This window comes from Lactobacillus sp. M0396, from assembly GCF_016101625.1.
Taxonomy (GTDB): Bacteria; Bacillota; Bacilli; order Lactobacillales; family Lactobacillaceae; genus Lactobacillus; species Lactobacillus huangpiensis.
On the sequence record NZ_JACFQE010000003.1, the window covers coordinates 1 to 57,671 of the forward strand.

A 57,671-nucleotide genomic window follows, 5' to 3' on the forward strand; every position below is an offset into this window, starting at 1 on the left:
GCTGCACTTTTTTATGATTGACTAATAAACCGCGACGCCTAAGCTCTGCAGTAATACGGCGATAGCCATAGCGGTGCTTGTGTTCTTCACAGACAGCTTTGATTTCAGCCATTATTTCTCGATTATCCCAATCTTTGTCCTTCTTCTTTAAACTGTAGTAATAATTGCTACGGGATAGATGGGGCAGGTCAGGATTGGTATTAATGGCATCAAGAATAAAAGTTACGCTGACTTTAAGCTCGCGCCTTAGTTGGGTAACTGCCTGGGCTATTTCCGCGGCTTGCGGTTCTTGGTCCGCTGGTCGACTAAAGCGCTCAATTTTTTTACGAATTCGTTCTCGATTTTCAGCTTTAAGTTCTGCTGGCGTAAGCGTTCGTTCTCTTGCTTGGGCCGATGGTTTTCCTGTTTGATCAGCTGCTCTCTTTTGGTCATGGGGCGGTCGTCCTCTCTGCTTGTTAACGATATTATACCCATTTTTACGGTATTCGCGCAGCCAGTTGTACAACATGCCACTACTTTTTAAGCCCAAGTCAATAGATACTCGACGGGCAGGCTCATGTTCAACTATGATTCGCCTAAGGGTCTGCTCCTTAAAATTACTTGTATAAGCAGTGAAAGGCTGATCTAAAACAGCTAGACCGTGACGGCCAATTAAAGCCAACAAGTAATTAATATTAGTCTTGCCAACCCGATAACGCTGACTTAGCTCAGCAGGGCTTATTTGATAATCGTGCCAAAGATGATAGATTTCAACTTTATCTTGTTTAGATAATTTAGACATAAAAATAACCCCCAAATTTGTCCTAAATTTGGGGGTCATATCAATATTGAAGTGAGAATCTTTTTTATTAGTGTTAGTTTTCTATCGTTTATTTTCGTCTAGACAATATAACTGGCCAATTGTGCTTGTTCTCTAGGTGAGAGCCGCACAGCAATATGAACACCATCATTTTGATATGTCTCTGTTAATACTTGGGCATTTTCATGTAAATAGGATAAAATCTTTCCTGCGGATAAAGGCAATAACAAATTGATTTTTTTATAATTGGTAAAAATTCGTTTTGTTATTAAATCAGCGAGGGTTTCAATAGATTTAGTGTCAACTGCAGAATATAAAATGCCGCTGCCTTCAATTTGGGGATAATTACGTTCCGACTTGTCAGCCTTGTTATAGGCAGTTATTATTGGAGTGTTTTTGACACCAATTTCATTGAGCACATTTTGTGTGGTGCGAATCATCTGGATCATGTTAGGATTTGAAGCATCAACAACGTTTATTAATAAGTCGGCATCCTTAACTTCTTGCAAAGTAGCTTTAAAAGATTCAATCAAATTATGAGGTAATTTAGAAATAAAACCAACTGTGTCTGAAAGAATAAAACTAAAATTATTTTCTAAGTCTATTCTGCGTACGTTTGTATCTAATGTGGCAAATAACATATTTTTCACAAAAACTTGTTTATCGCTATGTTTAGAAAATTCTTTTAGCAGTCCATTCATTGTGGTTGATTTGCCGGCATTGGTATAACCAACAAGTGCTACTTTTGGAATATGGTTTTGATTACGCCTTTTGGCTTTGATTTGTTCCTGCTTATCAATTGCTTGCAATTCCCTTTTTATAATAGAAATTTGTTTACCAATAGTACGCCGGTTCAATTCCAGTTTGGATTCACCAGCACCACGGTTGGCAAAGCCACCGCCTGTTGAGCTACCATTACCGCGTTGCTGGTCTAAGGTATTTTCTGATGGGTGCAATCGTGGCAATTCATACTGCAAGCGTGCCAGTTGAACCTGCAGTTTTGCTTGCTTAGTGCGTGCTCTACTTGAAAATATTTCTAAAATTAATTCGGTACGGTCAATTACTCGTAATTTAGTTAATTTCTCTAAGTTCCGAATTTGAACTGGCGTCAATTCATCATTGAGTACTAGAACCTTTGCTTTTAAACCGTGTGCCATATCCTTAATTTCATTGATTTTTCCTAAGCCAAAATAAGTGCCAGCTATTATATGTTCCTCATTTTGTCGAGCTTGTCCTACAACCTCCATGTTTGCAGCTTCTGTAAGGTTAGCCAGTTCACTCATGTAGTAGTCAAAATTAGGATCATTTAAATTGGCTCCAGCAATAAATGCTTTTGTTTTACGTGGAGTATTTTCAATCATTTATTTCTCTTTCTGTAAATAAATTTATTAAGTGGTATTTCTCAAAAAAATTAAAAATTATTAATCCTCATGTTTCGTGCTTCTTTCGCGTGTATGATAGTTTAATTTTAATACAAATCGCTTTGTTTACCAAAAAGAAGAAGTAAAGTTAAAAAATAAATAATTAGCCTTTTGATAATGATATTACAAATTGTTGCTTTTGATGGACTTGCCAGTAATATATAAATTATCTTGATAATAATAATGATTAATAGTTAAAATATAAGCAGTCTATATTTAAAGAAAAGCTAAATCATCAAAAGTAAAAAAAGCACATTTCAAAAAATGCGCTTTTTTGTTGCCCAAATCTCTAGTTAACTGATTGCACCAGAAATAATAGATAACCTTGACTTTTGCTTATTCAGTCATCGTGCTTGAATATTGGTTAAAAACGATTACATCTAGAAAGAGGCTAAATAATGTCAAGCATTTACTTAGTGCTCATAGTCTACAAGAAGTTCGTAAATTACTTTTACAAATTTAGATTACTTAAATATTCACCTGCAAATCAGGAAAGGCGACTACATAAATATTGGTCGCTTTTATACTTGGCAGATAGAAAAAAAGGTGTATAATTCAATCTATTAAGGTACCTAACTAATTTTGAAATGGAGAGTATATTAAAATGGCACAAACATTAAGCTATCAATCTAATCAAAAGGTACAAAAAAATCGCTGGTGGATATTAGTTGCTGTGGGTCTGTTTACATTTATGTCAACCCTAGACGGTACGATTGTTAATATTGCTTTGCCAGTGATCAGTAAGGACTTACATATTCCGATGAGTCAATCTGAATGGGTAGTTTCGCTCTATTTGATTGTAGTTTGCAGCTTTATTTTATTTTTTGGCAAATTAAGTGACACATACGGCAAAATAAAGGTTTTTCGCTTAGGAGCCATATTCTTTGTTGCCGGTTCGTTTTTATCAGGAATTAGAATTAATTTAATGTTTTTATTAGTGGCCAGGGCACTGCAGGCTTTTGGTGCTGCCATGACCATGGCTACTAATAATGGAATCATTACTGAAATTTTTCCGGCTACTGAAAGGGGGAAGGCATTAGGTACAATCGGCTCTTTTGTTGCTCTGGGTTCCATTGCCGGTCCTGGACTTGGTGGCTTAATTTTAAGTCACCTTTCGTGGTCTTATATTTTTTGGTTAAATGTTCCTGTCGGTCTGATAGCTGCAATAATTGGGGCTATATTCCTGCCTAAGGACATTACTTTTACTAAATCTGCTTTAGATAAGGCCGGTTCTTTCAGCTTTGCTTTAGCTATGATTACTTTGTTCGGCGGTGTTTTTTTAGGGCAACAGCTAGGGTTTGGTTCCTTACCGGTTTTATTAATGTTGCTAGTAGGCCTGGTCAGTTTTATCTGGTTTGTTTACGTTGAGAATCATGTAGTAAACCCATTATTGCAATTTAAATTATTTAAAAATCCAGATTTTTCAGTTAGTCTGCTTTGTGCACTATTAATTTTTATTACTAACTTTTTCTTTAATGTGGTTACTCCTTTTTATTTGGAAAATGCTCGTCACTTGTCTCCGGGAAAAACAGGCTTGATCTTAATGATACTACCTGTAGTTCAACTATTTGCTGCCCCAGTTGCTGGCTCTATTTCTGATAAAATTGGTCCAAAATTGATTACTTTTATTGGCCTATTGCTATTGTTAATCAGTCAGATTGGTTATACACTGTGCAACTTGAACTCACCTATGTGGTTATTCATAATTAGTATTGCAATTATGGGATTGGGCAGTGGCATATTTAGCTCACCAAATAATTCTTTAGTTATGAGCTCGGTCGAACAAAAAGATTTAGGCATTGCAGGCAGTATTAATTCACTTTCTCGAAATCTTGGAATGGTCATTGGTATATCCAGTGCTACGACGGTATTATTTGCTGCAATGAGCAAAGCAAAAGGGGCGAGAGTAACAGCTTATTTGCCCAAACAACCCGAAATTTTTATTTATGGTATGCATGTAGTTTTTATTATTTCAATGGTAATTTGTTTGATTACGGTTCTATTGAGTGGATGGAGACTATTTAAAAATAATAAATAATAAAATATAAAAAAGTGTTGGATCTCAGTACAAAGATTATAAAAATCAACACTTTTTTGTTTTAAAAAATAATTTTTTAATAATTATTTCTTCTTTTTGGCAATTTGGGTATATTATGGTAGAAGGAAAGAGCAAAACGAGGAGGTTTAGGATGAACCATAAAGTTGTGACGTATCCAGCTATTTTTAAACCACTGGAAAATGATATATATGTAATCAGTTTCCCTGATGTTAAAGGTGGAATAACTGAAGGGCAAGGCTTGCGTGAGTCAATGAAAATGGCTGCTGACACACTTGCCAGCCGTCTTTATAATAAAGCAGTATTGCCCAAGGTCAGCAAGGTAAGTGATATTGAATTGCCAGATGATGGCTCATTTGTTGCACCGGTTTCTGCAGACCTAACCGAAGCTTCACGTGATCGCATTAATTACGAAATATAATATATAAAAAAGCATCCCAATTTCTTGGGGTGCCCTTTTTATTAACTTGTTCCAAAAACTTTTTATATAATTCTCGGGAACAAATTAATTATAATATATCTGAGTAAATTTTTCTAATAAATTTAGCTTCTTTTAGTAAAAATGCTTTAAAATAATCTTTAGATTAAAATGTTATCTGAAAAGCGCGGTACTATATCATTTTTTGAAAATTTAAATATAATTTTTCTGCAATAATTTGATTGAATAAAAGAAAGAATTGCAAAAAATCTTGTATTTTGAGCTCAAATTGACAATAGCACTATTTGAGTGCTATTTTTGAGAGAGAAAAAGTTTGGGAGTAGATTATGCAAACAATTGAAAGTTCTATTTTGCGTGTTGCTGTTTCTGAAAAGGGAGCTAAGGTGGTTAACTTTGTTGCCCAAAATAGTCAAATTGATTATTTTAAAGATGCTGCTACGCAAAAAGCATTAGAAGTTATTTTTAGAGGAGCCGAGCAGAAGGAAAATCTAGCAGATATCCTGCCATGGACAGTTGTAGACAAGGGAGATTCACGTGTTAGTTTGGCTTTGATTGATGACAAATCTAGTTATAAAAGGTTCCCGTTTCACTTTGAAGGAATATTAACGTACGCACTAGAGGGAAGTGGAATTGATATTAAATTTTACCTGAAAAATAATTCTAATAAAGATATGCCGTTTTCAGTAAAATTCGTGATTCCAGTTTTTTCAGGCTGGAAAGTGAATACTAATGCTAACGAAATAGTGTTAAATAAAGATAAAACTAATTTAACTGTAGCTTCTCCTAATTTAACTTTAACGGCTGAAAGCAATCAGATTAGTGCTGCTTATAATGCTGCTACACTAGCTAGTGACAGTGATGAAGATCTAAGATTAACCCTAGCCTTGAGCTAAATAATTAATGATTTTATAAGATAAAATAGACAAACCAGCAATGGTTTGTTTTTTTTGTTATAATGTAATCATTGTAATTAAAATTTGGGCAAGTAAAAAGTTATGGATCACAATGATAATCATCTGAATAAAAGTCGAGTTGAATTACATGCAAAAGATTACCATAAAAAAAGACGTATTTTAGCTTGGTTATCATGTCTTATAGCGCTTTTAGCTTCGGTTGTTTGTGTGTATTCAGCATATATTTATTTTCGTACAAAAGATACAGTTGATGACGCGTATGACGCTAAAAACAGCGTGCGGATTATAAAAGGTGAATTCAACGGTAAGAAAAAATTTGCGGTGTTGTTAATGGGCAGCGATACTGGAGCACTTGACCGTAAAGAGAAGATAGGCAACACTGACACCATTATTATTGTCGTTGTTAATCCCCAAAAGAAACGCTACACCTTAATGTCAGTTCCACGAGACACTATGGCTCAAATGGTCGGTGCTGACCAGTTTCAGGTTAAAAAAATAAATGCCGCTTATCCTGTTGGTGGGGCTGCCATGTCGATGGCAAGCGTGTCTAAATTAGTAAATGTACCAATTAAGTACTATGTTTTGGTAAATATGAAGGGCATTATGCGTCTCATCCGCTATGTTGGCGGTATTAATATCAGGCCTACTCTGAGCTTTGAGTATGGTGGTTATATTTTTAAGAAAAATCAGCTGACTCACATGGGTGGCGGTGGTGCTTTGGCATATTCACGTATGCGTTATGATGATCCAGAAGGTGATTATGGTCGTCAAAAGCGTCAGCGCCAAGTGATTACTACTATTATAAAAAAGGCAGTTTCAATTAATACTTTAACTCGCTTGGATTCAGTATTATCGTCAGTTTCTGGAAATCTTAAAACCAATTTACCCTTTGATGCATTGCGTCAGATTGCCTTCAATTATCGTGATTCTACTAAAAACGTAAAAAATGATTATCTTCATGGACACAATGCTACAATAGATGGTTCTTCTTATCAGGTGCAATCTACTAAAGAATTACAACGAGTATCAGATTACCTGCGAGCAGAACTTGGTTTACCCGAAGCGCCTGTGAATAATAATGAAACTTATCAGAATAAGCGTAATAAAATTGATGGCTTCAGTTTTAAAAACCCTGATAGCCAAGAATATCACATATATGAAGATTATCAAGATCAAAGTTACCAGGAAGAAGGTGACTATTGATAATGCGCTTGTGGTCAATCATTATTGGATATGGGTTTGGTTGTCTACTCACTGCCGTGTTGATTTGTCGTTTTGCTTTGCATCAAGATCCTACAAAGGTGGGATCAGGTAATCCGGGAACTGCAAATGTCGGAGCCGTGTTTGGGAAAAAATGGGGTATATTAACTTGTATTGGCGATATACTAAAAACTCTAATTTGTCTTTTAATAGTACACTGTTTTTTCTCAGATAGTATTGCTTTGTTATATGCAGGCTTGGGATTAATGCTAGGCCACTGTTTTCCTTTTTGGGAACATTTCCATGGTGGTAAAGGTGTAACGGTCGCTGTTATAGTAGCAGCACTATATGATACACCAGTAGCTGCAGTTACATTGTTAATTGCTTTTTTCCTGTTGATAATTTTACAAAATTTGACGGTTCCACCAATAATTTTTATAATATTGTTCAGTTTATATGAATTTTTAACAACTAAGGAAGCCGGAATCGTATTATTGATTATGACGTTGGTTATGGTCTATAAATTTAGATATGATCTTCGTGACTTTTTTGCCGGAAAAGGAAAAAAGGTTGATGTTTTATACTCAATTAAGAAAAAGTTGGGTATTAAGCGTGATAATTAATAGCATCATTTTTAGTGAGGAAAATAATTGGAAATATGAATAAAAATAAAAAATCTTTAAAAGCTATCCAGATAATCTGTCTGCTGGTAGCATCTCTGTTCATGCTGATCCAAATGTTCAACTTGAAAGGAATTGCTGCCAGAGCACATTTTTCATTTGTTCGTTTTATGCCAAATATGTTGCATAATGCGACTTTAATGATTGTTCCTATGATATTTGGTGCTGTTTATAGTAAGAAAAAACAAATTATTAGCGAAAGTTTGAAATACTGGTTGTTAGGCAGTGTGACTCTGATTGTCTATTACATTTTATTTTTCTTTATAGTTCCTACCCGCTTTAACATGTGGCGTGTATGGGGCATGCTGTTTCCGATCATTACCAGTACATCCGTTTTGTTTTCTGGTTTGATTTTCTGCTTGCTGATTCAGCCACATTTGTATGATTTTTTGCATAAGTTGACAATTAAGCAAAACCTCTTGGTGTTGAGCTTATTAACTCTGCTCGGCTTTTCTTTAAGTGCTGGCAACCTGTCATTTCAATATTCGCTATACGGTCTTTACTTGGTTTTATTTTTTGCTTGGGGAATGTTTTTAGCTAATGTCCATATTGGCAAAAAATTGCTCATCCTATCTTTAATTAGCGGTTTTCTTTCTTTCTTCATTGTGATAATCGGTGTTTCTGGGTTCGATGCTGTTTACTGGTCACAAATTATTTCCGGCAACGGGGGTGGTGACTGGAACAGGGAGTTCTTAAACAATCCTTCATCTCCGTTCATGTTTTTACTGGTAGTAGCTGTTTTCTTATTATTTAAAAAAGTTATTATGACTTTTAATAAAAAGCAAATACGCTATTTTATCCCAGTAATTATGATCATGGATGCACCCATTTCTCCGAGGTTTATGAGAGCATTTCAGTTCACTGACTCCTCAATAGTTAACAAGTTGATTATGCTTGTTATTATGCTATTAATTGTGATTGTTTGGTATCAGTTACTTGATCGCTATTTGTTTCAAATCAATCCGTTTGCAAAAATAATTAATTATTTAGATAACGAACCTAATTTAGCTAAGATATGTGAAAAAGTATGGGCAATCTTTACCAAGTTTATAGTTACTAATAGAGTAAATTTGCTTACTTGGGCCTGGTTCTACATTCTAAGCTTTGGTTCTTTCCTAATTGAATCTGATAACTTACGAATTCAAATAAGTACAGCTTCTACAATTAATGCGATAGTTTATCTTCTAGGCACTAAATTCTTTGCCATGATTTTGACAACTATCTTTCTTGATGCGTTATTCTCCGTCTTTTATTTTGTAACTACACGATACTGGACTTCAAACATTTTAGTCAGTTTGATTGCGATTGGCTGGGCTGTTGCTAATAAGATTAAGCTGATTTTACGTGGAGAGCCAATTTATCCAACTGAACTTAGTGAAATTGTTAATTGGAAAACATTAATACCAATGATCGGTAAGACTACTGTCATTGTGATTTTAGTTGCACTCGTTGTAGTTATTGCTCTTGATATTTTCTTAGAGATAAAATTCCCTGTTAAAAAGCGTGGATCATGGAAGAGACGTGGTATTTGGGCACTTTTAAGCTTATTATTATTTGTAACACCATTGCGCTTTAACCATGACGGCGGAGTTATCTATCATATCAATCGCGGTTTTGATAATAAACAAAGGTTCCGTAATCCCGAACGTGATATTCAGGTAAATGGTCCTGTACTTAATTTCTTGAATTATATTGATTTGCAAATTATGGATCAGCCTGAGGGATATTCAGAAACAAGTATCAAGCAGTTAAATAATAAATATGAAAAAGTTGCTGCTAGGATAAATAAGAAACGCAAAAATACTCTTAAAGATCAAACTATTGTCTTTAATTTGAGTGAAAGTTTTGTTGATCCAAGCACTTTCCCTACATTTAGGCTTGACCGTGATGTTCCAAATCCAGTTAAGTTTATTCAGTCAATGAAGTCACGTTCAACATACGGCAACATGCTCAGTGCTGGTTATGGTGGTGGAACAGCTAACATGGAATGGGAAACTTTAACTGGTTTAAACATGGGAATGTTTAAATCCACCTTGACCCCATATGTTCAAGTGGTTCCAAACTATGATTTTTACCCAACAATAGGGATGAACTTCGATTACAAATCTGCTGTCCACCCATTTATTGGTACTTATTACTCAAGACAAGAAGATTATCATAGGTTTAAATTTGATAAATTTATCTTTGTTGGTTCAAAATATAAGGTTATTGACCAGAAGAAATTGGGTAAGAGTGGTTATAACTCTGACTTTACTACCTATGCTAATGGTCTAAAAGAAATCAATTCCCGCGATGGTGGACAGTTTATCAACTTGATTTCAATTCAAAATCACATGCCATATAATAATTGGTATCCAAATAACGAATATATGGGTAAGATTTCTGGAGAATTATTCAATTCTCCAGCAGTACGTGATCAAATGGCTACCTACGTAAAGGGTACGCAATATACTGACAAGGCAGTTAAGCAGTTTATCAAGCAGATTGATAAAATTAAAAAGCCAATTACTTTAGTCTTTTACGGCGATCACTATCCAAGTATCCTTTCTCAAAGTTATACTGCTAAATACCCGGTACAAATGCACTCAACGCGCTACTTCATCTATTCTAATAAGTATGCTCGTCAACATGGTGCTAAAACAAGACTGCCACGTAAAGCTAATAATTTCGTCAGCTCAAGTGATTTTATTGCAATGATGCTGGAACAGACAGATTCGAAAGTTACTCCTTACCAGGCTCTGTTAACAGAAGTTCATAAGAAGTTACCGGCAATTACTATTAACTTTAAAGGTGATAAAGGCTTCGAGCTAATTGGAAGGCAAGGACAAGTAATAGAACCGAAATACTTGACCAAGAAGCAGCAGGAAGTTTTAGACGATTATGAGGCTATTCAATATGACATGACTGCCGGTAAAGCATATGGTTTAAAGATTAAAGGCTTTTATAAGTAACAAATTGTATTGACTTATTAAGAAAAAATGAGTATTATCATTTATAACAAATTTAAGTAGCACCTTGATTCAGAGTTCAGAGAACTAGCGGTTAGTGTGAGCTAGACAGGTCAAGGGTAGCGAAATACAAGTTGGGTGGTTCCCTTAAAGACCGGTATTAAGGCACTTGTTGTTAAAGTGCAAACGTGGGTGGTACCACGGCTGAAAAAGTATTTAGTCGTCCCTAGATTCTTAAATGAATCTAGGGATTTTTTATTGGAGGAAAAAAGATGGCAAACTTTGATATTTTAGCAGACTTAAAATGGCGGGGAGCGATTAACCAGCAGACTGATGAAGCAGGACTGACCAAATATTTACAAGACCACGATGACTTAGCTCTTTATTGCGGAACTGATCCTACTGGTGATTCACTGCATATCGGGCATCTTATTCCCTTCATGATTTTAAAAAGATTTCAACTGGCTGGATATCATCCTGTAATTGTTATAGGTGGAGGTACAGGAACAATTGGTGATCCGTCTGGACGTAAATCAGAGAGAGTACTCCTTAGTGCAGAAAAATTACACGAAAATGAACTTGCTCTTACAAATCAAATGGAAAAATTGTTTGGAACTGATAACTTTCAAATTGTTAACAACGCAGAGTGGCTTGATAAATTGAGTTTAATCGAGTTCCTGCGTGAATACGGCAAGCACTTCCAAGTTAATAACATGATCAATAAAGATGTTGTTGCCAGTCGCTTAGAAAATGGTATTTCCTTTACCGAATTTTCTTACCAGATTTTACAGGCCATTGATTTCTACCAGTTAAATAAAAATTATGGCGTTCAAATGCAAATTGGTGGTAGTGATCAATGGGGCAACATTACTGCAGGAATCGATTTGATTCATAAATTGATGGGATCAGACAGGCAAGCTTTTGGTTTGACTATTCCATTAATGCTAAAAGCCGATGGTACTAAATTTGGAAAATCAGCCGGTGGTGCGGTATGGCTTGATCCGGAAAAGACCAGTCCTTATGAATTTTACCAATTCTGGATCAATCAGGATGATCGTGACGTTGTAAAGTACTTGAAGTACTTTACTTTCCTTAGTCATGAAGAAATTGATGATCTGGCAGAACAAGTTAAAACTGAGCCTTCGAAGCGGACAGCACAAAAGACTTTGGCTAGAGAAGTAACAAAATTCGTTCACGGAGAAGCAGGCTTAAAAGAAGCAGAAATGATTACAGATGCTTTGTTTTCTGGAGATATTAAAAATCTTTCAGTTAAGCAGATTAAGCTGGGTTTAAAGAGTGCACCTGCAGCCGAATCAACATCTCAGAGCAAAAATATTGTAGACTTCTTGGTTGACACCAAAATCGAACCCTCTAAGCGCCAGGCTCGAGAAGATGTTACCAACGGAGCAATTTATGTGAATGGTGACCGCCAGCAGTCAGTCGACTTTGAAGTTGAACCTTCTAAGGCTTTTGACGGCAAATATGTCATTATTCGCAAAGGTAAAAGAAAATATACTTTAGTTACAATTAAAGATTAGTCTAAAACAGTCTGTTGCAAAGATAGCAAAAGACTATTTTTAGTTGTGAATTATAAAGTGTATAATAAAAAGCACTTTAATTTCTGTTCTGTATTTAAAGAGGAGGATAAAAATGCGTGCACGCGTAATACTTTATAATAAAGAAAATAAGGCTGTTTTATTAATCCACAGATTAAAAAATGGTCGTAACTACTGGGTAATACCTGGTGGTGGTGCAGAGAGCGATGAAACTCCAGTAGATACTGCAATCAGGGAAATAAATGAAGAATTAACCATTCACCTAAAGTCAGCTGACCTGATACATTTTTTTAAATGCGAAGGAAAAGAGTATGAAGAATTTTTTTACACTGAGATTCCATATATAACTGCACCTAAAATCAGTGGTGAAGAAAAAGGGCGCTCGAGCAGCAATAATGTTTATCAACCAGAATGGATAGCAGCTAAAGAGCTGCCAAAGATTAATTTAATGCCACCTGAAATAGCTGCTAAAATAGTAACTCTGATTTGACAAAAAAATGCGGTGAATTCATACTATTAAATTAGGAAGATATTTATTGATATACGTTAATAGGAGAGAAAAAATGGCTCACAGAGAAATTTTAGTAACAACTACCGAAAATATACCTGGTAAAAAATATGAAATTATTGGTGAAGTGTTTGGTTTAACAACTCAGTCTAAAAATTTGGTTAAGGATTTTGGAGCTAGTCTTAAATCAATGGTTGGTGGAGAAATTCACAGTTATACTAAAATGCTTGAAGATTCACGCAGTCAGGCATTGAGTAGATTGCGAAAAAGTGCTGAAGATGAAGGAGCAGATGCAATCGTAATGATGCGCTTTGATTCTGGTTCGATTGGTGGAGACATGCAATCTGTTGTTGCTTATGGTACTGCAGTAAGATTTATTGCAGACAACGAATAGATATAGTATTATTTGAAGTATTCGCTCTATAAGAGATGGATGCTTTTTTATTATTGTTAATTTGCCACTTTAGCTCAGGAGGCAGAGCACCGCCGTGGTAAGGAGGAGGTCCTCAGTTCAAATCTGGGAAGTGGCTTAGTTTTATAGCGGATAATTATGGCTATGTTTCTTTTTCCTGTATGATGTAAAAATAAAGCAGCTTTTAAAGTTGCTATGATAACATTTATAAACTACTTTTATGTATAAAATTTTGTCTTAAATAAGTTTAAATAAATCAATAATCTTATAATTTTATGTTGTCTAAATTACGCGCTAGTTGGCTTGAATTCTCATTCGGTTGCTGCCAAACCGCTATCGTCTCTACCAGTTGCAACGACAAAGGATTTTAATAAGTTACAGAATCTCTCTAAAAAACATGGCACTCATTGTATTAAAGCAAGAAAGTGGTATGCAAGCTTTGTTCCTGGCAATAATGTTGAGGCGTATCGCTATCTTAAATCACATAAAAGGACAGGAACTAAATCTGACCTAGGAGTTGATGACTGGGATATTTTTGTAGGTGCCGGAACAATTGCTGGTAAACGTTATTTCATTAGCAATATTGAAAACAGAGATGGAAAAACAAAGTACATGATTCCAGCAGAGTATTGTCATGTACCTTATGGCTACAAGTTTAAAAAAGGTCATGCTACAGTCCATGATTATATTGGCTCATTGGCAAATGTCTGGAATGGTTACACAGAATTAGATAATGAATATGGTCGCGCATTTACCGAAGAAAATATCATTTATAGTAATAAAGAAGATGCCACCTGTACTGTTACCTTCAAGGAAGATGGAAAAACACGTGGTAAATACAAAGGTTTCTGGATTGGGCTATGCCAATAAAATTCAGAGTTGACGGCACTGATACCTAGAAAAATTATTATCCGCTATACAACTACGTGCCAAATGGTGAATTAGTTGTGGGTTATATTAAGACAGAAGATTTGAGTCAATTTAAACAGGCAACAGTTAAATATAATCTCATTGGCACAATTACTAAGAGTCATAAATTTAAACCAGCTCGGAAAAAGTTAGATATGTAGTTAATGTGAGTGAATTAACGCCTATATTAGCTGCTATATGCTTATAGACATTTTTGACCAATATTAAATAAATTTGGTCAAATTAAAAAAAAGAGATAGACTATTAAACTAGTAGTATAAATTACTAAAGTTAATAGTCTGTTTTTTTATAATATAAAGGGTAATAAAGCTAGTAATAGCTGTTGTCGTACTCATAAAAATTAAAATAACTGAGCATTTTGGTGCCTAAGGGACTTTAAATTGCCTAAGTAAAAGCCAAGCTATTATTGGAACTGCTTATTTTATGAAAAAGTATTTTACAAATTAGAAAGGAAATTAACTTGGATTTAACTAAAGTAACTGATTTTGTTAAAGAGCAGCTGAAAAATGAAAAAACAGGGCATGATTTTTATCATGGACAACGAGTAGCTCATCTGGCCAGCAAAATGTATTTACAGGATAATCCTGATGCACATGAAGATAGCCGCATGGTTGCTATTATTGAAACTGCGGGATATTTACACGATACTATTGATGAAAAAATCTGTGCTGACCCTGATCAAGTTCTTGCCAACATTAAAGAACTGCTTCCTAAAGTTGGTTTTACTTCCCTAGAAGTCAAAGATATTTTATTCACTATGCAACATATGTCTTTTTCCGCTAATATAGAGCATCATTATCAATTGCCAGTATCAGGAGAATATGTACAAGATGCTGATCGCATTGAAAGTTTGGGTGCAATTGGCATCGCCCGTGCGTTTACATATGGCGGTGCTCATGGCAATGTTATATACGACCCTAGAATCAAACCACAGAAGCTTGTAAGTCATGATCAATATCGTGAACATACAGAAACAACAATTAACCATTTTTATGAAAAACTGTTTCATTTGGCTGATTTAATGAATACTGCTGGAGGTAAAAAAGAAGCGCAAAAAAGAACGGAATTTATGCGTGATTATGTGAAAGAATTTATGACTGAATGGAATGTTTAAGCTGCATATAGCCTTATGCGGCTTTTATTTTGCTCTTTTTAAAAACACGAACATTAAAAATCACAGCAAGTCTAACTGACTGGAAAATTTGATTTGAGGATTTTCCATTTTTAACAGTGCCCTCTTGCGCTCAAGACCACCGGCATAACCAGTTAAGGACCCATCACTGCCAATTACACGGTGACAGGGAATAATTAAACTAATTGGATTATGTTTGACTGCATTGCCAACAGCGCGCGCCAAATTTATCTTATTTTGTCCTTTTTGTACGCGATTAGATAATTCTTTATAAGTGGTTACTTCACCATAAGGTACTTTTTGTAGTTCTTTGAGCACTTTTTGACTAAAAGTAGACACATTGGGTTTAATTGATACAGCAAATGGATCAGGAGTTTGGCCAGCAAAATAGTTCGTTAGCCATTTTAGAGCTTGTTTAATAGGTCTAGTTGCAAAAACTTTGGCAGCAGTCAAATCATAGTCGGCACCAAAATATTTTTGCCCGTTAAACCATAATCCTAATAAATTTTTTTCATCACTCAAAAGAGTCAATGTTCCTAATTCTGATTCGAAAAATTCTTTATATAGCTTCATTTTATTTCTTCTGTAACAAATAACTTTTTTACTGTATTATACGTTAATTTCTGAACAATAAGTGATCTCAATTTTTAGCACTAAAGCTTACTCAAGATTTAGCAGCTTAACCAGTTCTATACGAAAATTTCAACTTTTTTCATTGTTGTATACAAAACGTTATGAATAAAGCTTAGTTTCGTTTTCATGAAAAAATAGAAATGCTATCAGATCAACACTTTATCTTGTAGTGATTTTTTGACAATGGTACCAGATGTGGTATGTTAATTAGTGTAAAAAATAGGAGGTCACAAGATGAAGTCAAAATTTAGAAAATTCTTTTCCATTAGTGCGGTGGCAGTTGCTGCAGGATTAGCGCTTACAGCATGCTCAGGTAAAAAGCAGGGAGGTAGTAGTAATTCAAGCAGCAGTGCTAAGCACTCCATTGCGCTAATTACTGATACTGCTGGTGTTAATGATAATTCTTTCAATCAGTCTGCTTGGCAAGGCTTTAAAGAATACGGCAAAGACCACAATCTTAGTCGTGGACGTAATGGCTACCAGTATTTTCAATCTGGCAGTGCGGCAGATTTTGAACCCAATTTTGATCAAGCAAGCAAAGCTGGCTATCAGACAATTTTTGGTATTGGCTATAGCTTAAAAGACGCTGTCAAAGCTGCTGCTAAAAAGAATCCTAAAAAGAACTACGTTATTGTTGACGAAATAATTAAGGGGCAGAAGAATGTGGCCTCCGCTAATTTCAAGAGTGAGCAAGCTTCTTACTTAGCAGGTGTTGTAGCAGCAACGGAAACAAAGACCAACGTAATTGGTTTCATTGGTGGTGCTCATGGCAATATTATTGACTTGTTTGATGCCGGTTTTACTAAAGGTGTTAATGATCAAGCCAAAAAGCTGCATAAAAAAATTACACTGCTAAATCAGTATGTGGGTGATTTTAAGAGTGCAGACAAAGAAAAAGCCATTGCTCAGTCAATGTATGCTAAAAAAGCTGATATTATCTTTCATGCTTCTGGTTTAGCAGGCAATGGTCTGTTCCAAGAAGCTAAATCTATTAATCAAACTAGAACAGGTGCTAAAAAAGTCTGGGCTATTGGTGTTGACTCTGATCAATCGCATTTAGGCAACTATAAAACTAAAGATGGTAAAAAAGATAACTTCGTTTTGACTTCTGTGATTACTGGTGTCAATGTGGCTACCCGAGATATTTCTAACCGTGCTTATGAAGGTAAATTCCCAGGCGGTCAGCAATTGGTTTATGGCCTAAAAACCAATGGCGTTTCAATCAAACGCGGACAAATAAGTGCTAAAGCTTGGGAATATTCACGTCAGGCACGTAGTGAAATAATTAAGGGCAATATTAAAGTGCCAATTCACCCAAGTAAATAGTTCGTTGATAAGCCGATTTCTTTATCTAAATCTTACCAAAAAAATAATTATCTTGAATTAATACGTATTTTATTATAATATTAGTTATGAAAAGTTCGTATTTTGTGGAGGGTAATATAAATGGGTAAGAAATTTACGAAATTTTTGTCATTAGGAATCTTAATGGCTTCATTTACTTTGTTTTTGAATGCTTGCTCGGGAAAAAAGCAGGGAACAAGCAGTCAAAACAAGAAGGACAGTATTGCGTTAATTACGGATAGCAACGGTATTAACGACCAGTCCTTTAATCAGGCTGCTTGGGCCGGTTTTAAAGATTATGGTAAAGAACATAACTTTAAACAAGGCAAAGGCTACCAGTATTTTCAATCTAGCAGTGCTACTGACTATACGCCTAATTTTAATCAGGCTGCCAAGTCTGGCTACCAAACAATATTCGGTATTGGCTATATGCTAAAAGATTCAGTTAAGGCTGCTGCCAAGAAGAATCCTAAGAAAAATTTTGTAATTGTTGACGATGTGATAACTGGTCAGAAAAATGTAGCTTCTGTTACTTTTAAGAGTAACGAATCATCATATTTGGGTGGCGTAGCTGCAGCTTATTCAACTAAAACTAATAAAGTTGGTTTTATCGGCGGAGCAAAATCTGCAATCATTGATACTTTTGAAGCAGGTTTCAAACAAGGTGTAAAAGACGCTGCTAAAGCTCAACATAAAAAGATCAGTGTCAGCACGCAATATATCGGAAACTTTACTTCAAATGATAAAGCTAAGTCAATTGCACAATCTATGTACGCTGACAACTGTGACGTAGTCTTCCAAGCTGCCGGTTCTGCCGGTAGTGGAGTTTTCCAAGAAGCTAAAGCACTTAATCAAACTAAGCCGGAAAATAAAAAGGTTTGGGTAATTGGTGTTGATGTTGATCAGGAAAACCTGGGAAACTACAAAACAAAGGATGGTAAAAAGGCTAACTTTACTTTAACTTCTGTATTGAAGGGACTAAATGTTGCAACCAAATCTTTAGCTGATGATGCAGCCAAAGGTAAGTTCCCTGGAGGAAAACACCTGGTTTATTCATTAAAAGGCAATGGTGTTTCAATTACTAAAGGCAATCTTGCGCCAAAGGCATGGATTGCAGTACAAAAGGCTAAGCAGCAAGTAGTTTCCGGAAAAATAACAGTGGCGCAGAATTAAAGTAAATTAACGTTTAAAACTCTTTGTGTAAATTTATGCAAAGAGTTTTTTTAGAAAAAGGAAATTTACATAAAATGAAAGATATGACGAACGTAATAGAGATGCGCCATATTGTGAAGGATTTTAACGGTTTTAAAGCCAATAATGATATTAATTTGACTTTAAGGAAAGGTGAAATTTTAGCTCTTTTGGGAGAAAATGGTGCAGGTAAATCAACTTTAATGAGTATTTTATCTGGCTTGATTACCCCTACCGCAGGTTCAATTTTGGTTCGGGAGAAAAAGGTTAATATTAAAAATCCAACTGTCGCAAAAGATTTGGGTATAGGTATGGTACACCAGCATTTTATGTTGATGGATTCCTTTACTGTTTTAGAAAATATCATTTTGGGTCATGAAACTACCAAGGGTCCTAAACTGGATTTTAAAAAAGCGGAAAAGCAAATAATGGCCTTGTCTGAGCGTTATAACTTAAATGTTGATCCACTGAAAAAGGTCAGTGAGATTACTGTTGCTCAACAGCAAAGAGTGGAAATTTTGAAAGTTCTTTACCGTGGAGCAGATGTTATGATTTTTGATGAACCCACTGCTGTTTTGACCCCCCAGGAGATTACAGAATTTATTCAAATACTGCATGAACTGGCAAAAGAGGGCAAATCAATCATTTTAATTACACATAAACTGGAAGAAATCGAGCGGGCAGCTGATCGTGTAACTGTGATTCGTGCTGGTAAAAGCGTAGGAACTTTTGATGTCGCTAATGTTGATAATAATCGTCTGGCAGAATTAATGGTGGGACGTCACGTTAACATGCAGGTTAATAAGCCCACTGAAAAAGTTGGACGCACAATGTTGCAAGTTGAAGACTTACATGTTAAAAACAAACAAAATGTTGCGGTAATTAAAGGTTTGTCTTTTGAATTGCATGCTGGAGAAATATTGGGAGTTGCTGGTATTGATGGCAACGGTCAGGATGAACTTGTCAGAGCTTTAACCGGTTTGCAACATATTGATTCTGGCAAAATTTTGATTGATGGTGAAAATATGACTAATCGTAAGGTACGGCAAATAACCGAAAAGGGCGTGTCATATATCCCTGCTGACCGACAAAAATATGGTTTGATCCTGCCTTTTTCAGTTTCTGATAATTTGGCTTTACAAACTTATTATAAGGAACCATTTTCTCGCCATAACGTGATGCATTATGATGTAATTCATGAACATGCCAAGAAATTAATTAAACAATTTGATATCAGAACTACAAGTGAAAGAATGCCTGTAAGTGATTTATCTGGAGGTAACCAGCAAAAAGTCATTATTGCCCGTGAATTGAGTCGCGACAGTAATTTAATTATTGCTTTTCAGCCGACTCGTGGCCTTGACGTTGGTGCCATTGAATATATTCATAATCAGCTCTTAAATGAGAGAGCTCAGGGCAAAGCAATTTTGTTAATATCTTATGAACTTGATGAAATTATGCAATTGTCAGACAGAATTATTGTGCTTCACGATGGTAGAATTTCTGGTGAAGTCAAGCCAGAAAATACTAGTGATGAAGAATTAGGTTTGTTAATGACCGGCGTTAAGAAAGAAGGTAATGCACTTGCTTAAAGTTACACTAAAAACCAAGAAAATCTTAGTGCCAATCATTTCTATTTTGGCAGGCTTTTTAGTCGGAGCAATCATCATGCTGGTTTGGAGTTACAATCCGTTTCAAGCTTATGCTTCAATGTTTTCCAGTGCGTTAGGAAACATGAACGGCATAGGTGAGACGATCCGTGAAGCTACCCCACTGATTTTTACCGCTATTGGTTTTGCTATAGCTTCTACTGCCGGTTTTTTCAATATTGGCTTGCCTGGTCAGGCTCAAGCTGGCTGGTTATCTTCTATCTGGGTGGTTTTGGCTAATCCTAATATGCCTAAGGCAATTTTGCTACCATTGGCAGTAATAACAGGCATTCTGGCTGGCGCACTTGTTGCTGGTATTGCTGGTTGGCTCCGTGCTCAATTTGGGACTAATGAAGTCATAACAACCATTATGATTAACTATATTGTGCTTTATTCGTGTCAATATTTAATGCAACAAGTTATGTCATCTAAATTGCGTATTGATACTGATACTACTAAAACAATTGCTGATAATGGCAGCTTAAAAATTGGATGGCTTAGCACCATGTTTGGCGATTCACGCATTAATGCAGGTATTTTTATTGCTTTAGTTGCAGTTTTTTTATATTGGTATTTAATGAGAAAAACTACTACAGGTTTTGAAATTCGTTCAGTTGGTACCAATGCTGCGGCGAGTCGTTATGCAGGAATGTCAGCCAAAAAGAATATCATGCTTTCTATGTTATTATCCGGTGGATTTGCTGGCCTAGGAGGTGTTGTTCAAGGTCTCGGCACATATCAAAACTATTTCACCCAAACGACCAGCTTAGATATCGGCTGGAATGGTCTGTCCGTTGCTCTTCTTGGTGGTGGGACAGCCGTCGGCATTTTACTGGCTTCACTATTATTTTCAATTTTAAAAATTGGCGGTCTAGGGATGCAAACCATTGCCGGTATTCCTTATGAAATTGTTTCAATAGTAATTGCTGCTATCATTTTCTTTGTTGCTATTCAATATGTAATTGGATTACTGTTTACGACTAAAAGGGCTAAAGAAACCCAAAAAGATGCAGCGACTGAAGAAACTGAACCAAATAACGTTACAGTGAGTTCCACAAAGACCCAGGGAGGACAAAATTCATGAATTTAGTTACGATTATAGCGTTAATTGTGTCATCGACTTTTGTCTATTCAGCACCATTAATTTTTACCGCTTTAGGCGGTGTTTATAGTGAAAATTCAGGCATTACCAACATTGGCCTTGAAGGAATAATGACAATGGGCGCTTTTTCTGCCATTGTGTTTAACCTGACTTTTGCTTCTACTTTTGGTAAAGCAACTCCTTGGATTGGCCTTCTTGTTGGGGGAGTTGTAGGTTTGCTATTTTCACTGCTCCATGCTGTAGCAACCATTAATTTTCACGCTGATCACATCATCAGCGGGACTGTCCTCAATCTTATGGCTCCACCATTAGGAGTGTTTTTAGTCAAAGCTATATATGATAAAGGTCAAACTGAAAACATTACGCAGAGCTTTGGTTATTTTAGTTTTCCTGGCCTTGCTAATATTCCTTTTATTGGGCCTGTTTTCTTTCAAAACACTTCTGCACCTGCCTGGCTGGCAATAATTGTATCAATCTTATTATGGTGGGTTTTGTATAAAACTCGTTTTGGCTTACGTCTGCGTTCATGTGGTGAAAATCCTCAAGCAGCAGATACTTTGGGGATCAATGTTTATGGCATGCGTTACGCTGGCGTGCTAATATCAGGCTTTTTAGGTGGAATTGGCGGAGCAGTTTTTGCGGAAGCAATTTCAGGCAATTTTTCAGTTTCTACTATTGTTGGACAAGGTTTTATGGCGTTAGCAGCCATGATCTTTGGTAAATGGAACCCATTAGGTGCAATGCTAGCTTCGCTTTTCTTTGGCTTTGCTCAAAGTATCAGTATTATTGGCAATCAACTACCATTCTTTAGTCACATTCCTGCTGTTTACATGCAGATTGCTCCTTACGTAATTACCATTTTAGTTTTAGTTTTGTTCTTTGGAAAATCAGTTGCTCCAGCAGCAGATGGCCAGAACTATATTAAGTCAAAATAGGAAAGAATAATGAAAGAAATTTATTTTAATCATGACGGTAATATTGATGATTTAGTATCATATTTGTTACTCTTGCAAGCACCAGAGATTAAATTACTAGGTGTTGGTGCAATTGATGCGGATGGTTACGTTGACCCAGCTGTTGAGGTGTGTCGAAAGATGACAGACCGGTTTAACTTAAGAGGCGATCAATTAGAAGTTGCCAAATCAGATTCAAGAGCTGTCAATCAGTTTCCCGAAGCCTGGCGTAAAGCGGCATATTCATTTAATTATTTGCCGTTATTAAACGAATCTGGGAAAATGATTACTAAAATGGCAGTAAAACCGGCTCATTTAGACATGGCTGAAAAAATTTTGGCAGCAAAGCAACCTGTCACGTTAGTTATGACGGGACCTTTAACCGATTTGGCTCGTGCGCTGGATACTAATCCCAAAATGGCGGATAAAATTGAACAGTTATACTGGATGGGCGGTTCTCTTGATGGTCATGGTAATGTTGTTCAGGTTAATGTTGATGGTACGCAAGAATGGAATGCCTTTTGGGATCCGTTTGCTGTTGATAGGGTTCTGAAATCAAATATTCCTATGCAAATTATCGGTCTTGAAAGTAGTGAAGAATTACCATTAACTGATGAATTAAGAATGCATTGGGCCAGTTTGCGTGAACATCCAGCTGTAGACTTGGTTGCGCAAGGCTATTGTCTGCTGGTTAATCCCCCAATTCCAAGCTCGCAACTTTATTTTTGGGATGTATTAACGACAATTAGTGCTCTTTATCCGGAAGTCGTTTTGGCCACTGAAAAGCACAAGGTAAAGGTGGTTACACAGGGATTGGCTGCAGGACGAATGGAAGATGATCCTAATGGACGCAAAATTACTTTGGTAACTAAAGCAAATAAAGATTTATTCTTTAAAAAATTTGATGAGCTATTATTACGTGGAAAGTAAATAATTTTTTATAATATAAAAAAGACGAAATTCGTTTTTGAATTTCGTCTTTTTCTATTAGTTATAAATTCGCTTAAGCTAGTGAATCCCAAGCTGGTAAGTCTGTAATTGGACCCTCAGCAATAGCTACTTGTTCTGGTGTCAAGTACTTTTTGTGGACAACAACTTCATAAACATAGTCATTGAACCAATCATTGTTCATAAAAAAGAAACCCTTGTCGCCGTTCTTTTCGCCCCAGGAATTTTCAACTTTCCATTGACGCACATGGCCACCATCTTCATCAACACCAACAAAAGCCATAGCATGAGTTGAAGCGCCAGCACCGGTACGCAAGCGGTCAGCTTTGGACATCTTGAGGTCAACACCAAAGAGATCACTTAGTTTATATAAGTCGCTGTCAAGATATCCCTTTTTACGATCGCTTTGTTCACCAACATCATTACCAAACCAAACAGCTTCACCATCTTTTAATTGGTTAACAGCTGCAGTTTCCAAGTATTCCATTGGGACATTCAAGAATTTGATGCGGTATGATCCTTCAACGTTATCTTCAAATGGCAGCCCATATAATTTATCATATTCATGATCTGGTGCATTAGACAATACAACGTAATCATTAAAGTCAACGTCGCCCATGTATTTATGCAAAAATTCTAGTGGAGTTAAATCTTTGTCCAAATGATATTTCTTGTCATCATCACGGTATTCCAAGTCAAATTTCTTAGGTGGTTCTCCAACTGCAATTGCTGTTATTTGGTAAATTTCACTTAAGAACTTCTTACGGGCTTTTTCTATTTCATCATCTTTACCGTCTTGCTTTAATTTGCGTAAAACCAGAGCGTCTTTTTTCAGTTTATCGCCCAAAGCTTTACCTAAACCGGCTGTGTTATTGGTATTAAAACTTTCAGGCATTGCATAGGAAGGCACAACACCGTATTTTTCAATTAAAGCGGCACCCATGTGGAATTGACCTCCGTCTCCGCCAGCACTGTCTAAATATGCTTTTACGGTACGGGAATCAAGTGGTTCATCAGCAGTATCTAAAATATTGTCATAAAAAATATTTGCCCGTTCAACTTTGTCCCAGAAAAAGTTGTAACTTTGTGAGAAAGTAAAATTCTTGCAGTGATATTTTTTGCCAAAATAATGTCGTAAAATATTTAAGGTGGCAAATTCCCAGCAACGACCTGACTGGCGCTGGTTAGTAACATTTTCAGTATCCAGCTCTGTTGAAAATACCCGAGTCAATTCGCCTTGAACACGTTCATTGTAAGATGCTGCAAAAACACCGCTTTTTTGAGCAGCTCGTGCCACAACTTGATTTTGCGGCTTTTCATTAAAGTTTTTCGCAAACTCTTCTAGTTCTTGAACAGTTAGTTTGTGAGCCATAATATATATTCTCCTTTTTTAATCTATTTTTAAATTACCTTATATTTTAATCTAAAAGAAAAATGAGTTCAATAGCTGACCACGCTTTGATTTTATAATCCTAAAACTTGTTTCTTTTTAGCCGAAAATTCTTCTTCAGTCAATATCCCCTCATCAACTAACTCTTTTAATTGCTTTAATTCTGCAATCATATCTTGAGTATTATCTGTTGTATTTTGTACTGGAACATTTTGAATACTTTGTTGGTAATTCTTTGACATGCTTTTAATAGTATCTGCTAAAATTGGTGCAGCAGTTTTATCTAAATCGTTAAGAAAAATATTTGTTGCTCCATTAGTTATTTGAATGTCAGATAAGAAAAGTCGCGTTTTTATTGATACACCATTAATCATATTAAGTGGTATATCTGTAAAATCTCCCCCAATAAACATGTTCTTATTAATTATCATTACACGCATGTTTGTACAAATTATCAGTGCAGTATGATTATCGTAATTGCCACTAGCTGCATACTGGATACTCTCACCGCCTGCAATATCAATATTATCTGACAGGGCTCTTAATTCTTTATTGTTAAACCAAAAATCAAAAACTTTCTTATCAATTAATTGTTTTTTAATTTCATCTGGTATGTTCAATTTATTTATTTTTTTAGCAGCACTCGAAGCTCGATTTTCTATGTATATGTCATTATTTTTGCTCAATTTATACTCCTCCTAAGGAAAAATTGCCCTAGGTTTAACGTCACTGGCTGTGGTGGACTGGTCAGCTATTATTTGAGATTAATGACTAATAATCTTGAAATTGGAAAAAGAGTAGAAGAAAGAGTTAAGCCTAAACTTTAGCAGTCCTAGTATTAACAATAACAAAGGTGCAAAATTTTAAATATTAAATTTTACTGATATTATTAGATTAAAACTATTGCAAATAGATATCAATTGTCTTTGCGAATTTTAAATACTATATAAAAGAACCTATAGATGGAAATGTAAAAATAATATTTAAAATGATAGGTTCTGTTAATAATCCTGAAATTTTAAACGAAATATAGTCTCAAAACTTTATTACTTAATCTGCTGCTAAAGAAAAATCTAAAAAGCAACTGGAAACAAAATAAGCTATCCAGACTTTGATCTGGATAGCTTATTTTGGTGCTTCTGACATGTTTTATTTTAAAAACGGTTCAGACAAGTTTAAATAGACTTTCTGTTATTTCAGTGAGTTAATATACTTTGATAATTTGAAGACAATTAGTCAATTTGGATTGAGTTATCGCTTGCGCCAGCTTGTTGCTTTGGCAGGGTAATTGTCAATACACCGTTATCGTATTTGGCATGAATATCACTTGCAACTACGTTTGGTAATCTGAAGCTGCGTGAAATGTGACCTTCACTTCTTTCACGGTGAATAATGCTGTTATCCTTGGACATATCTTTAAATGACTTTCTTGAACCTGATACACTTAAAATACCATTATTGTAATTTAGGTGAATTTTATCCTTGTCCATTCCAGGCATGTCAACTTTGATTACATATTCTTTGTCGTTTTCAACAACATCTGATTGCATTAATTTTGCTACTTCGTTATCATTGAAAAATTTCCTTGGAAGATCAAACCAATCGTTCATCGCATCGAATAAATCATTGTGCCGATTCATCATATCATTTGCCATAGTAAAAAACTTCCTTTCAAAATTTATATATTTGTAACAGAAGACTTTCATTTCTTCCTTACAATTATTATTATAGTATGCAGATTCATAAAAAGGAAATATTTAGCACTATTATTTTTAGAGTGCTAATTTATAAAAACTAAAGCCTCCATAACAGTAATTATAGCTTGTGGATAATATTGAAAAGAAAAAATTAGGAGAGAATATTTTGGTTTATTATCAAAAAATGACGCCTCAAGGCTATCAAAAAATTAAAGATGAGATTGCTGATTTGAAAAAGGATAGACCTAGAAGAATTAAAATTTTGCAGGAAGCACGCTCTTTGGGTGACTTGTCTGAAAATACTGAATATACAGAGGCAAAACGTGACTTAGGACACCTTCAGAGTCGTTTGCGCTATTTGGAAAAGCAGTTGAAATATGCAGAAATTATTGAAAAAACAGCTGACGGCAAGGTAGATCTGGGCAAAACGGTCACATTAAAATTTGATGATGATGCAGAAACTGAGATTTACCAAGTTGTTGGACGAATGGAGGCAGATATCAGCGCTGGTAAAATAGCTTTCGACTCGCCATTAGGTCAGGCTATCATGAAAAAGAAAGTTGGCAAAACTGTTAAAGTAGAGGCTCCGGCAGGGGAATATCAGGTAACGATTGAAGCAATTGAATAATTTTTCACTTGATTATTCGAACTGGTGTTTGTATAATTTATTTTAGCGAACATGAGTTTGCAATAGGAAGTGAAAGCAATGTATGATTACCGTTATGAACCACACCGATTAATTTTTATGATTGATAACAAATCATTCTTTGCTAGTTGTGAGGCACTTCAATTAGGTCTAAACCCAATGAAAGCTGTGTTAGCAGTTGTTTCGCATCAGCCACATACAAATTACGGCTCGGGGCTAATTATGGCGGCCTCACCATTAGCGAAGAAGAAATATGGGTTGACTAACGTCATGCGGGTACGTGATTTACCCACGAAAAAAGAAGCACCGGACTTGATTTTGGTAGAACCCCATATGAATTTATATATCAAACGCAGCATGCAGGTATTGGAAATTTTTCAAAAGTATGCTGCTGATGAGGATATCCATATCTATTCTATTGACGAAAGCATGATTGATATGACCAAGTCATGGCGTTTGTTTGGCGATGATCCGTATCTGGTAGCACGCAAAATTCAAATAGAAATTAAATCAAAAATTGGACTTTATACTACTTGCGGAATTGGAGAGAATCCACTGCTAGCTAAACTAGCCATGGACATTTCTGCTAAACACCGGTGTTCGATGATTGATTATTGGCATTATATTGATGTACCTGATACTATTTGGCAAATTAAAGACATGGAAGATGTTTGGGGAATTGGCAAAAGAATAGCTGCCCGTTTGCGCCATCTGCATATTAATAATATGTATGAATTGGCTCATACTGATCCGGCAATTTTAAAAAATGAGTTTGGCGTGATTGGCGAACAGCTATTTGCGATTAGCTGGGGAGTTGATCGCAGCATTATTAGTGAAAAATATTTTCCCATAATGAAAAATTACGGCAATTCACAGATTTTAAACCGTGATTATACGAATCAGCGAGAAATAGAAATAGTTTTACGTGAAATTGGCGAGCAGGTGGGTGCCAGAATAAGGGCACACCGTTTACAAGCAGGCTGTATCTGCTTGTTTGTTGGCTTTTCTAAGTACGAACAAGATGGCAGTCGCAAGGGCTTTAATGTGCAGCAAAAAATTTGCCCTACTAATGATAATGATTTATTAGTTGAAGAAATACTGGCTCTTTTCCGTAAAAACTGGCATGGAGAAACGGTCCGAGCCTTAGGAGTCAATTGTAGTCGCTTAGAACCTGATAATTGCCAGCAATTAACTTTTTTTGTTTCGGCCACTGAACAGATAAAAAAACGTACTATAAATATAACTGTTGACAAAATCAGGAAAAAATATGGTTTTACCAGTTTAGTCAAAGCCTCAAGTTTGTCTAAGGGCGCTACGGCAATAAGGCGCAGCAGTTTAGTTGGTGGACATAATGGTGGAAATGCATATGAATGATTTTGATAAAGTAGTTCAAGACTTTTTTAAGAATTACCAAGATCGCAAAATGAAAAAGTGGCAGGGTTTCTTTTTGAGCGATCATACTATGGCAATTAATAAAGATAAACAAAAGCGCAGCGTGAAGCATCCCGTTAAAGATACTATGGGTATAGAAGAAATTAGCTTGCAGTTGCTTAAAGCATATGGCAATCACCGCATGGTACATCTGCAGGTTAAAGTTATGAACAGTGATAATCAATTACCAGCTGATATCTGCGGCTTTGTCAATGGTTATAGTGAAGACGGCATTATTGTTGACGGACAAAAAATTGCTTTAGAAGATATAAATAATATCAGTGTAGATTAAGAAAAATTACCTTGATATTTTATATAGATATCTTTTTTTGCTATAATATGGAACTTGTAAGGTACATAATAGTATAGAGGTAATTTTTGTGAATACACCAGCATCAAGGCAAGGCAACATAATACGCTATCTTATTTATTTTATTAGCTATTTGATGGTTGCCGGGGTGATTAAGTTAGTTACTGCTAATTCACCAATTCATATTTGGGATCTAATTTTATTTGCAACTATCTCATTAATGGTTTCACTGTTTTTTATTTATCGCTTTAATAGGGAACAACGCTTTTTTGATCGTAGTTTCGCGGGATCTTGGCTTAGCAATTTTGGCTTGATCATTGGTTTGACTGCTGTGGTAACAGCATTGCGTATCAGTGTTTCCTGGTTGCAATCCTACGGCAGACTTAAATTATATAATTTTCAAATTGCATATATGCATCATGAAGCAACAGTAACCTACTGGTTTTTAGTAGTTGCAATTGGTATCGTTTTACCAATACTACAAGAATTTTTAATTACCGGTTTTTTATTCAATTATGCTTTTAGGAGCAATACTGTTTTAACTGCAATTCTAGGAATATTGACTTCAGGGATTCTGTTTAGTTTACTTAATTGGCAAAACTCACTGCCACTATTATTAATTAATATAATTTTTGGAGCACTTTTTGCTTGGTCATACCTTTATACACAAACCTTATGGATGCCGATCTATTTAGCAATTTTAAATGGGGTTCTCCTAATGATTATGACTTAAGTATTGAAATTAAAATAAGAGTCAGGAAAAATTTCCTGACTCTTATTTTTTACTTGTAATATTTATTAAAAGTCACTCTTTTTGACGTATTGGTTTTTCCCTACGATATAATATAGCTTCTGCTGGATCTTAACGGCTGCGCCATAAGTTCTAACTTTTTGCCCTTTCTTTAAGGCTTTTCGCTGCCGGCGCTGCAGTTTTTTAGCCGCTTTACTGTAAACATAGCTGTTGCGCCTGAGCTTGCGCTTAACACCTGAGATATTAGTGGCCTTAATATAATTATTCTGGCCTAAATCGTAATACTTCTTGCCCTGAATAACTTTAGTACCGTAGGTCCAAATGATCTTGCCCATAAAGTATTCGCCAGTTTTACGACTGCCATTTTGGTCGTACAGGTAGGAATTATGAAGAACTGTTCTCTTCAGTGCAGCCCGGTTCGTGACATTTTGCGAATAAATATAGGTAACACTTTGCGGCCTATCAGTATAGAAACCAGTGGCATTATTTGGTCTTTGGGTCAAATTATAGCCAGTCAATTGTACTTCTTGCGTAAGATAACCATCTCCGACATTACCGTTTAGAACTTGATCAGGAGCAAGCTGCTGGCCGGTTTCATCTTGATAGTGAACTGTAACGACTCCTTCTCCAATATAGTGGGATCCTGTTTGTCTCGGTTTCTTAGCATAAACATAAGTAACCTCTTGGATTTGGTCAGAAAAAGCTCCTTTGGTGTTTGTCGGACTAGTTTTTAAAATATAGCCATTAATTTCTTTAGAACTACTGGAATATGGATCGCCACTGTTTCCAGTTAAAGCATTATCCGGAGCAATGCTTTTTCCTGATTCATCCAGAAAGTGCTCTATGACTGCAGAATTTGTTCTAACATAAGTATCATGATCTTGTTCACCTGTATATTTGGACATTAATTCTTTGGATGTCCAATGTTTGCTGCCTTCAGGATGTTCCATAGTGCCACTACCAACATTTAGCCAAAAACCAGGTCTATCTAGTGCAGTATTTTTAAGAGAACAATTTGGTCCTAAAATTAAAGTATTCAAATTAGACGCTCCGGCTAGCATGTAACTTTTCTTTGCAGAAAGCGTATTGAAATTGCTGATATCCAAAGTCTTTAAGTTAGTACAATTGCTAAACATAGCTGTCATTTCAAGCACTTTAGCAGTATCAAAATTTTTAAGATCTAGGCTGGAAAGACTAGTACAATAGCCAAACATGCTAAACATACTCTTGACTTGAGAAGTATTAAAGCTGCTAAGATCTAAACTGGATAGGTTGGTGCAATTATTAAACATGTTAGTCATTTCATTCACTGAGGTCGTATCAAAGTTTTTAAGGGATAAGCTGGTAAGACTTTTACAATTTTGAAACATTGCATACATATTGGTAACTTTTCTGGTGTCAAAACTGCTTAAATCAAGTTGTTTTAACTTCTCACATCCACTAAACATTTGACTCATACTGGTAACTTGAGATGTATCAATATTTTTTAAACCTTCAATTTTAGTCGTGTAAGCAAGGCCAGAAAATATCCCGTTTGCTTTACCAATAATTTTCAAAGGACCATCAAACTTTAATGTTTCAGCGAGTCCGTATGTATTGGGAATATAGGGAATAAGTTGATCAGGATCAGTAATTGTACCACCTGAAATAGTGCATATACGTGCATCTGTATCAAGCGTTATTTTTAATCCGTCCCACTCACCAGTCATTACTGATTCAGGATCCTCTTCCTTCACTAACATTGTTCCTGCTGAGGATTTTTGCGCATCTTTTATGTTTTGGATATTTGATGGCTGAAGTTGTTCTGCAGTATTAAGAGTAGGATTAGAATTTGCGCTAGCATTAACAACTCTTTTTAATGGGTTAACGTCTGTATTATTAGAAACAAAACTATTAGTATTATTGACTGTGTCCTTGATTTTTAAACTGTTATTATTTTGATAAAATATTTTACGCTTGCTTTTGTGCTTATTAATTGCTTCTCTTTTTGTAGTCAAGGGTTTAGCTACTGCAGTATCAGCTTTAATGACAGCAGGATTCATAGCAATTAAACCTAGAGTTGATGTAACGACACTGGTTAATATTAATTTTTCTCTGCCGTGTAAATTAAATTTTGAATTCATTATTATACCTTTTGACCTTTCAAAATTAAAACCAGAACAAAACTGACATTAATTTTAAAAACAATACCTAAATTTATATTAACACTAAATTAATTATAAATATATAAAATTAAATTAATATATATTTATAGTATATTTAAATATTATATGAACAAAACAGATATAATGGCCTTAAATTAATAATTTGATAAACAAAAAAAGCAACAGCTATTAAAGCCATTGCTTTTTTATTTAAGCGGATAGCGTGAATCGAACCCGCATCTTCAGCTTGGGAAGCTAACATTTTACCATTAAACTATACCCGCATTACTCAAACAGTTTATCATGTTTCGTTTTCGAAACCAAGTTTTGTTTTTTAAAATTTTACAAGTAGCTGCTAGGAGAAGGAAAAATTTCTTAAAGTAGCGTCATTTTTTAAGAGTTTCAGAATAAATTTGCGTAATAATAAATAGGAGTGAGAAGCTATTTGAATTAACTTGGAAATATTGTTGTTACTTTTTAGGTGGTAGCTTAACAGAATCAAGACTTAACTGGCTGCGATCAACTAAAGATGAAAAGTTCTGAAATAGCCACTGGCGCAATTCAGCAGCCTGGATAACTAAAGGCATTCTGTTATGAATTTCAGCGTAAGTTCTATTTGGTTGAGTAGTAACCATTGAAAAATGATCCTTTTGATAAATTCCGGCAATTAGTGTTAATGCACCGTTTGCATTCTTGAAACTGAAGCGTTCATGGTAAGTATGACCATTTTCGGCGGAATAAGTATTATGACCTGATTCAAAAAATTGGCTGGCAACAATAATACAACGAGATCTGGCAAAAGAAGAGTCCCACATTGACCTTTTTTCTTCAAAAAAGCGTTCAATTCGCGCATTAAATATGACTTTATTTTGATCAAACGGACTGGGGTAACCCCATGATTTGGGTAGCAGCTGCAACTGGTTATCTGCATAAACCAAAACGGGAGCATGACTTTTAGGAAAAATGCTCTGATTTTGAGGCAAATTGCTTGCAGGTTCTACTAAAGGTAAATTTAAGTCATTTACTAAGTATTTTTTAATTTCTGCTAGACTTGGCAGTTGAAATTGATTGCACATTTTTTCCTCCATGTTTAATCATTGCACGATTTTTGGTAGAATTAATATAATTATCACATTAAAAAGATTTTAATTATTTAAGGAAGGTAAAGTATGATGAAAAAGAAAGTTATCCTTACAGGTGACCGCCCAACAGGGAAATTACATGTGGGACATTATATTGGCTCGTTAAAAAACAGGGTCAAATTACAAAATTCAGGCGAATATCATCCATTTATCATGATAGCTGATACACAAGCATTAACTGATAATGCGCGTAATCCTGAAAAAATTCAAAAAAGTTTAACTCAAGTAGCACTGGACTACTTGGCAGTTGGCATAAATCCTGAAATTTCTACAGTTTTTATTCAATCACAAATACCTGCCTTGTTTGAATTAACGGCCTATTATATGGACTTGGTCACTGTTAGTCGTCTGGAACGCAATCCAACAGTTAAGGCCGAAATCAAGCAAAAAGGATTTAACGATTCCATTCCTGTCGGCTTTTTAAATTATCCGGTTTCACAGGCAGCTGACATCACAGCTTTTAAAGCGACTTTGGTACCAGTCGGGGATGATCAGGAGCCAATGCTAGAGCAGGCGCGTGAAATAGTTCGTACTTTTAACCGCGTTTATAACTGCAATGTATTAGTAGAACCTCAAGGTTACTTCCCGGAAAAAGGCGAAGGACGCTTACCCGGCTTAGATGGCAATGCCAAAATGTCCAAATCCTTAAATAATGCTATTTATCTTTCTGACGATGCCAAAACCGTTGAACAAAAAGTAATGTCAATGTATACTGATCCCCAGCACATTCATGTTGAAGATCCAGGCAAAGTTGAGGGTAACACTGTCTTTACCTATCTTGATATTTTTGATCCTGACAAGGATAAGGTAGCGCAATTAAAAGAAGATTACCAAAAAGGCGGCTTGGGTGACGTAAAAATTAAGCGTTATTTAAATACGGTATTGGAAAAGGAGTTGGCTCCAATACGCGAGCGACGCTCTAAATATGAACAGAATACATCAGCTGTCTATGATATGTTAATTGAGGGCTCTAAGAAAGCAAACGAAGTAGCTAACCAAACCTTACAAGAGGTAAGGGATGCAATCGGTTTGAATTATTTTAAGAGGTAAAAAAATGCGTAAGCGAATTCCCTGGAAGCAGTACTTTATGATGCAGGCCTTAGTAATTGCTCAGCGCTCGACATGTGATCGGGCACTAGTAGGTAGTGTTTTAGTGAAAAAGAATCGTATCATTGGTACAGGCTATAACGGATCTGTTACGGGACAGCCTCATTGTGATGATGTTGGTCATCAACTGGTTGACGGGCACTGCGTACGTACTATTCATTCTGAAATGAATTCACTGATCCAATGTGCACGTAACGGCGTTTCAACCGATGACACAGAAATTTATGTCACACACTTTCCCTGTTATAATTGTGCTAAGGCATTAGTGCAGGCTGGAGTTAAAAGAATTAATTATTACTTCGACTATAATGACAGTCCACTTGCGATTAAACTTTTTAAAGACTGCGGGGTTCCTTATGAACAAATTAAAATCGATCGACAATATGTGGAGCAATTGGCCCATAAACTGGAAGACGCTGAAAACTAAGTTTGCTTTGCTCACGGCCTTTATTGGCATTTTTCTAACGATGACTGGTTTTTCAAGTCCTAACATTAAAGATAACACTAATCTGCTTGAACGCGAAACCAGCAAATTAATTTTAGCAAAAAATGATCGATATTTTCAGACTAGTGAGCAACCCAAAATCATTGTGAAAACAGTGAATCGGGTTGATCACTTGACACCGGCTAAGTTAAACAAGTATAAACGGACGGTTTTTATTGTTGTTGGCACTAAAAATAAAAAACGTAATGTGCAGATATTTTCCAGTAAAGATCTGCATAGTGCATTTTCTGCTGATGTTCGCGGCAATATAATTCGTTCTCAATCTGATAAATTACGCAGCACTAATAAAAAGAAATTTAATGAAGGCTTACGCTTTGTGTTTAGAGCATGTGCAACAACTATTGATCAACGTTACCAGTATTCACTTGATAAGTATGATTTATCCAGTGATGAGCGGGCACAGCTTTCTCATCCTCACAGGTTGGCCTTGCCTATAGCTTTGGCGCTTGCATTATTAATTGGTGGGTTGATTTATTTCTTTAAAAACAATTTGAACGTAAAAAAAAGGTAAAAATATTGACTTTATCATATGTTATGTATTACACTCACAATGCAATTAAATAAGAAACAAATAAACTGTTAGGTGAGACTCCTACGTGAACAAATGCTATCGCCCGGAAACATCCAGAGATGCCAACGGGTCAAATAGTTATCGTCGATATAAGGCGAAAACCAGATGGCTAGTTGCAAGGCTTACGTCACGTAGTGTTAAAACTGAACGATGAGTATAATATACCTGTTGAAAAGGGGCGCCAAGCGGTTAGCATGGGCGCCCCTTTTTTAGTTTGTTTGAGTTAGTTCTGTGATGAGGAGTGGGGATAATGCTGAAAAAGCCAAGTGGTACAACCAGCAACAAAGATTTGGCATTGGTAAAGGCAATAGCCAAGGAAAGCAGATCAGAGACTTTAGCTAGACTACATGCGAGCAGTAATGGATTAACTAGCAAGCAGGCAGAAAAAAATAGAGAAGAATACGGTTCAAATACAATTGCTTCAAATAAACATAACTCTAAATTACGTTTTTTAGCTGAAGCTTTTATTACGCCTTTTACACTAGTTTTATTGGTTTTGGCAACATTGTCTTTGTTTACTGACTATATTTTTGTGCCGGCTGGTGAAAAGGATTTGACTACCGTTGCAATAATGGTCACGATGGTTTTAATCTCTGGTGTTACCAGTTTTGTGCAAAACGTCAGATCATCAAATGCTGTTGACTCTTTGCTTAAGATGGTTTCTGTCACAACTGACATCATTCGTGACGGCAAAGACCAGGAAATTGATACCAGTGAAGTAGTCGTAGGCGATGTAATCCGCTTAGCAGCTGGAGATATGGTACCAGCCGATATGCGACTTCTAACAAGCAAAGACCTCTTTTGTTCATCAAGTTCTTTAAATGGTGAATCAAATCCAGTAGAAAAAATTGCAACTTCAAAGCCGAAAATTGGTGCAGACCGTGATTATTTAGATTATCCCAACATTTTATATGAAGGAACAACAATTGTTTCAGGTTCAGGTTTGGGAATTGTCTTTGCTACAGGTGAAAGGACAATGTTCGGCAAACTGGCTCATGATATCTCACATAACGATGTCAAAAATACAACATTTGACATTGGCATCAAAAATGTTTCCAAGTTATTGATTATTATGACCGCAATCATTGCTCCATTGGTTTTTATCATTAATGGCATCACCAAAGGTGACTGGGTAAATGCGCTAATTTTCTCAATTGCTACAGCTGTGGGTTTAACTCCCGAAATGCTGCCGGTAATTGTTACTACTAACCTGGTTAAGGGATCAATTGAAATGTCAAAAAAGGGCACAATTGTCAAAAAGATGAACTCAATTCAAAACTTTGGCTCTGCTGATATTTTGTGTACGGACAAGACCGGAACATTAACGCAGGATAAAGTGGTTTTGGAACGCCACTATGATTTAAATTTGCAGGAAAACCCGCGTATTTTGGAATTAGGTTACCTCAATTCTAATTATCAAACCGGAATGAAAAATCTGATTGATAAAGCAATAATTGAAGCTGCCGGCGATGAATTGGATATTAGTGAAATTCAGCGTGATTACAATAAAATTGATGAAATTCCATTTGATTTTTCCAGAAGGCGCATGAGTGTCGTGGTGGAAAACTCTGATGAGCAACATGGTGAGCACCTGTTAGTAACAAAGGGTGCTTCAGAAGAAATGATGGCAGTTGCTACCAAGCTTGAAGTTGACGGTCAAATTTTACCTTTAACAGCTGAGCGAAAACAAAAAGTAATGGCTAAAGTTAACGACATGAATGATGACGGCTTGCGGGTTATCATGCTGGGATACAAGCGTAATCCTGCTCCTGTTGGAGAATTTTCCGTCAAAGATGAAAATGATCTTATTTTATGCGGCTATCTGGCCTTCCTTGATCCGCCTAAAGAAAGTGCTAAAGATGCTTTAGCTCGTTTAAAGTATGACGGAATTAACGTTAAAATTTTAACAGGAGATAATGAAGCTGTTACCAGAACTGTGGGCTTACAAGTTGGTTTAAATGTTGATACAGTTTATACAGGTGCAGATTTGGAGGGAAAGAAGCCCGAAGAATTAGCTAAAATGGTGGAAGAGTGCAACATTTTTGTCAAATTATCACCAGAAGATAAAACTAAAATCATTAACTTGTTAAAGAAAAATGGTCATACTGTTGGTTATATGGGAGACGGCATTAATGATGCGCCTGCAATGAAAGCAGCAGATGTTTCAATTTCTGTTGATACAGCTGTGGATATTGCCAAGGAATCTGCTGATATTATTTTGCTGCATAAGGACTTAAATGTTTTGGAAGCTGGCGTTAGAATTGGACGCAAGGTATTTGGCAATACTATGAAGTACATTAAGATTACTCTTTCTTCCAATTTTGGTAATATCTTGTCAATTATGGTAGCCTCTTCTTTCCTGCCATTTCTGCCAATGCTCCCATTGCAGCTGTTAGTTCTTGATTTACTTTATGGAACCAGTTGCCTCGCACTGCCATTTGATGATATGTCTGATAAGTTTTTAAAAGAGCCACGAACCTGGTCAACTAAAAAATTGCCTAAATTCATGTTTTATTTTGGCCCAACTTCATCTGTTTTTGATATTTTGACATTTGCCCTATTATTCTTTGTGATTTGTCCCCAATTAACAGGTGGAAATTACAGCGCACTTGGAGCAACACAAAAAGTAGCATTTGTGGCACTTTTCCATACTGGTTGGTTTATTGAATCACTTTGGACCCAGGAAATGGTTATTCATGCTTTGCGTGATCCACGTTTGCCGTTTATTAAACAGCATGCTGCACCAGGAGTAACTTTAGCCACATTTGGAGCTGGAGTAATTGGAACATTGATCCCATTTTCATTTTTAGCAACAAAACTGGGTTTTGGCAAGATGCCAATTGAATTCATGTGGGTAGTATTTGGTATACTTGTTCTATATATTTTACTGACTACAGTTATCAAGCATTTCTATTTAAAGAGTGAAAAATTTTTAATCTAAAAATAAGCGTAAAATGCTAAATATCTACTAAAAAAGAGGACTCCGTAAGGAATTCGCTTTTTTATTGGTGTAGTATAATATAATTAAACAAAAATTAAGGAGAAAATGAATATGGCTGATAAAAAAACTTTTTATATCACAACACCAATTTACTATCCATCTGGCCGATTGACTATCGGTAATGCGTATACTACTATCGCTGCAGATGTAATGGCACGCTACAAGCGTAGTCAAGGATACGACACCTTCTTTTTAACCGGTACTGATGAGCATGGGTTAAAAATTGAGCAGAAAGCTGAGAAGCAGGGAGTTAAACCGCAAGAATTTGTAGATAAAATGGTAGTTATTTATAAAAAGTTGTGGAAAAGCCTTGATATTTCTTATGATAAATTTATTCGTACTACTGACAAAGAGCATGTAAAAGGCGTCCAAAAAATATTTGAACAGCTGCTAAAACAGGGGGATATCTACCTTGGTGAGTATACTGGCTGGTATTCCGTGGAAGACGAAGAGTACTTTACAGAATCGCAATTGGCTGAAGTTTATAAAGACGATGATGGCAATGTGATTGGTGGTAAGGCTCCATCAGGTCATGAAGTGCAGCTTGTTAAAGAGCCTTCATACTTTTTTAAGATGAGTAAATATGCTGATAGACTTTATCAATATTATCAAGATCACCCTGATTTTATTCTTCCTCACACTCGTGAAAAGGAAATGGTCAACAACTTCTTAAAGCCAGGTCTTGAAGACCTTTCAGTTACTAGAACTACTGTTTCCTGGGGTATCCCTGTTCCAAGTGATCCTAAGCACGTTGTTTATGTTTGGATTGATGCCTTATCTAACTATATTACAGCTCTGGGATATGGTTCAGATGATGATTCGCTATTTAAGAAATACTGGCCTGCAGATGTTCATCTGGTAGGTAAAGAAATTGTGCGCTTCCACACTATTTACTGGCCAATTATGCTGATGGCCTTGGGATTACCATTACCTAAGCATGTTATTGGTCACGGCTGGGTTTTAATGAAAGACGGCAAGATGTCCAAATCAAAGGGCAACGCTGTTTATCCTGAATCTATTATTAACCGTTATGGCGTGGACGCACTGCGTTACTACTTGATGCGGGCCTTGCCGTTTGGTTCTGATGGTGTCTTTACTCCAGAAGACTTTGTTGAACGGGTTAACTATGACTTGGCCAATGATTTAGGCAACTTGCTTAACAGAACTGTTTCAATGATCAATCAGTATCAAAATGGAAAAGTTGAACCCGTTGCGCAAGAGCAGGATGACTTGGGTAAGGATTTAGCCCAAACTGCAGCAGACGTCATTGCCAGCTACAAAAAAGAAATGGATACTCTGCACTTTACTCAGGCAATCGAGGATATTTGGAAGTTTATTAATCGTGCTAATAAGTATATTGATGAAACTATGCCTTGGAATTTGAATAAGGAAGGCAAAACAGCTGACTTAACTCGTGTAATGTCAAACTTAGCAGAAAGTTTGAGAATTATTGCTTTGCTGATTGCTCCAATTATGACCAGAACTCCAGTTGAAATGTTCAGACAATTAGGTCTTGACTGGAAGAACGATGAAGAAAAGAAATTTGAATTTGGTGCATGTGCTTGGGATACTAATGTTATTTCTGATCCAAAACCGATTTTCCCAAGAGTTGAGCCTAAAGAAGAAATTAAATACATTCAAGATGAGATGGCTAAAGCTAAGCCAAAGAAAGAAAGCCGCAATGAACAAGGTAAAGATAAGGAAATTTCAATTGACGCTTTCGATAAGGTAAAAATTCAAGTTGGCAAAATTTTATCTGTTGAGCCTGTTCAAGGGTCTAAGAAACTGTTGCAATTCCAAATGGACTTTGGCAATGGTGATGAAAGACAGATTTTAAGTGGTATCCGGCAATATTATCCTAATGCCAGTGAATTATTGGGTAGAAAAGTTTTGGCTGTAACTAATCTTAAGCCGCGCAAGATGCTGGGTCATTTGAGTCAAGGTATGCTTTTGTCCAGTGAGAAAAATGGCGAAGTAAAATTAGCTTTAGTTGGTGACGAACATGAAGTCGGGGCACAACTAAGTTAATGGAGTTAATTGATAACCATACTCATTTACAAGATGAGCCGTTTCGCGGTAAAGAAGAATTTTATCTTGAACGTGCGCAAAAACTGGGTGTGACTAAAATAATTTGTGCAGGGCAGGATCCTGATTTTAACAAGCGTGCCATTGATTTAAGTCAACGCTTTACTCAGGTTTATGCTATGGTTGGCTACTGCCCTGATGTTGCCAAAGATTATGACCAAAAAGCAGAAGATTTATTGATCGAGCAGTTACAACTGCCTGGTGTGGTTGCCTTAGGTGAAGTAGGCCTTGATTATTATTGGGATGAATCTCCAAGAGCAAAGCAACGGGAAGTTTTTGCAAGACAAGTTGAACTGGCACATGAATTAAAAAAGCCTGTTGATATTCACACTAGAGATGCGTTTGGGGATTGCTACGAAATACTAAAAAAAAGCAATTTGGAATATGGTGCAATTTTGCATAGTTTTAACGGTGACATTTCATGGCTAACCAAATTCTTAGATTTGAATGTATATTTTTCTTATTCTGGGGTTGTTTCCTTTACTAAAGCCGTGGAGGTACATGAAGCGGCTCAAAAAACTCCTTTAGAACGGTTATTGGTTGAAACCGATGCACCTTATCTCACTCCTAAACCATACCGCGGCAGGCAAAATGAACCGGGTAATGTTTATTATGTGGCACGTGCGATTGCTGAATTAAAAGGTCTCCCGCTAGATGAGGTTGCTCAGGCAACATATGCAAATACAATGAGGGTCTATGGACTTAACTAAAAAACATTTTGATGCCGTCGTAGTCGTTGAGGGAAAAGACGATACAATTCGGCTTAAACAATTTTTCCCAGGTATTGAAACAATTGAAACCAATGGTTCAGATGTTCCTGAAACTGTACTTGCGGAACTGCAGGAATTGGCTTGCAAAAGAGATATTATTGTTTTGACTGATCCAGATTTAAATGGTGAGCGAATAAGGCGTCTGGTGACTCAGGCAGTACCAACAGCTAAACAGGCTTTTATTACTCGAAAAGAGGGAGAGCCTCATAAAAAAGGTTCCCTTGGCGTTGAACATGCATCAAAAGAGGCCTTAAAAAAAGCTCTGAGTGATTTACATGAAAAAAGGGTGCCAAATACTGATTTAACAAGAGAAAAGTATCAAAAATTGGGTTTAGCAAGTGGCCCTAATTCACGCAAAACACGAGAAAAAGTTGGCAATAAACTGCGCATTGGCTATGGAAATGGAAAGCAGTTTTATCACCGTTTACAAACTTTTGGTATTTCACTTTCTGAACTTAAACAAGCTCTTAAGGAGGTACAAGATGAGCACTGAGATTCCCATTGGTTCTCCTGTTAGAACTCAGGCAATTATTAATCGCTATTTTATGAAAGCTAAAAAGAGCCTGGGTCAGAATTTTTTAGTAGATCTGGACGCTCTTCATGGTATTGTCAAAGCGGCAGCAATTAAACCCGATGACCAAGTAATTGAAATCGGTCCTGGAATTGGCTCCTTAACTGAGCAATTGCTGGATGCCGGCGCTAAGGTTTTTGCTTATGAAGTTGATGAAAATCTTTTAGAAGTATTACAAAATGAACTACCCAAAAAAATAAACGGTTATCCTTTAGATCAACGTTTCAAATTGAAGATAAAGGACATACTGAAGGCTGATTTTAAGCAAGATTTGAAAGGTTTTTTTGATTTAAGCAAACCGGTCAAAGTTGTAGCGAATTTGCCTTATTACATCACAACGCCAATTATTTTCTTCCTTAACAATTCTGAATTAGAATTTGCCAGTCTGACGCTGATGATGCAAAAAGAAGTGGCAGATCGTTTAAGTGCTCATTCAGGAACAAAAGAATATGGACCTTTAACAATCGCTGTTCAAACAGAAATGGCCGTTAAGTCATTTATGACTGTAAAAAGTTCTTCCTTTATTCCAAGACCAAAAGTTGACTCTAGTGTTGTGGTTTTAACACCTTTGCCCGCAGAAAGTAAAATCGATATAAATGATTCTAAGCACTTTAATTGGGTAGTTAAGATGTGCTTTGCACAAAGGCGGAAAACATTAAATAACAATTTGAAAGCACTCATACCGAACAATGAAGATCGAACACATTTAATTAAGTCGTTAGGTGTCGATTCCCGAGTTCGTCCCGAACAGCTGACTCTTAAGCAATTTGTCCAAATTGCTGCAAGTGTGCCAGTTAAAAATTGACGAAAATATTCTGTGGTTGTTTTTAAAAAGAATTGAAAAAATAATAATAAAGTGGTATAATTCACTCCAAAGGAGTTGTTTTCATTGCCAACATCTATTATGACCATTAAGAGTAAGCTGGATTCACATTTGGGTGATTCGTTGACTGTAGTTGCAAGAGCCGGACGTAAGAAAGTTACAAAAAGACGTGGAATTTTAAAGAATACTTTTCCCGCAGTTTTTGTAGTTGATCTAGACCAAGATTCAAACAATTTTGAACATGTTTCTTATAGTTATACGGATTTGTTAACCAAAAACATTACATTAAAATTTGATAACGCTGTACAGTAAAACTAAAGCGATATCCAAATAATACTTTTTGGCATTAACATTTGGTAAAATGTTAGTGCCTTTTTTTATGGTTAAGTGTATAGTAGTAACTGGCAAAAGACAAACAATAGGAGGGTAATTCTATGAAACGTTCAGAGAGATTAGTTGACATGACTAAATATTTGATGGAACGACCACATGACTTAATTCCGCTGCCATTTTTTGCAAAAAGATATGGTGCAGCAAAGTCTTCGATCTCGGAAGACCTTGCCATTTTGAAACACACTTTAGCAAATAATCAAGATGGTATTTTAGAAACTGTAGCAGGTGCGGCCGGTGGTGTGCGCTATATTCCTTTTTGGGGTAAAAAGCATGCTCAGAAATATTTAAATGAATTGGCCAGTCGTATTGAAGATCCTGACCGTATTTTAGCGGGAGGTTTCGTTTACCTGTCCGATATCATTGGTAATCCGCAAGACTTAGACAAGATAGGTAAATTAATTGCTACCAGGTATGCATATTCTGACATTGATGTTGTAATGACTATTGAAACTAAGGGTATCGCTTTAGCACAGGCAGTTGCACGCTATTTAAATGTGCCATTTATCATTGCACGTAAGCGTTCAAAAGTCACAGAAGGTGCAACGGTTTCAGTAAACTATATTTCTTCTTCACTTGATCGTGTTTCTAAAATGGAATTGCCAACTAGAGTGTTAAAAGAAAATTCTAATGTTTTGCTGATAGATGACTATATGATGGCCGGCGGTACTTTAACAGGAATGCAGCAATTAGTTAGAGAATTTAATGGTAATATTGCTGGTGTTTGCGTTTTATGTGAAGCAGATTTTGATGATGTTAAATTAATTGAGGGCCATCTTTCTTTAGTAAAAATCAAAAGAATTGACGACAAGAAGAAAGTCATTGTGGCAGAGCCAGGTTCGTTAATTGCGCACACCGATTTTGACCGCTTTTAGTTTATAAGATGATATACTAAAATATAATAATAATCTAGGAAAATAAAAGAGGCTAAAATTAATGAAAAAGTTTGTAATTGTTCTGGCAGCGGGCAAGGGAACCCGTATGAAATCAAAATTGTACAAAGTCTTACATCAAGTATGTGGCAAGTCAATGGTCGAATACGTTGTTGAAGCAGCGCAAGCAATAAAACCAGACAAAATAGTTACAATTGTGGGTAATGGTGCAGAAGAAGTTAAAAAGGTTCTTGCTGATAAGTCTGAGTTTGTTTTACAAAAAAAGCAACTTGGTACAGGTGATGCCGTTTTAACTGCTGCAGATGAGTTAGCAGCAGAAAAGGGTGCTACTTTAGTAATTACGGGTGATACACCATTATTTACAAGCCAAACTTTTCAAAAATTATTTAATTACCACCAAAGCAAAGGCAATGCGGCTACTGTTTTGACAGCCCAAGCTCCAAATCCTTATGGTTATGGTCGCATTATTCGAGACGATCAAGATAATGTTTTAAGAATTGTTGAACAAAAAGACGGCACACCAAGTGAATTAAAAATCGACGAAATCAACACCGGTGTTTTTTGTTTTGACAATCAGTTGTTATTTAGTGCATTAAAAAAGGTCGATAATCATAATGCTCAAGGAGAATATTATTTAACTGATGTGCTGGAAATTTTGCGTAACGAAGGTCAAAGAATTGGTGCATACAAAATGCCAGATTTCAGCGAAAGCCTGGGAGTTAACGATCGATCAGCTTTGGCTCAAGCTACCAAAATTATGCAAAAAAGGATTAATAAAAAGCATATGGCAAATGGTGTAACTTTCATTGATCCTGATACGGCTTATATTGATGCGGATGTTAAAATTGGTTGTGATACGCAGATTGAAGGCAACGTCGTAATTAAAGGCAATACTGAAATTGGGAGCGACTGTTTAATAACTTCTGGCTCCAGGATTATTGATTCTAAAGTTGGTAACAATGTTACTGTAACTTCTTCAACAGTTGAACAAGCTGAGATGGATGAATTTTCAGACGTTGGCCCTAATTCACATTTGCGCCCTAAAGCAATCCTAAGAAAGGGTGTCCATATCGGAAACTTTGTAGAAATTAAAAATGCTGAAATTGGTGAAAATTCTAAAGTAGGTCATTTGACTTATATCGGGGATGCTACTTTGGGTAAAGATGTTAATGTTGGCTGTGGCACTATTTTCGCTAATTATGACGGCGTGAAAAAAGATCATACTAACGTGGGTGATCGTGCGTTCATTGGCTCTGGTGCTACTTTAGTTGCACCAGTTAATATTGCTGACCACGCTTTTGTGGCAGCAGATTCGACAATAACTAAAGATGTAGCCAAATATGATATGGCGATTGCTCGCGGTCGTCAGGTAAATAAACCTGATTACTGGCATAAATTGCCCCTATCTAATGATCCTGACTGGAAATAAAAAAGAACTAAAAAAATAGCTCCAGAGTTTTAAACTTCTGGAACTATTGATGTAAAATTAATTATTTAAAATTAGCTTTTTTAACAAACTTATTTTTAGCAATAATATAGTATTGCTTGTTGTTTATTTTGACAGGATCGCCATAAGTTTTAACTGCTTTACCTTTCTTCAAACCTTTTTTACTAATTCGATTACCATGTTGACTATAAATATAAGCGTTACGCCTTAATTTGATCTTTTTGGAATCTATATTAGCAGCAGAGATGAATAGACCATCTTCCAGTTCGTAGAATGACCTGCCATTAATCGATTGCTTGTTAGCGGTATTTACACTTGAACCAACAAGAATTACTAACTTATTGGCACGTTTTCCTTGCTTATCATACAAATATGAATTGTGCATAATTTCTTTTTCGACCACTGGATGTGGCTTTTCAGTAATCGGAGCTGTGGTAACAGTAGCAACAGATGCTTTTTGGACTGCAATATTTGCGGCCTTAACAAAACGGTTTTGAGCAATAATGAAGTACTTCTTGCCCCGAATGGTTACTGCACTGCCATACGTATTAATATTATTGCCTTTTCTTAACACACCCGCTTTCTTAATTCGTTTGCCATGTTTATTGTAAACATAAGCATTATGTTTTAATTTTCGACTGGTTGAAACTACGTTGCTAGTAGCAACATAGTAGACTTGGTTCTTATTGCCTCTATCAACCAGAATGTAATAGTGTTTCCCGTTAATTTCTTTTATACCATACGAAGTAATGATTGAACCGGCTCCAAGAACAACTTTATTTGCACGTTGACCTTTTTCGTCATATAGGTAGGCATTGTGCATTAAAGCCAATTCTTCGCTATGGCTTAAATCAAGTTCTGGTTCTTCTTTGTCAGCAGTATTAATAGGTTTATTGTTAACTGGGGCAGGGACAGATTGAGTAGTAGAGCTATGATTATTTTCGTGCTGACTATTATCATGAAGAATATGGTCAATTGTATCAGAATCTGTACTATCGAGATAAAGTTGATTAATTGCATCATCACGGAGTTTAGTAATGGTTTTACTATCATTAACTTCAGGCTGATTAATAGCATCTTTAGCAGTATTCATATCAGTATCAATTTGGTTAATAATAGTTTTCTTTTCCTGCTCAGTGTAATTGCTAGAGGACTGAATTTCACTTGTAGCTGCTTTTTGTGCCTCCGCTAGAGCCCCAGCAGCGATTGCCTTTTCACCAGCTAATTCTGTTGCAGCGAGTTTATCCGCGTTGGCAGGATCACTGAGAGCATCTTTAGCATTTTCGTATGCTTGATCAACGCTAGTAGTGTTTGCTTTATCCTTAAACCTGTCTGTAAGAGCTTTAACTGCAGAATCATAAGCGACTTTCAGTCTTTCTCCTTGTACTTTGCTATTGTTGTTTAAAACATCTTCAAGTTCTTTACTATCACTTACAATAATACTGCTTATCTTGTCAACTGCATCCTTTCTGGCAGTTTCTATTCCAGTAGAATCCTGAGCTTGAGCAATAGTACCCGTTTGATCCGAGTTGGCTTTAGCTGCTTCTTGGTCAATGCGGTCTTTTATTGCCTGTTTTTCAGTATCAGTATAATCGTTGCCATCCTGATGTTTTAATTTATCAACTTGGTTTTTAGCGTTAGTAGCAGTGTCAATTACCGAACCTTTAGCTATTTCTTTTTCAGCTGCAATCTTATCAGCTGCAATATCTGCAGGTGAATCACCATTGACACGTGAATACTCCTGGTAGGCTTGATCAACGCTGGTGGTATCGGAATTTTCACCAAACTTGTCTTTTAGTTCAGCAATTGCTTTTTGGTGTTTATCAGCCAAATCGTTATTAGCCTCTGCTTTAAGCGAACCAATCGATTCATTTTTAGCAGCATTACCAGCGCTGTTAATATCAGCTTTGGCGGTTTCTGTGATTTTATCAATCTGGTTCTTTTTGTCAGTTGTATCGCCTTTAGGAGCATTGATTGCATCAATTTTATCCTTAGCCTTTTGGCTGTCATCTTTGATTTGCTCTTTTAGCCTGTCTTTTGATTCAGTTGATAATTTATCATTACCGTCAATTTCTTTAGTAACCTTATCAGCTTCTTCGTCAATGTCAGCTTTAGCATTTTCCTTATTGATGATAGTCATTGCCTCATCATAAGCAGCACTGACAGTCTGGATATTTTTGGCTTCATCAATAGCTTTTATTTGTTCATCAATATTATCTAACACTTCTTGTGCCAGTTTATCTTTTAGTCTGTCTTTTAGTGTACTGTATGCGTTGTTAATGCCAATTACTCCATCAGCACCTTCAAGAGCATTTTTTTGTTCATCATTAAACCATTCTGGTTCAGTGCTGGTTTCAGGTTTAGTTAACAGACGATCAATATTTTGACCAATGTTTGCTTCATCTGGGATGTCGCTAATAGCTGTAGACTTTTCTATATCTTGGAAACTCTGTTGATAAGCATCATCAATTGCAGCTTTAGCTGCCTTCTTCTGCTTGGCAGTTAACTGAGATTGATCAATTATATTATGAGCCTTAGTTTGTTTATCCTTTAGAATATCTTCAGCTTTTGTCTTTTGACCAGCTAGGGCAGCTTGATCTTTAATGGCACTGAACTTGTCAACTGCTTGATCTCGTTTGTCATTTATTTGGTCTTTAGCCTCTGTTTCAGATTGTTGAACAGAATTAATGTCAGTTTTTGCTTGCTCAACAATAGTTTTAATTTGGTCTTTCTGCTTTTGCTGATCCTCTGGTGACAAACCTGATTTTTCTATTGCATCATTTGCTTCTTTTTGAGCTTGTTCGACCTGAGAGATTGCCTCTTGTTTAGCTTTGACTATTTCGGCTTTTTCTTGCGCAACTTGAAAAATACGGTCGATTTCTTTTTTACCGAAATTAGGAATTTCATCCTGTTGAGCTTTACCTTGTTGGGCATTTTGAGCTTGTGCTAGTGCATTTTCGTAAGTATTCTCAAGTTTAACACCCGCAATCTTATCTATGGTTCTATTGACGGCTTCATCAAGTTGCTTTTGCAGTTCTTCAATTTGCTCTTGCTCTAGATTAGTTGCCACACTGGCAATTTTCCCTTTATTTTTAAGGTATTCCTTAACCTTGTTAATCAGATTATTTTTTTCCGCAGTCAGTTGACTAGGCAACTTGGCTTGATCAATATTTGTTTTGGCATCTTGTTCTAACTGCGACAGCTTATCACTTGTACCGGCATAAATTAAACTAATAAAGTTATTTAAAACTCGTTCAATATCTTTATATCCGCTAGCGACATCATTACCGGCTAAGTCTAAACCATCAACATCAGTTTTGGCACTTGCAGCATATTCTTTCAGGCTCTTAACTATTTGATTTTTATTATCAAAGTCATCACCTAATTTGCTAATTGTGGCAATGCCCTCACTTGCCGCTGCTTGAATTTGCGTAATAGTGTTTTGCTTATTATTTCTAGCGGCAATAATATTAGCAGCAGCTTTCTTTTGTTCTTGGTCTATTTGGGCTTTCATTTTGTCAGCGACAGCGCTGTCTTCAGTTTTATCAGCTTTAGCCTTAGCACTAGTGGCAGCAGTTTGTAGATCGTTTAGGGCTTTAGTTAAGGCTTCTTCTTTATCAATATCACTGCCAATGTTGTTAAGAGCAGTCTCACTTTTACTTCTGGCATCAGTGATTTTATCTTGTGCAGTTGCAGCAGAAATCTTGGTTTTAGCAGTGCTTAAAGCTGCGCTAATAGCATTGCTTAATTCATCAACCTGATTTTGATCAAGTTTATTTTGCAACAGGTCATTCTTTAAGCGTTCGTTCAATTTCTGCGCTTGTTCAACCAGTTTATTGTATGCGACATTTTGTTCTTGCAGTAAAGCAGCATTATTCTTGGCATTTTGCACCATACCATTAATTGCACCTTCGCCTGCTGCTTTAGCTTTTTCAAATTCAGTTGAAGTTTGTGCTTGTTTAATATTTTGGATAGCCGTTTCTTTATTTGAATTGATTTGTTCAATCAATTTGGCTTTTTCTTCGTCACTTAAGGCTGACTGGTCAATGCTATTGATAGCATTCTTAGCTGTTTCGGCAATATCTTCTAAATATTTATTGGCATTATTCTTAGCAGCTTGTAATTGGGCAGCACTCAAGGCTTTGTCAATGTTAATAATTCCAGTATTCTTAGCAGAATCTATATCGGTTTCAGTTTGTTGACCATTAACTTGGTTAACAGCTAAATTTTTAGCATCCGTTGCCTGACTCTTATATTTTTCCTTTTCTTGGTTGCTTAAACCCGCAATTTGGTCAATTTGAGATAAGATTCCCAGGACATCAGGATTATTAGTTTGGCCGTTGAGTTCTTCAGTAAGCTTTTTAATAGCAGCGGCTTTAGCCTGTTTAATTTCCTGAGCATATTTATCATCTGCAGTAGACTTAATAGCTTTTATCTGCTTAATAGCAGTATCTTTAATGTCCAAGACTGAATTACTTTCTTCGGCCGCATCAATAGCTGAATTAGCAGTATCAATGATTGAATCAACGCTATCTTGATCTGCCTTATCTTTCAGGCTATTCTTGATTTCGTTAGCAGCATCTTTAATAGTTTTTCTAGCTTGCGCTTTGGTAATTGCCAAGTTGCCGCTTGCTTCAGCTTTATTAATGGCAGTAATAGTATCGGTAGTTATTTTATTGACGTCATTTTTGCTTTTGACGTTTTGCAATTTGTTGATAGCACCAGCAGCAGCCTGATTAATATCTGTGATTGCCTGATCATATCGGGGTTTAGCGTCAGCCTGTTCTTCTTCACTCAGCGAATTATAGGAGGAATTCAACCTATTAATTGCTTCACGAGCTGCGTCTTCTATAGTTTTTTCGCTGTTATTTTTGGCCTCTGCCAAATCCGTAGCAGTAGCATCTGCTACTACTTGGTCAATAGCATTTTTGCCGTCGCTTTTAGCTTGATCAACTGCATCATTAGTCTTTTGCAACTCTATATTTTGCTTAGCCTTATCCCGTTCGTCATTTATTTTTGAGATAGTCTTGCTCTTATCAGCATCAGACATTGAAGACTGATTAATGTTGTCAATTGCTTGTGTAGCAATTTTATCAATTTCGTTCTTGGCGTTATTAATATTGGTATCAAGGCTTTGAGCATCCCGGATTACCTTACGCATGTTATCGTTGCCTGTTTGCTTTTCAGTATCAACTCGATCAATAGGAGCATTCTTAACTTTGTTAACTGCATCATTGTAGTCATCGTTTAACTGCTTAATTAGCCCGTCTTTTGTACTACTATTGACATTTTGTAAACCTGAAATTTTATCGTTTACATCGTTGTAAACACTCAATAAATCTTTCAGGGCAGCATTTCTAGTTGACTGTAGGGCTGCTTTATCGCGAATTTTATTTAAGGCCTCGCGACTAGCATTAGCTGCTGCAGCAATTTCTTCTTTAGTAGTAGCATTTTGAATATTAGTTTTTGCTGTCGTTAATGCTGTAGCAATTTCTCCATAGTAGCTATTCTTTTCCTGACCGGAAAGGTTAGGATTTTGTTCGATATCCGCACGAATTTTTTCAGCTAAAACGTTTAGTCCACTATCTTTGTTAGTTAATGCTTCATTTTTTTGTTGCTCTAAGAATTTTGCTTCTTCGCTTGCAATACTGCCAGCAACATTAGCCATAGAAGCAACGCCGTCATCTCTATCTTTAACTACTTGTTCAATGGTAAAGTCATTATAAACCTTGCTGGTTGCTGTTTCGTAGAAGCCACTAATCTTACTTGTTAAGGCATCTTTTTGCTCACTATTAATTTTATTATCTTCAAAAGCCTGATTGATAGTGGCTAAGTCTTTTTCTCTCTCGGCTTGCAAAGCTTTATTTGCTTGAGATTTAGCGACCGCCAATTGAGCAGTTGCCAAGTCCTTGTTGATACTATCTTTAGCAGCTTGCTTGGCAAAATTAATACCATCAATGTCTTTAGCTGCATTAATTTCTGCCTTGGCACTATCTAAGTCTTTAGCAAGCAGTTCTTTAAAATGTTGTTTATCCTCTGGGCTTAAATCGGAGTCAGCAAAGCCATCAATTTTGTCTTTAGCTGCTTGAGCTGCATTTTCAATTTCTGTAATTGCAGTTTGACGTTGTTGATCTAAATTATTCGTAGCAGCGTTCGCGGCATTATTCTGATAGTCTGTAATATTTTTAATAGCATTGTCTCGATCTGTTTCAATTGCATTTTCATCTTCGTCTTGAGAAACATTGGCAATCCCTTTATCGGCTGCAGCGTTAATTAGATTTTGATACTTAGTACTATCCGCGTCACTCAGGTTCTTATTGCCCTTAATTTCAGCAATTGCTTTGTCTCTAGCAGTTTGAATATCCGTAATAGCTTGATTGCGTTGGCCCTTGATGTTCTGTTCGTTAAGCAAATCGTTTAATGCAGCAGTACCTTCTTTGGTAGCTTTGTCAATGTCTGCTGGAGTTTCTCCGTTATCAATGCGGTCGTAATATCCCTGATCTCCAGTAAGCAAATCATTGGCTTTATTTACAGCTTCATCTTTATTTTTAGCCGTTAAGTTAGGGTTATTTTGAATTTTAGCTATAACATCTTTTTTGATTGCTTCTAGTTGGTTTTTAGCAGCAGTTTTATAGGCGTCTAAAACATTCTTTTTACCATCAATGATGTCTTGTTTAATATCGGTAAGTGAGTCATGGCTATCAATCGTGCTGGCAGCATTAGTGACCGCGTTATCAATATTAGTTTCTTGGTCAACCCCTAAATTACTTTTGGCTTCATCTGCGTCTTGTTTAACTTGCGCTTTAGCAGCCGTCTTATAAGCATTTAAAACATTCTTTTTACCGTTAATAATGTCTTGTTTAATATCAGTAGCAGAATTGTGACTGTCAATCGTGTTACCGGCATTGGTGACTGCGTCATCAATATTAGTTTCTTTAGTTACTCCTAAGTTGGTCTTAGCAGTATCTGCATCTGTATTAACTTGTGCTTTAGCATCATCTTTAAAAGCGTTTAAAATATTATCCTTTGTCGATTTTAGTATTTGGGTAATATTTTGGCTACTGGCAGCATTATCTTCAATTTTATCAATTGCACTTAATGCATCTGCCATAGCTGTCTCGGCATTGTCTACTTTGCCGAGGACATTTTCATAGCCTCTGGTATAATCAACAATTTCTGATTTAGCAGCAGCTTTATTGATTAAACTTTCAGCAGCAGCTTTTCTCTTATTGATAATTTCGTCATCATCAGTGCCGTAAATAGATTTACTGGTATCACCAGTTGTAGTTGTCGTATCAGCAACCACTTGCTCTATTTCATCAAGATATTGTTTTTGTTCATCCTCAGATAAACCAGAGTTTTTAATCCGCTCTTTAGCTTGGGCAGCTGCTTCTTTAATATCTTTTGCTGCCTGGTCTTTTTGCTTACCGGTATGGGTGCCCTTAATATGATCAAGACCCTTATTAACGTCTTCTTTCGGATTATTGCTGCTAATAATATCTTTAATCGCCTGATTTAGGACATCTTGAATGTCTTCTTTATCATCTGCATGTTGCGTAATTTGTTCTTTAGCAGCATCTTCTAAAGCTTTGACGGCAGCAATAGTATCCTGAATACCTTGAATTGCTTCTGTCGCTTCTTTTTGATGGTTATCGATGACTTTTTCATTATCGTCTTGATCAAGATCACCTTCGGTAGCAACGATTTCTTTTGGTCGCTTTAGCCTGTTTTTTAAACCAGTAATCAATTCGTCAACAGGCGATTGGACGTTGTCATCTTTAGCAGCTTCAGCAATAGCATTTTCCACGTTTGAAATTGCTTGCTTGATATCTGTTCTGGCATTTTCACGATAATCTTTACCAATTTGATTGATGGCATCAATCCCGTCACTAACAACCTGACCGAGGTTGGTGGCGTTTGTTTCGGGAGCATCAACATTGCTTATTGCCTTATCTTTTGCAGCATTTATTTTTTCTGACTGTGAAGGAAACTTAGAAATTTGCTCGTTAGCCTGGCTGTCTAACTTATCTTTTGCATCCTTTTTGGCATTTTCATACTCTGCTTGACCTTTAGCCGTTTGTACAGCCTTTTCTACCAAGTCTAAAACGGTCATTTTTCTATTATTTACTTCGCTAATTGCAGTCTTGGAAGGTTGCACTCCGTAAACTGATTTGCCGGAATCATAGTTGCTGTCTGTATTATTTGCAGCATACTTAGCGGCTTCATTCAGTGCGTCAGTGAATGCTTTTTCCTGATCTGCAGTCAAGTTATTTGGCTTATTGGCTTTCGCTGTGCTAATAGCATCTTTAATTGCCTGAGCTGCTTCTTGTTGTATTTCACTAAATGGTTTAATCCCTAGACTAACTGTAGTAGGGCGAACGCCACTGGCAATATCTAAGGGACTATATTCAATAAAGTTCGCATGAGGAGTTAGTTGAATTGTAGCGTCTTTAGCCATTTTAGTAGTAATTTCAGCAGGAATAGTAATGGTAAAGGTGCCATCTGGAGCTACTTTAGCGGCAAATTTTGTTGGTAAAAATGCCAAATCATTTGCTTCACCGCGATAAGTATCAACTGTTTCAGCGTATGGATTAGCTATTGTGGAATCACTAACAGCTTGACCGTTTTTGTATACACCACTATCTTTAAACTTGGCTAAAACATAGGCTTCAGTACCGCCAGGTAAGATATTCTTAAAAAAGTTGTCACTATCAGGACCATCTTTTGCAGGATAATAGTATAATACATGACCTTTGACTAGTTTTGAACCATCTTCTTGACTGGTTACTGTTACATCTTCTGGGTCTATGTCTAAGAACCCACTTTGATTAGCCGGCGTAAATCTGATGTTATTGTAGCCTGGGTTATCTTTACTGGAAAAAGCTGCTTCAACGATAGCCCGAAAGAGCAGGTCATATCTTTGATGATTGTAATTTTGCAGCAATTTCTGGAAGTTTTTAGGCGCATTATTGAGAATAGCATTAAGCTGTGGACTATCTTTTTTGGCTTTTTCTAAGTCGAAGATTCTTTGACCGTTTAATACTTCTAAATTGTTAACTGCAACAGTTTTAGCGGTTTTTTCTACTTGTAAGACATGGAATGGCGGTAGCACTATATTATTGTTGCTATCAGCTGATCCATTCAATAGATCACCAAGGTTTAAGGACTGGCGAACATTTGTGACAGTTATTTTATTATCACCGATAATGCTGGTGCGGTCATTGTTATTCAGATGGGCGTCTAATACAAGGGATGTTGGGTTATTAACAATCAATTGCCCGGTATTGGCAACATCAACCAATTTTATTGCACCTGTACCGGCATCACCAACTAATTGAATTTCAAAACCACCGTTTTGGACATTGGCTGTACCATCAATTTGCACTAGCGAGCCAGTATAATTGCCCATGTTTTGCCCAGTAATCTTGAGAGCACCGCCGGAGTTAATGGCAAAGTCACCCCCAATATAAATCAGGTTTTGCTTATTTCTAGTTGAAATATTACCATTTGTGTTGACGTTAATAATGCCGCCTCTACCAATATTAACTTTTGATTTGGCATTATCTAGGTAAATAGCTCTGGCTTGACCGTTATTTTGTTTGCCCGCATAATTAATTCCTTCACTTTGTCCGATGTTAATGTTTACCTGACCATGAACAGTTACTTGTGCATCATCACTAATAAAGATGGCACTGACTGGATAGCCGTGTTCACTGTTATTAGCACCATTTGTGCCGTCATACGTCTTAAGTGGGGTCAGGTTAACAACTGCTCCTTCTTCAACATTTAAAGAGTTGCCTTCTCCTCTCATTTCAATCAAGGTGCCGCCAAATGTTGAACCGTCAAAGTGGCAACCTGCCTTAAAAGTAATGCTATTATTGCTACTGGTAAATTCTAAAAGTTGCTGATTGCTACCATCAAACAACCAACCGACATTACCTGGAATTTTGATAGTTTCCGCGTGAATTTGTCCTTCAAAAATAATATCGGTATTATTTCTGGTAAATACTAACTGTGAACCATAAAAGACAATATTTCTAAAAGTAACTCTAGCTTTTTGGTCTTTATTCATATTAGAGGTATTAATGACACCATAATAGTCAGTACTCTTCAGTATCAGGTTTTCGTAAGTCATATCTAAAGAAGAATTACTGGCAAGAGTAGGATCGATACCCTTGAAATCAAGAGTGTACTTCGCATTACCAGCAGACTTAATTAATAATTTTCTGCCTTGAAAATAGGAGTGGCGTTTGTCTTTGTCAGCACTAATATTATTGGTGATATCGATCTCGCTTACACTACTATCTGTTAGAGCACTAATAAAGTCCTTCCAGTTACCTACGCTTCTTTTTTCGCCAACATCTCTTAAATCTCTATTGGTGATTTTAGCAGTTAAACTGTCTTGCTTTTGCTCGGTTTGATCCCTATCTTCAGTATCAACTGCGGTAGGATCAGCCGTTTTATTTTGGCCGCTCTGCTCATTATCGTTTTGCACATTGTCAGTGACAGAATTCTGCTTGTCATCTTTAACCGCATTGATGTCTTCGCTGTCCGTTTTGCCCCCTGTGTTACTTTGCTCATTTTTGCTGCTATTTTCCCTTAAAAAAGAACTTAAGCCAGAAAACGTTCCTAAATTTGGTTCGCTTTCTGGCTTAGTGGTTTTGGTTATATTATTAGTAGCAGCAGTTGAATTTTGAGCAGCATCATCCCTAGGAGTGGTAGTTGCCTGAGCATCAATTTTTCCTGTTACTTTTGACTTTTTGCTTATTTGTTGGGGTGGAATAACAGTATCAGCAGTTACTGTTTTACTGCTAAGTCCTAGGTAAGTAAAGCCAAGCAATACTGAGGCAGCGCCAATACTCAATTTACGAATTGAGAAATGGTCTTGCTTAGCTTGCATTGCCATTTTTTTCACCCGTTCATTGTTATTATTCTTTCCTAACATACAAATGTCCTTTCTTATTTTCAACTACTATACAATTATCAATTTAATAGATGCTTATATAAATGTCAATTATTGCGATTATAATATCATTAGTTTATAAATTAAAAGCTTAAGGAAGTTTAACTGAGTGAAAATTGATATATAGTGTAAAAATAAGCGTAAACAAGGTGAATTTATGCTAGTAGAGAAGCTAATGATGAAATTGATATCATAAAATAAATTTGATATAAAATATATTTATATAGTATTTTAATTATATTGCATTTTTTAAGCTCAAATCTATTAAAAAACAGAAGCAAAATATAAAAGTTAATTGAATGAAAAAATTATAGTTTAGTTTTAAAAAATTTTGCAGTTTTTTTACATTTATGCAAGAGTATTAAGAAAAGGTTAGCAATGCTTTACTTTATTTGTATCAGCCATTTTTTAGTATACAATATTATGTATTGATAGAATTTTTATAAATAACGAGGTAGAGAAGCAAAATGAAATTTAGTCATAAATTTATGATGGTATCGGCTGCTGCGTTAATTGGTGTCAGCCCTGTAATAGGAGCAGGTCAATTTACTGTTGTGCAAGCGGCTGACAAGGTTGCAACTAAGAAAAACAACAATTCAAAGCAAAATACGATTAAGTTAAGTCATAATGCTTATGTTTATGACAAAAATGGTAAAAGGTTAAAGACTTATATGGGTAGTGCTAAGAATACCAAAATTGGTAAAGGCATCACCTTGACATTTAGTGAGAAAGTTACAATTAAAAATAAAGAATATTATAATTTGGGCGGCAATGCATACGTTAAGGCAGCAAATGTTGGCTATGTCAATGGCAAGAAGGTTGTAAAACCTGCAGCCACAGCGAAAGCCAAGATAAAGCATAATGCCTACATTTATGATGCAAAAGGTAAAACCGAGAAAAAGAAGATAAAAAAGGGTCAAACAGTTACGGTTGACCAACTTATTTATATCGGCAAAAAGTTGTTTTACAGAATTGGCGGTCAAAGCAACCAGTTTATTAAGGCAGCTAATGTTGGAAAAACGACAGGTGCTAAGTTAAAGCCAGTTAATAAAAAGCCAAGTAAAGATGATAATTCACCAAGTGATAACCAGAACGATCCTACTGTGATCACATTAAGTCATAATGCTTATATTTATGATGGCAATGGTCATTCGACTAAAACTTTGATTAGAAAAGACGAAAAGATTACAGTTGATCAACTTAAATATATCGGCAAAAAGCTGTTTTATCGTATTAAAGACGATAACTTCCCTGGCGAAGATCAATGGGTTAAGAAGAATAACGTTGGTATAGTTTCTGGTAAACAATTGCAGCCGACAAATTCTAAGCCAGAAGATGATACGGATATCACAACAATTACTTTGGCACGTACTACTAATGTATATAACAGCAAAGGTGTGGCTCAACCAACAAAAACTTTTGCTAAAGGTCACAGAGCACGAGTTACCGAATTAAGGTACATTTGGGTAAAGGATGATAATAAGGCTGAATTGTTCTACAAATTACAGAGTGACAAGAATGGTTATATTAAGCAAGACGATATTAGTAAAGTTAGTGGTGTTAAACTGACGCCAGTCAATACTCCTGACACAGCTAAAGATGAGACGGTTACTGCTAGTTCAACTGATAAAAAGAGCTTACAAGACTTGTTAGCTCAAGATGCGGCAGTTAAAGCAAGTGATTCCTATAAACTTTCTGCTAAAGCTCTGCGTAGTGCTTATGATTCGGCCATTTCAACTGGTAGTCAAGTTAATACAGCTATTGCGACTGTAGCGCAAGTTAGTGATACAGAAAACCAAATAAATAATGCGAAGGCTGCTCTAAATGGCAAAAAGGTTGTCGTTAGTGATTTGAAAAATTTGACTATCAATGAATCTAATGAAATAGTTGATTTGGTTGCCAGTGTAAACGGCATTGATAAAAGTGCAGTTCAGTTTAGCAACAATAATACAGTTTTGACTGTTACAAGTGCTAATGGTTTCCAGCAAACTTTAAATATTTCAGACTATGCTACAACAAATAATTAGTGCTCTGGCATTTCAAAATAAGACGACATCTTTTGGAGATGTCGTTTTTCTATATGATTTTGTAGTGAATTAGTTAGGTACTTCACTTACTAAAACCATTTTTATGTAATATTATTGAAACGTTTCAAATAAATGAAATGAGGCTAGGAAATGGTAAAAAAGATTTTCACGAAAAAAATTTTTGTAGGTCAG

Annotated in this window: 43 protein-coding genes, 2 tRNA genes and 1 riboswitch; of the genes, 35 read left to right on the forward strand and 10 right to left on the reverse strand. The window is 36.1% G+C overall.

Annotated features, from left to right (window positions below; translation table 11 throughout):
• Both H3T43_RS04135 and hflX read right to left on the reverse strand, forming a co-directional pair.
• On the reverse strand, positions 1 to 781 hold a 781-nt coding region (locus tag H3T43_RS04135), incomplete at its 3' end, for an IS3 family transposase (RefSeq protein WP_198212845.1).
• 98 nt (positions 782 to 879) lie between these two features.
• Complete coding sequence (gene hflX, locus H3T43_RS04140) at positions 880 to 2,160, reverse strand: GTPase HflX (RefSeq protein WP_198212847.1); 1,281 nt, start codon at positions 2,158 to 2,160, stop codon at positions 880 to 882.
• Positions 2,161 to 2,824: 664 nt separating this feature from the next.
• On the opposite strand from hflX, the gene H3T43_RS04145 reads away from it, so the two are divergent.
• The 13 genes from H3T43_RS04145 to H3T43_RS04200 all read left to right on the forward strand — a co-directional run bounded on the left by H3T43_RS04145 (position 2,825) and on the right by H3T43_RS04200 (position 14,977).
• The gene (locus tag H3T43_RS04145) at positions 2,825 to 4,258 is read left to right on the forward strand and encodes an MFS transporter (RefSeq protein WP_198212849.1); all 1,434 of its coding nucleotides are present in this window, start codon (positions 2,825 to 2,827) and stop codon (positions 4,256 to 4,258) included.
• 151 nt (positions 4,259 to 4,409) lie between these two features.
• Positions 4,410 to 4,697 carry a type II toxin-antitoxin system HicB family antitoxin gene (locus tag H3T43_RS04150; protein WP_187153967.1) on the forward strand — a complete coding sequence of 96 codons (288 nt, stop codon included), beginning with the start codon at positions 4,410 to 4,412 and terminating at the stop codon, positions 4,695 to 4,697.
• Between the two features lie 344 nt (positions 4,698 to 5,041).
• Positions 5,042 to 5,608, forward strand: coding sequence for an aldose epimerase (locus H3T43_RS04155; RefSeq protein ID WP_198212852.1), 567 nt, complete (start codon positions 5,042 to 5,044; stop codon positions 5,606 to 5,608).
• A 102-nt stretch (positions 5,609 to 5,710) separates the two neighbouring features.
• Positions 5,711 to 6,832, forward strand: coding sequence for an LCP family protein (locus H3T43_RS04160; RefSeq protein WP_198212854.1), 1,122 nt, complete (start codon positions 5,711 to 5,713; stop codon positions 6,830 to 6,832).
• Entirely contained in the window at positions 6,832 to 7,452 is a 621-nt protein-coding gene (locus H3T43_RS04165) for a glycerol-3-phosphate acyltransferase (RefSeq protein WP_198213192.1), read from the forward strand. Before H3T43_RS04160 ends, H3T43_RS04165 begins: the two co-directional genes overlap by 1 nt.
• Before the next feature lie 26 nt (positions 7,453 to 7,478).
• Positions 7,479 to 10,460 carry an alkaline phosphatase family protein gene (locus H3T43_RS04170; protein WP_198213194.1) on the forward strand — a complete coding sequence of 994 codons (2,982 nt, stop codon included), beginning with the start codon at positions 7,479 to 7,481 and terminating at the stop codon, positions 10,458 to 10,460.
• A gap of 269 nt (positions 10,461 to 10,729) precedes the next feature.
• Positions 10,730 to 11,995, forward strand: a complete 1,266-nt coding sequence (gene tyrS, locus H3T43_RS04175) for a tyrosine--tRNA ligase (protein ID WP_198212855.1) — start codon at positions 10,730 to 10,732, stop codon at positions 11,993 to 11,995.
• A gap of 112 nt (positions 11,996 to 12,107) precedes the next feature.
• Positions 12,108 to 12,503 (forward strand): NUDIX domain-containing protein, encoded by a 396-nt coding sequence (locus H3T43_RS04180; protein WP_198212857.1) that lies wholly within the window; start codon positions 12,108 to 12,110, stop codon positions 12,501 to 12,503.
• 73 nt (positions 12,504 to 12,576) lie between these two features.
• Positions 12,577 to 12,915 (forward strand): heavy metal-binding domain-containing protein, encoded by a 339-nt coding sequence (locus H3T43_RS04185; RefSeq protein ID WP_187153962.1) that lies wholly within the window; start codon positions 12,577 to 12,579, stop codon positions 12,913 to 12,915.
• A gap of 63 nt (positions 12,916 to 12,978) precedes the next feature.
• A tRNA-Thr gene (locus tag H3T43_RS04190) sits at positions 12,979 to 13,051 on the forward strand.
• A 185-nt stretch (positions 13,052 to 13,236) separates the two neighbouring features.
• Entirely contained in the window at positions 13,237 to 13,803 is a 567-nt protein-coding gene (locus H3T43_RS04195; protein WP_198212859.1) for a hypothetical protein, read from the forward strand.
• A 77-nt stretch (positions 13,804 to 13,880) separates the two neighbouring features.
• Entirely contained in the window at positions 13,881 to 14,003 is a 123-nt protein-coding gene (locus H3T43_RS09530; RefSeq protein WP_255534815.1) for a hypothetical protein, read from the forward strand.
• 320 nt (positions 14,004 to 14,323) lie between these two features.
• Positions 14,324 to 14,977, forward strand: coding sequence for an HD domain-containing protein (locus H3T43_RS04200; RefSeq protein ID WP_198212861.1), 654 nt, complete (start codon positions 14,324 to 14,326; stop codon positions 14,975 to 14,977).
• A gap of 60 nt (positions 14,978 to 15,037) precedes the next feature.
• On the opposite strand, the gene H3T43_RS04205 is transcribed toward H3T43_RS04200, so the two are convergent.
• The gene (locus H3T43_RS04205) at positions 15,038 to 15,568 is read right to left on the reverse strand and encodes a methylated-DNA--[protein]-cysteine S-methyltransferase (protein ID WP_198212863.1); all 531 of its coding nucleotides are present in this window, start codon (positions 15,566 to 15,568) and stop codon (positions 15,038 to 15,040) included.
• Positions 15,569 to 15,862: 294 nt separating this feature from the next.
• Between H3T43_RS04205 and H3T43_RS04210 the strand changes: the two genes are divergently transcribed.
• The 6 genes from H3T43_RS04210 (at position 15,863) to H3T43_RS04235 (ending at position 22,797) form a co-directional block, all read left to right on the forward strand.
• Positions 15,863 to 16,954 carry a BMP family protein gene (locus H3T43_RS04210; RefSeq protein WP_198212865.1) on the forward strand — a complete coding sequence of 364 codons (1,092 nt, stop codon included), beginning with the start codon at positions 15,863 to 15,865 and terminating at the stop codon, positions 16,952 to 16,954.
• Between the two features lie 120 nt (positions 16,955 to 17,074).
• Positions 17,075 to 18,145 carry a BMP family protein gene (locus H3T43_RS04215; protein WP_045928587.1) on the forward strand — a complete coding sequence of 357 codons (1,071 nt, stop codon included), beginning with the start codon at positions 17,075 to 17,077 and terminating at the stop codon, positions 18,143 to 18,145.
• Between the two features lie 74 nt (positions 18,146 to 18,219).
• A complete protein-coding gene (locus tag H3T43_RS04220; protein WP_305067081.1) occupies positions 18,220 to 19,755 on the forward strand; it encodes an ABC transporter ATP-binding protein in 1,536 nt (511 codons plus the stop codon).
• Positions 19,748 to 20,896, forward strand: a complete 1,149-nt coding sequence (locus H3T43_RS04225) for an ABC transporter permease (protein ID WP_198212867.1) — start codon at positions 19,748 to 19,750, stop codon at positions 20,894 to 20,896. Before H3T43_RS04220 ends, H3T43_RS04225 begins: the two co-directional genes overlap by 8 nt.
• Positions 20,893 to 21,849 (forward strand): ABC transporter permease, encoded by a 957-nt coding sequence (locus H3T43_RS04230; protein ID WP_198212869.1) that lies wholly within the window; start codon positions 20,893 to 20,895, stop codon positions 21,847 to 21,849. The genes H3T43_RS04225 and H3T43_RS04230 overlap by 4 nt, the downstream gene beginning before the upstream one ends.
• A 9-nt stretch (positions 21,850 to 21,858) precedes the next feature.
• Positions 21,859 to 22,797, forward strand: a complete 939-nt coding sequence (locus tag H3T43_RS04235; protein ID WP_198212871.1) for a nucleoside hydrolase — start codon at positions 21,859 to 21,861, stop codon at positions 22,795 to 22,797.
• Between the two features lie 73 nt (positions 22,798 to 22,870).
• Here H3T43_RS04235 and H3T43_RS04240 read toward each other — a convergent pair whose 3' ends face one another.
• The 3 genes from H3T43_RS04240 to H3T43_RS04250 all read right to left on the reverse strand — a co-directional run bounded on the left by H3T43_RS04240 (position 22,871) and on the right by H3T43_RS04250 (position 25,860).
• Complete coding sequence (locus H3T43_RS04240) at positions 22,871 to 24,187, reverse strand: C1 family peptidase (protein WP_198212873.1); 1,317 nt, start codon at positions 24,185 to 24,187, stop codon at positions 22,871 to 22,873.
• Between the two features lie 92 nt (positions 24,188 to 24,279).
• Complete coding sequence (locus H3T43_RS04245; RefSeq protein WP_187154256.1) at positions 24,280 to 24,891, reverse strand: PH domain-containing protein; 612 nt, start codon at positions 24,889 to 24,891, stop codon at positions 24,280 to 24,282.
• Between the two features lie 546 nt (positions 24,892 to 25,437).
• Positions 25,438 to 25,860, reverse strand: a complete 423-nt coding sequence (locus H3T43_RS04250) for an Hsp20/alpha crystallin family protein (RefSeq protein WP_198212875.1) — start codon at positions 25,858 to 25,860, stop codon at positions 25,438 to 25,440.
• A gap of 208 nt (positions 25,861 to 26,068) precedes the next feature.
• Between H3T43_RS04250 and greA the strand changes: the two genes are divergently transcribed.
• The 4 genes from greA (at position 26,069) to H3T43_RS04270 (ending at position 29,022) form a co-directional block, all read left to right on the forward strand.
• Entirely contained in the window at positions 26,069 to 26,530 is a 462-nt protein-coding gene (gene greA / locus H3T43_RS04255) for a transcription elongation factor GreA (RefSeq protein ID WP_034978035.1), read from the forward strand.
• A gap of 78 nt (positions 26,531 to 26,608) precedes the next feature.
• The gene (locus H3T43_RS04260; RefSeq protein ID WP_198212877.1) at positions 26,609 to 27,922 is read left to right on the forward strand and encodes a Y-family DNA polymerase; all 1,314 of its coding nucleotides are present in this window, start codon (positions 26,609 to 26,611) and stop codon (positions 27,920 to 27,922) included.
• Entirely contained in the window at positions 27,915 to 28,271 is a 357-nt protein-coding gene (locus tag H3T43_RS04265; RefSeq protein WP_198212879.1) for a hypothetical protein, read from the forward strand. Before H3T43_RS04260 ends, H3T43_RS04265 begins: the two co-directional genes overlap by 8 nt.
• An 88-nt stretch (positions 28,272 to 28,359) precedes the next feature.
• Positions 28,360 to 29,022 carry a type II CAAX endopeptidase family protein gene (locus H3T43_RS04270; RefSeq protein ID WP_198212881.1) on the forward strand — a complete coding sequence of 221 codons (663 nt, stop codon included), beginning with the start codon at positions 28,360 to 28,362 and terminating at the stop codon, positions 29,020 to 29,022.
• Between the two features lie 65 nt (positions 29,023 to 29,087).
• Here H3T43_RS04270 and H3T43_RS04275 read toward each other — a convergent pair whose 3' ends face one another.
• The 3 genes from H3T43_RS04275 to H3T43_RS04285 form a co-directional block, all read right to left on the reverse strand.
• Positions 29,088 to 31,163, reverse strand: coding sequence for a BspA family leucine-rich repeat surface protein (locus H3T43_RS04275; RefSeq protein WP_198212882.1), 2,076 nt, complete (start codon positions 31,161 to 31,163; stop codon positions 29,088 to 29,090).
• 234 nt (positions 31,164 to 31,397) lie between these two features.
• Positions 31,398 to 31,468 (reverse strand) — tRNA-Gly (locus H3T43_RS04280).
• A 186-nt stretch (positions 31,469 to 31,654) separates the two neighbouring features.
• The gene (locus H3T43_RS04285) at positions 31,655 to 32,260 is read right to left on the reverse strand and encodes an SOS response-associated peptidase family protein (protein ID WP_198212884.1); all 606 of its coding nucleotides are present in this window, start codon (positions 32,258 to 32,260) and stop codon (positions 31,655 to 31,657) included.
• A gap of 96 nt (positions 32,261 to 32,356) precedes the next feature.
• On the opposite strand from H3T43_RS04285, the gene trpS reads away from it, so the two are divergent.
• The 11 genes from trpS to glmU all read left to right on the forward strand — a co-directional run bounded on the left by trpS (position 32,357) and on the right by glmU (position 44,471).
• Complete coding sequence (gene trpS, locus H3T43_RS04290) at positions 32,357 to 33,376, forward strand: tryptophan--tRNA ligase (RefSeq protein WP_034978313.1); 1,020 nt, start codon at positions 32,357 to 32,359, stop codon at positions 33,374 to 33,376.
• 4 nt (positions 33,377 to 33,380) lie between these two features.
• Positions 33,381 to 33,860, forward strand: a complete 480-nt coding sequence (locus tag H3T43_RS04295) for a deaminase (protein WP_034978027.1) — start codon at positions 33,381 to 33,383, stop codon at positions 33,858 to 33,860.
• A complete protein-coding gene (locus H3T43_RS04300) occupies positions 33,790 to 34,449 on the forward strand; it encodes a TPM domain-containing protein (protein WP_370520782.1) in 660 nt (219 codons plus the stop codon). The genes H3T43_RS04295 and H3T43_RS04300 overlap by 71 nt, the downstream gene beginning before the upstream one ends.
• A gap of 57 nt (positions 34,450 to 34,506) precedes the next feature.
• Positions 34,507 to 34,672, forward strand: a riboswitch (M-box (ykoK) riboswitch).
• Positions 34,673 to 34,759: 87 nt separating this feature from the next.
• Positions 34,760 to 37,450 (forward strand): magnesium-translocating P-type ATPase, encoded by a 2,691-nt coding sequence (gene mgtA, locus H3T43_RS04305; RefSeq protein ID WP_034978024.1) that lies wholly within the window; start codon positions 34,760 to 34,762, stop codon positions 37,448 to 37,450.
• A gap of 111 nt (positions 37,451 to 37,561) precedes the next feature.
• Positions 37,562 to 39,538 (forward strand): methionine--tRNA ligase, encoded by a 1,977-nt coding sequence (gene metG / locus H3T43_RS04310; protein ID WP_034978022.1) that lies wholly within the window; start codon positions 37,562 to 37,564, stop codon positions 39,536 to 39,538.
• Positions 39,538 to 40,305: a TatD family hydrolase gene (locus H3T43_RS04315; RefSeq protein ID WP_198212886.1), complete on the forward strand. Its 768-nt coding sequence runs from the start codon at positions 39,538 to 39,540 to the stop codon at positions 40,303 to 40,305. The genes metG and H3T43_RS04315 overlap by 1 nt, the downstream gene beginning before the upstream one ends.
• A complete protein-coding gene (gene rnmV / locus H3T43_RS04320) occupies positions 40,292 to 40,858 on the forward strand; it encodes a ribonuclease M5 (protein ID WP_198212888.1) in 567 nt (188 codons plus the stop codon). The genes H3T43_RS04315 and rnmV overlap by 14 nt, the downstream gene beginning before the upstream one ends.
• A complete protein-coding gene (gene rsmA / locus H3T43_RS04325; RefSeq protein WP_198212890.1) occupies positions 40,848 to 41,741 on the forward strand; it encodes a 16S rRNA (adenine(1518)-N(6)/adenine(1519)-N(6))-dimethyltransferase RsmA in 894 nt (297 codons plus the stop codon). The genes rnmV and rsmA overlap by 11 nt, the downstream gene beginning before the upstream one ends.
• 84 nt (positions 41,742 to 41,825) lie before the next feature.
• Entirely contained in the window at positions 41,826 to 42,071 is a 246-nt protein-coding gene (locus H3T43_RS04330) for a Veg family protein (protein ID WP_034978009.1), read from the forward strand.
• Positions 42,072 to 42,193: 122 nt separating this feature from the next.
• Positions 42,194 to 43,024 carry a pur operon repressor gene (purR, locus tag H3T43_RS04335; protein ID WP_034978006.1) on the forward strand — a complete coding sequence of 277 codons (831 nt, stop codon included), beginning with the start codon at positions 42,194 to 42,196 and terminating at the stop codon, positions 43,022 to 43,024.
• 61 nt (positions 43,025 to 43,085) lie between these two features.
• Positions 43,086 to 44,471: a bifunctional UDP-N-acetylglucosamine diphosphorylase/glucosamine-1-phosphate N-acetyltransferase GlmU gene (gene glmU / locus H3T43_RS04340; protein ID WP_198212892.1), complete on the forward strand. Its 1,386-nt coding sequence runs from the start codon at positions 43,086 to 43,088 to the stop codon at positions 44,469 to 44,471.
• Between the two features lie 61 nt (positions 44,472 to 44,532).
• Here the strand turns inward: glmU and H3T43_RS04345 are convergent, their stop codons facing one another.
• Positions 44,533 to 55,395 carry an SLAP domain-containing protein gene (locus H3T43_RS04345; RefSeq protein ID WP_198212894.1) on the reverse strand — a complete coding sequence of 3,621 codons (10,863 nt, stop codon included), beginning with the start codon at positions 55,393 to 55,395 and terminating at the stop codon, positions 44,533 to 44,535.
• A gap of 524 nt (positions 55,396 to 55,919) precedes the next feature.
• Between H3T43_RS04345 and H3T43_RS04350 the strand changes: the two genes are divergently transcribed.
• Entirely contained in the window at positions 55,920 to 57,479 is a 1,560-nt protein-coding gene (locus H3T43_RS04350; protein WP_198212896.1) for an SLAP domain-containing protein, read from the forward strand.
• The last annotated feature ends 192 nt before the right edge of the window (positions 57,480 to 57,671 follow it).

What these genes read in the sequence shown, in the direction of transcription:
- H3T43_RS04150 (WP_187153967.1), top strand. Translation starts at nt 4,410, where the DNA reads ATGAACCATAAAGTTGTGACGTATCCAGCTATTTTTAAACCACTGGAA.
- H3T43_RS04295 (WP_034978027.1), top strand. Translation starts at nt 33,381, where the DNA reads ATGCGTAAGCGAATTCCCTGGAAGCAGTACTTTATGATGCAGGCCTTA.
- mgtA (WP_034978024.1), top strand. Translation starts at nt 34,760, where the DNA reads ATGCTGAAAAAGCCAAGTGGTACAACCAGCAACAAAGATTTGGCATTG.
- H3T43_RS04160 (WP_198212854.1), top strand. Translation starts at nt 5,711, where the DNA reads ATGGATCACAATGATAATCATCTGAATAAAAGTCGAGTTGAATTACAT.
- H3T43_RS04205 (WP_198212863.1), bottom strand. Translation starts at nt 15,568, where the DNA reads ATGAAGCTATATAAAGAATTTTTCGAATCAGAATTAGGAACATTGACT.
- H3T43_RS04345 (WP_198212894.1), bottom strand. Translation starts at nt 55,395, where the DNA reads ATGGCAATGCAAGCTAAGCAAGACCATTTCTCAATTCGTAAATTGAGT.
- H3T43_RS04315 (WP_198212886.1), top strand. Translation starts at nt 39,538, where the DNA reads ATGGAGTTAATTGATAACCATACTCATTTACAAGATGAGCCGTTTCGC.
- purR (WP_034978006.1), top strand. Translation starts at nt 42,194, where the DNA reads ATGAAACGTTCAGAGAGATTAGTTGACATGACTAAATATTTGATGGAA.
- rsmA (WP_198212890.1), top strand. Translation starts at nt 40,848, where the DNA reads ATGAGCACTGAGATTCCCATTGGTTCTCCTGTTAGAACTCAGGCAATT.
- metG (WP_034978022.1), top strand. Translation starts at nt 37,562, where the DNA reads ATGGCTGATAAAAAAACTTTTTATATCACAACACCAATTTACTATCCA.
- H3T43_RS04145 (WP_198212849.1), top strand. Translation starts at nt 2,825, where the DNA reads ATGGCACAAACATTAAGCTATCAATCTAATCAAAAGGTACAAAAAAAT.
- rnmV (WP_198212888.1), top strand. Translation starts at nt 40,292, where the DNA reads ATGGACTTAACTAAAAAACATTTTGATGCCGTCGTAGTCGTTGAGGGA.
- H3T43_RS04350 (WP_198212896.1), top strand. Translation starts at nt 55,920, where the DNA reads ATGAAATTTAGTCATAAATTTATGATGGTATCGGCTGCTGCGTTAATT.
- H3T43_RS04210 (WP_198212865.1), top strand. Translation starts at nt 15,863, where the DNA reads ATGAAGTCAAAATTTAGAAAATTCTTTTCCATTAGTGCGGTGGCAGTT.
- H3T43_RS04220 (WP_305067081.1), top strand. Translation starts at nt 18,220, where the DNA reads ATGAAAGATATGACGAACGTAATAGAGATGCGCCATATTGTGAAGGAT.
- H3T43_RS04180 (WP_198212857.1), top strand. Translation starts at nt 12,108, where the DNA reads ATGCGTGCACGCGTAATACTTTATAATAAAGAAAATAAGGCTGTTTTA.
- H3T43_RS04185 (WP_187153962.1), top strand. Translation starts at nt 12,577, where the DNA reads ATGGCTCACAGAGAAATTTTAGTAACAACTACCGAAAATATACCTGGT.
- hflX (WP_198212847.1), bottom strand. Translation starts at nt 2,160, where the DNA reads ATGATTGAAAATACTCCACGTAAAACAAAAGCATTTATTGCTGGAGCC.
- glmU (WP_198212892.1), top strand. Translation starts at nt 43,086, where the DNA reads ATGAAAAAGTTTGTAATTGTTCTGGCAGCGGGCAAGGGAACCCGTATG.
- H3T43_RS04260 (WP_198212877.1), top strand. Translation starts at nt 26,609, where the DNA reads ATGTATGATTACCGTTATGAACCACACCGATTAATTTTTATGATTGAT.
- H3T43_RS04215 (WP_045928587.1), top strand. Translation starts at nt 17,075, where the DNA reads ATGGGTAAGAAATTTACGAAATTTTTGTCATTAGGAATCTTAATGGCT.
- tyrS (WP_198212855.1), top strand. Translation starts at nt 10,730, where the DNA reads ATGGCAAACTTTGATATTTTAGCAGACTTAAAATGGCGGGGAGCGATT.
- H3T43_RS04155 (WP_198212852.1), top strand. Translation starts at nt 5,042, where the DNA reads ATGCAAACAATTGAAAGTTCTATTTTGCGTGTTGCTGTTTCTGAAAAG.
- H3T43_RS04300 (WP_370520782.1), top strand. Translation starts at nt 33,790, where the DNA reads ATGAACAAATTAAAATCGATCGACAATATGTGGAGCAATTGGCCCATA.
- H3T43_RS04275 (WP_198212882.1), bottom strand. Translation starts at nt 31,163, where the DNA reads ATGAATTCAAAATTTAATTTACACGGCAGAGAAAAATTAATATTAACC.
- trpS (WP_034978313.1), top strand. Translation starts at nt 32,357, where the DNA reads ATGAAAAAGAAAGTTATCCTTACAGGTGACCGCCCAACAGGGAAATTA.
- H3T43_RS04285 (WP_198212884.1), bottom strand. Translation starts at nt 32,260, where the DNA reads ATGTGCAATCAATTTCAACTGCCAAGTCTAGCAGAAATTAAAAAATAC.
- H3T43_RS04250 (WP_198212875.1), bottom strand. Translation starts at nt 25,860, where the DNA reads ATGGCAAATGATATGATGAATCGGCACAATGATTTATTCGATGCGATG.
- H3T43_RS04240 (WP_198212873.1), bottom strand. Translation starts at nt 24,187, where the DNA reads ATGGCTCACAAACTAACTGTTCAAGAACTAGAAGAGTTTGCGAAAAAC.
- H3T43_RS04265 (WP_198212879.1), top strand. Translation starts at nt 27,915, where the DNA reads ATGAATGATTTTGATAAAGTAGTTCAAGACTTTTTTAAGAATTACCAA.
- H3T43_RS04235 (WP_198212871.1), top strand. Translation starts at nt 21,859, where the DNA reads ATGAAAGAAATTTATTTTAATCATGACGGTAATATTGATGATTTAGTA.
- H3T43_RS04230 (WP_198212869.1), top strand. Translation starts at nt 20,893, where the DNA reads ATGAATTTAGTTACGATTATAGCGTTAATTGTGTCATCGACTTTTGTC.